Annotated in this window: 32 protein-coding genes, 2 tRNA genes and 1 pseudogene (1 of these 35 only partly in view); 20 read left to right on the plus strand and 15 right to left on the minus strand. The window is 34.9% G+C overall.

Translation table 11 applies throughout. The annotated features are described in order from the left end of the window. Together rnc and era are read left to right on the plus strand one after the other, a co-directional pair. Nucleotides 1–359: the 3' portion of a ribonuclease III gene (rnc, locus tag ERCIKOCA2762_RS00370; protein ID WP_415017155.1), read on the plus strand. Its footprint begins 310 nt before the window's first position; only the last 359 of its 669 coding nucleotides appear in the window; the start codon falls outside the window, past its left edge; it ends in the stop codon at nt 357–359. Then, nucleotides 356–1,258 (plus strand): GTPase Era, encoded by a 903-nt coding sequence (era, locus tag ERCIKOCA2762_RS00375; RefSeq protein ID WP_157988259.1) that lies wholly within the window; start codon nt 356–358, stop codon nt 1,256–1,258. Before rnc ends, era begins: the two co-directional genes overlap by 4 nt. A 450-nt stretch (nt 1,259–1,708) precedes the next feature. On the opposite strand, the gene rsmA is transcribed toward era, so the two are convergent. Then, nucleotides 1,709–2,512, minus strand: coding sequence for a 16S rRNA (adenine(1518)-N(6)/adenine(1519)-N(6))-dimethyltransferase RsmA (rsmA, locus tag ERCIKOCA2762_RS00380; RefSeq protein ID WP_157988260.1), 804 nt, complete (start codon nt 2,510–2,512; stop codon nt 1,709–1,711). 923 nt (nt 2,513–3,435) lie between these two features. Beyond that, a tRNA-Arg gene (locus ERCIKOCA2762_RS00385) sits at nt 3,436–3,509 on the minus strand. Nucleotides 3,510–5,280: 1,771 nt separating this feature from the next. Here ERCIKOCA2762_RS00385 and folD point away from each other — a divergent pair. After that, entirely contained in the window at nt 5,281–6,153 is an 873-nt protein-coding gene (folD, locus tag ERCIKOCA2762_RS00390; protein ID WP_157988261.1) for a bifunctional methylenetetrahydrofolate dehydrogenase/methenyltetrahydrofolate cyclohydrolase FolD, read from the plus strand. A 1,117-nt stretch (nt 6,154–7,270) separates the two neighbouring features. Here folD and alr read toward each other — a convergent pair. After that, a complete protein-coding gene (alr, locus tag ERCIKOCA2762_RS00395) occupies nt 7,271–8,341 on the minus strand; it encodes an alanine racemase (protein ID WP_157988262.1) in 1,071 nt (356 codons plus the stop codon). Between the two features lie 554 nt (nt 8,342–8,895). Here alr and dnaA point away from each other — a divergent pair. The 9 genes from dnaA (at nt 8,896) to rluC (ending at nt 20,973) form a co-directional block, all read left to right on the plus strand. Continuing rightward, a complete protein-coding gene (gene dnaA, locus ERCIKOCA2762_RS00400) occupies nt 8,896–10,287 on the plus strand; it encodes a chromosomal replication initiator protein DnaA (RefSeq protein ID WP_157988263.1) in 1,392 nt (463 codons plus the stop codon). Nucleotides 10,288–10,311: 24 nt separating this feature from the next. After that, on the plus strand, nt 10,312–11,412 hold the full coding sequence (gene dnaN, locus ERCIKOCA2762_RS00405; RefSeq protein ID WP_157988264.1) for a DNA polymerase III subunit beta: 1,101 nt from the start codon (nt 10,312–10,314) through the stop codon (nt 11,410–11,412). Nucleotides 11,413–11,504: 92 nt separating this feature from the next. After that, complete coding sequence (gyrB, locus tag ERCIKOCA2762_RS00410; protein WP_157988265.1) at nt 11,505–13,913, plus strand: DNA topoisomerase (ATP-hydrolyzing) subunit B; 2,409 nt, start codon at nt 11,505–11,507, stop codon at nt 13,911–13,913. A gap of 249 nt (nt 13,914–14,162) precedes the next feature. After that, a complete protein-coding gene (yidA, locus tag ERCIKOCA2762_RS00415) occupies nt 14,163–14,978 on the plus strand; it encodes a sugar-phosphatase (protein WP_157988266.1) in 816 nt (271 codons plus the stop codon). Between the two features lie 565 nt (nt 14,979–15,543). Continuing rightward, a complete protein-coding gene (rpmH, locus tag ERCIKOCA2762_RS00420) occupies nt 15,544–15,693 on the plus strand; it encodes a 50S ribosomal protein L34 (RefSeq protein ID WP_157988267.1) in 150 nt (49 codons plus the stop codon). Nucleotides 15,694–15,709: 16 nt separating this feature from the next. Beyond that, entirely contained in the window at nt 15,710–16,069 is a 360-nt protein-coding gene (gene rnpA / locus ERCIKOCA2762_RS00425) for a ribonuclease P protein component (RefSeq protein ID WP_157988268.1), read from the plus strand. Next, nucleotides 16,033–17,961: a membrane protein insertase YidC gene (gene yidC / locus ERCIKOCA2762_RS00430; RefSeq protein WP_157988269.1), complete on the plus strand. Its 1,929-nt coding sequence runs from the start codon at nt 16,033–16,035 to the stop codon at nt 17,959–17,961. The genes rnpA and yidC overlap by 37 nt, the downstream gene beginning before the upstream one ends. A 358-nt stretch (nt 17,962–18,319) precedes the next feature. Then, nucleotides 18,320–19,174, plus strand: a complete 855-nt coding sequence (gene rpoH / locus ERCIKOCA2762_RS00435; protein ID WP_157988270.1) for an RNA polymerase sigma factor RpoH — start codon at nt 18,320–18,322, stop codon at nt 19,172–19,174. Between the two features lie 845 nt (nt 19,175–20,019). Next, nucleotides 20,020–20,973 carry a 23S rRNA pseudouridine(955/2504/2580) synthase RluC gene (gene rluC / locus ERCIKOCA2762_RS00440; protein WP_157988757.1) on the plus strand — a complete coding sequence of 318 codons (954 nt, stop codon included), beginning with the start codon at nt 20,020–20,022 and terminating at the stop codon, nt 20,971–20,973. A gap of 605 nt (nt 20,974–21,578) precedes the next feature. Here rluC and rapZ read toward each other — a convergent pair. Beyond that, nucleotides 21,579–22,424 carry an RNase adapter RapZ gene (gene rapZ / locus ERCIKOCA2762_RS00445; RefSeq protein WP_157988271.1) on the minus strand — a complete coding sequence of 282 codons (846 nt, stop codon included), beginning with the start codon at nt 22,422–22,424 and terminating at the stop codon, nt 21,579–21,581. 648 nt (nt 22,425–23,072) lie between these two features. On the opposite strand from rapZ, the gene smrB reads away from it, so the two are divergent. Continuing rightward, nucleotides 23,073–23,624, plus strand: coding sequence for an endonuclease SmrB (gene smrB / locus ERCIKOCA2762_RS00450; RefSeq protein ID WP_157988272.1), 552 nt, complete (start codon nt 23,073–23,075; stop codon nt 23,622–23,624). Nucleotides 23,625–23,898: 274 nt separating this feature from the next. On the opposite strand, the gene sixA is transcribed toward smrB, so the two are convergent. From sixA to ribB, 3 genes are all read right to left on the minus strand, one after another. After that, nucleotides 23,899–24,429: a phosphohistidine phosphatase SixA gene (sixA, locus tag ERCIKOCA2762_RS00455; protein ID WP_157988273.1), complete on the minus strand. Its 531-nt coding sequence runs from the start codon at nt 24,427–24,429 to the stop codon at nt 23,899–23,901. 2,240 nt (nt 24,430–26,669) lie between these two features. Further along, complete coding sequence (gene yihA / locus ERCIKOCA2762_RS00460) at nt 26,670–27,278, minus strand: ribosome biogenesis GTP-binding protein YihA/YsxC (RefSeq protein WP_157988274.1); 609 nt, start codon at nt 27,276–27,278, stop codon at nt 26,670–26,672. 1,705 nt (nt 27,279–28,983) lie between these two features. Then, the gene (ribB, locus tag ERCIKOCA2762_RS00465) at nt 28,984–29,637 is read right to left on the minus strand and encodes a 3,4-dihydroxy-2-butanone-4-phosphate synthase (RefSeq protein WP_157988275.1); all 654 of its coding nucleotides are present in this window, start codon (nt 29,635–29,637) and stop codon (nt 28,984–28,986) included. A gap of 1,031 nt (nt 29,638–30,668) precedes the next feature. On the opposite strand from ribB, the gene ERCIKOCA2762_RS00470 reads away from it, so the two are divergent. The 3 genes from ERCIKOCA2762_RS00470 (at nt 30,669) to fmt (ending at nt 32,903) form a co-directional block, all read left to right on the plus strand. Beyond that, nucleotides 30,669–30,753 (plus strand) — tRNA-Ser (locus ERCIKOCA2762_RS00470). A 663-nt stretch (nt 30,754–31,416) separates the two neighbouring features. Beyond that, nucleotides 31,417–31,923, plus strand: coding sequence for a peptide deformylase (gene def / locus ERCIKOCA2762_RS00475; protein ID WP_157988276.1), 507 nt, complete (start codon nt 31,417–31,419; stop codon nt 31,921–31,923). Nucleotides 31,924–31,952: 29 nt separating this feature from the next. Then, the gene (gene fmt, locus ERCIKOCA2762_RS00480; protein ID WP_157988277.1) at nt 31,953–32,903 is read left to right on the plus strand and encodes a methionyl-tRNA formyltransferase; all 951 of its coding nucleotides are present in this window, start codon (nt 31,953–31,955) and stop codon (nt 32,901–32,903) included. A gap of 768 nt (nt 32,904–33,671) precedes the next feature. On the opposite strand, the gene ERCIKOCA2762_RS00485 is transcribed toward fmt, so the two are convergent. From ERCIKOCA2762_RS00485 to ERCIKOCA2762_RS03525, 8 genes are all read right to left on the minus strand, one after another. Then, nucleotides 33,672–35,126: an amino acid permease gene (locus ERCIKOCA2762_RS00485; protein WP_174233972.1), complete on the minus strand. Its 1,455-nt coding sequence runs from the start codon at nt 35,124–35,126 to the stop codon at nt 33,672–33,674. A gap of 1,393 nt (nt 35,127–36,519) precedes the next feature. Next, nucleotides 36,520–37,620, minus strand: coding sequence for a porin (locus ERCIKOCA2762_RS00490; RefSeq protein WP_157988278.1), 1,101 nt, complete (start codon nt 37,618–37,620; stop codon nt 36,520–36,522). A gap of 353 nt (nt 37,621–37,973) precedes the next feature. Then, complete coding sequence (gene asnS, locus ERCIKOCA2762_RS00495) at nt 37,974–39,362, minus strand: asparagine--tRNA ligase (RefSeq protein ID WP_157988279.1); 1,389 nt, start codon at nt 39,360–39,362, stop codon at nt 37,974–37,976. Between the two features lie 868 nt (nt 39,363–40,230). Further along, nucleotides 40,231–40,977, minus strand: a complete 747-nt coding sequence (rlmB, locus tag ERCIKOCA2762_RS00500) for a 23S rRNA (guanosine(2251)-2'-O)-methyltransferase RlmB (RefSeq protein WP_157988280.1) — start codon at nt 40,975–40,977, stop codon at nt 40,231–40,233. A 360-nt stretch (nt 40,978–41,337) separates the two neighbouring features. Further along, nucleotides 41,338–43,656, minus strand: a complete 2,319-nt coding sequence (gene rnr / locus ERCIKOCA2762_RS00505; RefSeq protein WP_157988281.1) for a ribonuclease R — start codon at nt 43,654–43,656, stop codon at nt 41,338–41,340. 469 nt (nt 43,657–44,125) lie between these two features. Further along, nucleotides 44,126–45,439, minus strand: coding sequence for an adenylosuccinate synthase (locus ERCIKOCA2762_RS00510; RefSeq protein WP_157988282.1), 1,314 nt, complete (start codon nt 45,437–45,439; stop codon nt 44,126–44,128). Nucleotides 45,440–45,729: 290 nt separating this feature from the next. Next, a complete protein-coding gene (locus ERCIKOCA2762_RS00515; protein ID WP_157988283.1) occupies nt 45,730–46,920 on the minus strand; it encodes an amino acid aminotransferase in 1,191 nt (396 codons plus the stop codon). A gap of 2,196 nt (nt 46,921–49,116) precedes the next feature. Continuing rightward, on the minus strand, nt 49,117–49,242 hold the full coding sequence (locus ERCIKOCA2762_RS03525) for a hypothetical protein (RefSeq protein WP_269472443.1): 126 nt from the start codon (nt 49,240–49,242) through the stop codon (nt 49,117–49,119). Nucleotides 49,243–49,269: 27 nt separating this feature from the next. On the opposite strand from ERCIKOCA2762_RS03525, the gene icd reads away from it, so the two are divergent. From icd to ftsY, 4 genes and pseudogenes are all read left to right on the plus strand, one after another. Then, nucleotides 49,270–50,520, plus strand: coding sequence for an NADP-dependent isocitrate dehydrogenase (icd, locus tag ERCIKOCA2762_RS00520; RefSeq protein WP_157988284.1), 1,251 nt, complete (start codon nt 49,270–49,272; stop codon nt 50,518–50,520). Between the two features lie 338 nt (nt 50,521–50,858). Beyond that, complete coding sequence (trhO, locus tag ERCIKOCA2762_RS00525; protein ID WP_157988285.1) at nt 50,859–51,815, plus strand: oxygen-dependent tRNA uridine(34) hydroxylase TrhO; 957 nt, start codon at nt 50,859–50,861, stop codon at nt 51,813–51,815. 1,411 nt (nt 51,816–53,226) lie between these two features. Continuing rightward, complete coding sequence (uvrD, locus tag ERCIKOCA2762_RS00530) at nt 53,227–55,401, plus strand: DNA helicase II (protein ID WP_157988286.1); 2,175 nt, start codon at nt 53,227–53,229, stop codon at nt 55,399–55,401. Between the two features lie 658 nt (nt 55,402–56,059). After that, a pseudogene (gene ftsY / locus ERCIKOCA2762_RS00535) lies at nt 56,060–56,986 on the plus strand (signal recognition particle-docking protein FtsY); the annotation flags it as partial. Nucleotides 56,987–57,671: the final 685 nt, after the last annotated feature.

The following is a 57,671-nucleotide window of genomic DNA, read 5'->3' on the forward strand; positions in this document are numbered from 1 at the left end:
GTCAATCTATTTTGTCTAATACAATGGAAGCGTTAATCGGTGGAATATTTTTAGATAGTGATATATCAACAATAGAGAAGGTTATCCTAAAGTGGTATGCTCATCGTTTAAACACTATTCGACCAGGCGATAAACAAAAAGATCCTAAAACACGATTACAAGAATTTTTACAAGGGCATCACTTACCATTACCGTCTTATTGGATATCACAGGTAGAGGGTGCCGAACACAATCAGGAATTTACTATTTATTGTCAGGTTAGTGGTATCAAAGAACCTATAGTAAGCACTGCTTTTAGTCGTCGACAAGCTGAGCAAGCTACGGCTGAAAAAGCACTAATTCAACTAGGTGTTAAATGACAGAAAAACCTACCTATTGTGGTTTTATTGCGATTGTAGGACGTCCAAACATAGGGAAATCGACGTTATTCAATCGGCTTATTGGGAAAAAAATTTCAATTACTTCAAGCAAACCACATACAACTCACCACCGTATTATTGGGGTTCACAATGCAGGAGGGTATCAGGCTATTTATATTGACACTCCAGGATTATGCACGCCAGAAAATAATATCATGCATAATATGATGCGACGTCATGCCCTTCATGCTATTAATAACGTCGTCTTGGTGATATTTATGATAGAAGGAGTGTGTTGGACTACTAGCGATGAAAGAATTTTAAACAATTTACTTGACACACAGTCAATCCTATTAGTGATAAATAAACTTGACCGGATTTCGAATAAAAGTCTCTTATTGCCACACTTACAGACTTTAAATAAGAAAAGAAAGTTCATAGGTATTATCCCAATTTCCGCTAAAACAGGGGATAATATTGATGTGATTCACAATACGATACGCCAATATCTTCCGAAAGAAAAACATTTTTTCCCGCAAGAATATATAACTAATTGCTCTCAGAAATTTATGGCTTCAGAAATTATGCGTGAAAAAATTATGCGTGGATGTGGAGCTGAATTACCATATTCAATATCAGTGAATATTGAAAAATTTATTATTAACACGCGTGGTATGCTCATGATTTATGCGCTTATTTTAGTACAAAATGAAGGTCATAAGAAGATTATCATTGGTGTGCAAGGAAGCAAAATTAAAATTATTGGAACGCTTGCACGAAAGAGTATGGAAGAAGCATTCGGGAGAAAAGTTTACCTTGAAAGTTGGGTCAAAGTTAAAGATAACTGGGTAGATCATATCTCTGTATCACATAATTTAGGGCATGTCAATCATTTATAATCTGATGTGAAACGCGGCTAACAAGTATAGTTCGAGTTCTCGGTGATATACAATTATACTAGCATGAGAAAATTTATTAATGTTATCAGTTAAAAATATGCTTTTGCATAGTTATGCTTGATTTACTGGTAATGCTTACAGAATGCCAGAAAGGTATTGGCTTGATTTATTATTGAGATAAGCATAAATCACAATGATGGTATCAGCATTAGTTTATATGCGATGATGTGATGTATAAAATAGTTATTTTACTGACGACTATACTGAGCATATTCAATAGCACTCTCGTATGGTAAATAACCTGGCTGTTCATACAAAACATGTGAAGATACTACCCGAGCAGGTGGTTAATTCTCAAGTGATCTAAAGATGAAAATCTTTCTCATGATGGATTTTTATTAATATACATCATTATTTTGTTATATTTTTAGAGCGCATTTATTATGTTTTTTAGATTTTTCCTAACCAACGTGCTAGTTGGCAATATTGCATAACACTGATGTTTTCTGCACGTAATTTCGGACAAATATGCATGTGTAAAAGGACTTCAGAAGGGATTAAGTGAGAGAGACTATTGCGTAGTGTTTTACGACGCTGACTAAAGGCTGCTCGCGTAACACAAGATAGTAAATACATATGGTTAGGCAATTCTTTGGAGTGTCGTATAGGAATTAAACGCACTACTTTCGATCTGACCTTTGGTGGTGGAGTGAAAGATTGAGATGGTACATTTAGGACTGGCAAGATATCACAATAGTATTGTGCCATTACTGATAGACGACCGTAGGATTTATTGCCAGGATGAGCTAAAAGACGATTAGCTACTTCTTCCTGCAGCATAAAATGCATATCGTGGATTACGCTTATATGATTAAACAAATGTAATATTAACGGTGTAGCAATATTATACGGTAGGTTACCACAAATACGTAATATCTGAGTTTGTGATCTTGCAAACCGTGAAAAATCAAACGTTAGGGCGTCTTGTTGAAAGATTGTAAGCTTTTGCTTTAAGAGCGGGTTATTTTGTAGACGTAAGATTAGATCATGATCAATTTCAATCACCACTAGGTCATTTAGTAGTCTTCCTATATGCACTGTTAGTGCACCAAGACCAGGTCCAATTTCGATCATGGATTCACCATGTTGAGGCTGAATTGCACGAATAATATTCTCAATAATAGACTGATCGTGTAAAAAATGTTGCCCAAAACGTTTGCGGGCGTAATGCCCCTGGTATATATGACTAGTCATAGGTATTGTAATATCACTGAATCAGTTGATAGGTTAAAAATATTAAATAAAAAACAATAGTGCTTCATGTGCATAATCAATATTACCATATGTAGCACTAACGTTTATACTGAGTGATTGGCGGTATACAATTTTTATGTAGTACATTAAGTATAATGGAATTCTTTTTTAGAAAACACACTGTGCATAACATCGCTTTGGTATAATATTTTATATAAAGATATATTGGACCTGCATTAGGAAGTTTTTTTGACTCATACAGATAGCATATCTATATGTTTAGTTGAGGTCCTATAGTAAGGTAGCATATTGTCAGCATAGATGGAGAAATAATTGTATTTATTGTGATGCAAGACGCAAAAAATAATGTGGAAGATTTCGTTAGCACTTTACATGACACAGTGGTGCCACGCAGCTTTTGAGGGATTCTATCATCTGTGATAGCAGAATATTGATAGCGGTGTACGGCGGTACATATCTCAATATACATCTTGTGAAAAGTGGAGTGATTGGCGCGGACAGCTATTCTGAACTGAGTGATTCTAGCACATTTTATTGCAGCGTTAATGTAAGAAGAGAGTCTTAAGTAACAATTTCTTGAGCTATCCATACAAATGAAATATTATTGAGTGTGCTCCCTAATCATAACTTAGATAGAAATAGGGGTTTTTAGTTCATATGGTTATGCAAATAACATGGTGATATGATTTTTATCATGTAAGCTTTTACAAAATTATTTTTGTATTTGTTGAATGTTTTGTATGCCTATCGCTACCAGCGATGGTTGTGATTATAATATAATCAGCACATAACTAACTAATTAAGGAAACAATGGTCTGAGATGATGATAAAGTGCTTTGTCAGTCAAGGTCTTATTGATGAGATTTCATAACATCTATATTTCAGAGATAATAAGATTATTGTGCGCCCTACAGGATTCGAACCTGTGACCTACGGCTTAGAAGGCCGGTGCTCTATCCAGCTAAGCTAAGGGCGCATATTTGTGCCTGCATTATACGGTGAATCAAGTAGCAGTCAACTGTTTACTAGAACTATTTATGCTTTTTGCTTGACTCCTTAACCTTGATTCATATGAATGATACTATAATATATAGTTTTTATGGTGTTAAAAATTTTTTAGTTATTAACTACACGACCATGTTTAACTTTATGTCTTATCAATGCATATAGAGCTATACAAAGTGTATAGAGTACACAGTATATAACAATATCCATGGAATATCTCATCAGTGAATATATTGATGATTGATGATTGATAATTGATAATTGATGATCTATTATTTCTATGTAGCGTGTCATCATAAGTGAGATGCTCTGTTATCATATTTGTCTCAAAATCTTTTTCAGTTATTTCATTGTAAAATTTATATATACTCGCATTTGTAAATGGAAATGACCAATGTACTCACGCATAGTGCTTGCATATATTACTTATTGGTTCATGAAAAGAAAGCACATAGTGGAGCCATCATGCTTATGATTATTTTAGAGTTGTTTCTCTTAGGTGCGTAATATATTATAGTAATATATGCTTGCTTTGATAGAAGTTAAAAACATATCTATCTGTATCAGTATGATAATGCATCTATTCGATGATATTTTACGGTAGTTCCGTGTCTGCTCATTCACGATTTATTAATGTAGTTAAGTATCAATAGGTTCTGAAAGTTTGTAGTCCGAACAGTAGATTTGAGAGTATTGGCTGTATTAAATATTCTAACTTTAACAACATCATAAGCTATGATCCTATCTTATTGAATATAGTAAATACAATATTACTATATTGTATTCATACAGTCAGTCACAGTAAACGTTATATTTTCAGACAGTCAGTACGTTAGTTAATAAGGATGGAAGCAATATCTGCTTAATTAGCATGCCATACATTATAGAAGATCAGTTTTTCACCGTGAATAATGTATATTATTTGTATGGGTTTTTATGAGCATACCATTCCTTCTTTGATTGATCAACATACTACAAATGTATCGGTGTTTTCTTTTTTTATCATAAAATAATATCATAAGTCGAAGAATTTTATATTTCTATATATGTTGTTCTTGTCGGGCAATCTCTAGTGTAGGGGCCAGAAGACTTTGAAAATATGAAATGCAATAGTGATGGTGTTAGTATACATGCGTCAGTGGTATGTCATTGAAAATCAATAAGATCATTTAAAACAATTTTGTGTGTTGATACATGGTGTAGATATAATATAGACGACTTAAACACGTGTAGAGCGCGGACATAGAATATGTAGCTGCTTATTAAATCATTGAGGATTACTAACAGTGTTGATATTAGTACATAGAGAAATGATGCCGTTAAAAACATCGTAGTAGGGTTAATAATCTCTATTTTCAACAAAAACAACTGTTTATTACATCTCTTATATATGATGGTTATCACGCGCAGAATTTTTTTATTCTATGCTTGCCAGCATAAGATAGTTAGTGTGCTCTAGTATAAAAATATGAAGATATAGCGCCATAATAGACACTATGAACCTAGATAATGTTATGACTTACAGATATGGACAATCTAAAAACAATATCTTCTTGAAAAAGACTCAGAAGTAATTCTGTGTACATTATAATCTTCCTTGTATACGGTGTGTTCTGTCTGGTTCCAACAGATAAGCATGTAAGTGGTACAGTATACAGCTACAGTACTATAATGATGCGAATCAGTTATATGATATAACTAATATATCATACTCAGTGTATTATAGAAGGATACAGGAGTTCATGCCTGCAAAAATAATGAATGGTGCGCAGCTTGCTCAGGAGGTACTTCGATCTCTTTTTCATTGCGTTCAAAGACGCTTAGAAATGGGTAAACGTACTCCAGGTTTAGCTATTGTATTAGTAGGCTCAGATCCTGCTTCAAAGATTTATGTGTCTCGTAAGATTGAGGCGTGTACAAAGATTGGTTTTATAACCCGTCTATATGATTTTCCTGTCACTGTTACGCAAATCCAACTGTTAAATTTAATTGCAGAGTTAAATAAAGATAAGAGCATTGATGGTATTTTAGTACAACTTCCCTTACCAACTACTATCGATCGTGGTTCGGTAATGGAACGCATTTCTCCTTTAAAAGATGTAGATGGTTTACATCCTTATAACCTAGGTCGTTTATGCAATCGTGCGCCAACTTTATTACGGCCATGCACTCCCCGGGGAGTGATGACGCTGCTGGAGCGTTATCAACTGAAGATTTGTAGCTTAAACGCGGTAGTAGTTGGGGCTTCTAATATAGTTGGTAGGCCAATGAGCATGGAGCTTCTTCTAGCCGGCTGTACAACAATAGTTGCACATCGTTTTACGAAAAATTTGGACTCTTTTGTGTCGCAAGCCGACCTGCTTATCGTTGCAGTAGGAAAACCAAGATTTATACCTGGCCACTGGATTAAATTAGGGGCAATAGTGGTGGATGTGGGTATTAACCGCTTAATCAATGGTAAAATAGTCGGTGATATTGAGTTTGAAGAGGCTGCGGATCGGGCAGAATGGATTACTCCTGTACCGGGTGGGGTTGGACCAATGACTATTGCTACACTTATGCAGAATACTTTATATGCTTGCGAACAGCACGAGAAGGATGTTTGTTCGTCGTAGCTACTATCACTAAAAAATGATTTTTTGTGTTGATTTGGTTGGAGTACCAAAAAGCAATCTTTTAAAAAAGATTATGTAGCATGCTGCAGAGAAGCGCTTTTATTTTGATAGCTTAGAAATGTTTAAAACTTGCACAATTGAGTTCCATACACAGTACTATAATAAAAACTTTTTATTAATAAGTAGTTTTAATTATGAAATAAATGTGCGTGTGGTATGTCGCGGAAGTTCTTATATTTTATAAGTAATTTGAGTTTTATTACATCCTCATGAAACGTATATTTAATTTTTTAAATATAATATAAATAGAGTAATATGCTTTTAGCAGCTGCAATACACAGGCGGTTTTCTTTACCGCATATAGCGGGTTGTATAATCATCATATACTATAGGTTGTTCATTGTGATCGCTATGGTCAGGGTATTTTACCATCTATGGTATATCCAGTCATGTTGAATAGCAAGATCAGTTTATATAGTGATAAGAATAATACTTGTATGCTGCACAATAATCATTTTTTAGAAGGGACGTTGTATTTTAAATGGTATACAGATGCTTTTGCATAACTCTCTAACATAGAGATATCGAATAATATATAATCACAAAATGTGTTTGTTTGTAGGGTTCTATAGGTTGAACAAGATGATGTATCCGGACTTCTACGATGAAGAAATGCTACGCCCACAATTAGTACATAAAGATTTATTAGCATTTAACAGTTATGGCATGTAGTCATGTGTGGCCTGATTTTGTTATTGATTTGGAGAATTATATTTATAAGATGATATAATAAGATTATTGTTGTATCCTGGATCTCTAACGAATGCAGAAATCCGTTACTTCATCTCTATGTATCATAAATATATAGAACGCAGAAGATAGAAAAAACGCATACTCTGTTCTCCTAAGCTAGGGACATCAAGAATTTTATAATGTATGAGAAATACCCTCAATACAGTATTGCAAATTTCTGCATGAAGAAGAATGTCTATACACGAGACAGGCGATATGAAGAAGGTGTTTTATAAATAGAAAAGAGATTCATCACAGAGCATTAAGCAAACTATTAAGGGATATTACTAAACTATCTATTTTCTCCTATGGGGAGACATCAAGATCACTCTATTGTAACTGGCACTCGTGAAGATAGAGCGCACATTAGTTCATAGCCTATCGTGCCAGACATTGACGCTACGTCATTAATTCTCACATTATTTCCCCATAACTCTACCAGGCTACCAATACGAGCTTGGGGGCATGTTGTTAGATCTACGGCCATCATATCCATAGAAATAGCTCCGATGGTGTGTGTCATGCTTCCTGCGACCATTACGGGGGTGCCAGTAGGGGCATGATGCGGATATCCATCAGCATAACCACAGGCGATAATTCCAATCTTCTGTGTTCGGTTAGCTCGGTAGTTATGAGAATATCCCACTTGTGAGCCTGCAACCAGTCTTTGTATTGCAATGATTTTGCTGCTAAGTGTCATTACAGGTAAAAAACCACTACTAGAAATATTTTTCAAACAACCACCTGGAGAGACACCATATAATATAATTCCAGGACGCACCCACTGAAAATGTGTGCGTGGATGCCATAAGGTAGCAGCAGAGTTAGCTAGGGATATATTACAATTCAAACCTTTGGAAGCTTGAGCCAGTTTTGTCATAGATTCCGTAACGTCTTGCACAGACTCTGCTTTAGAAAAGTGCGCCATTAAGGTGACCATACCTACATTTTTTGATTTTTGCAGTTGATGCCAAACTGCCCGGACATCTTTGGTTTGAAAACCCAAACGATTCATTCCACAATTTATTTTTAGGTATACATCTAAAGGAGATGATAGATGAGCTTTTTTTAATGCTTCTATTTGCCATTGACTATGCACGATGGTAGTTAAATGATATCGATGCAGTATGGTTAGATCATTGGGGTGAAAAAATCCTTCTAGTAGTAAAATAGGTTTTTGAAAACCTTTTTCACGAAGTAATAAAGCTTCATGGATATTAAGTAAAGCAAAACCATCCGCGTAACTTAGGCTTTTCCAGACTCGTTCAATGCCATGACCATATGCATTAGCTTTAATGACCGCCCACAGACGTGATCTAGAAGCTATATTGCGTACTATAGAAAGATTTTTTTGTAATGCGGTTTGATTAATTATAGCCATAATAGGACGAGACATAATCGATCCTTTCTCGATATTGTAGTTTTAAGGATAATTCTTTTTACTAATCCTAGAATGAAAAATATTAGTATACTGTAGAACACTATCAGTAGATTTTGCAGTTAGAGAATTAGAATATACGTCCCGCACATGTTAAGTTGATGACAGACATATCTTATACATGTGAGAGACACTAAACCTTAGTAGACTTAATGCACTATCAATAATAAATCTGAGAATATATTTTATTGATGATTCAGTATAATTGTGCATTTATAATGATATAATTAGCGATCATATGGGTTAAGAATAGCAATAGTAAAATATTTCTGTATTAGAGTCTCTATTTCTAGTGTATGTTGAAACTTTCAAAGAATCACAGAACTTTGTTTCATTTTTAACATTATATTTTTCACTTACACTGGTCTTGAATTGTTCATGAGATGCCTACGAGCATAAATATGCGATCGTCCAACACAATGAGAGTCGGTGTATTTCTAAAATGTACTAATGATGATGTAATATATTATTAAGTTTCTGTGTTATGTTGAATTATCGAAGTGGAGTCTACCGTGTCACTTACACTTTGGCAACAGTGTCTGGCTTGCCTGAAAGATGAACTATCTGCTACTGAGTTCAGCATGTGGATAAGACCATTGCAAGCTGAAATTACTGATAACACCCTATCTTTGTACGCACCAAATCGTTTTGTGTTAGATAGGGTTAGAGACCAATATTTACATAACATTAATGCTCTCCTTAAAAATTTGGGTGGTACAAATGCGCCTTTTCTGCTTTTTGAGGTAGGAAGAAAACCTGCCTCTGCTACGATCAGAGAGTTATCTATAACAGGTGCGCAGGAAGCTGCAAGTCACATCAGTCACCCTTCTGAGTGTAGTCGGGCTCATGGGAGTTATATAACGAAATTAGAAGAGTTTTCTTATCGTTCGAATATAAACGCTAAATACAACTTTGATAACTTTGTAAATGGTAAATCAAATCAATTAGCACATAGTGCAGCACAGCAGGCAGCAGATAATCCTGGTGAGACGTATAATCCTCTGTTTTTTTATGGTGGTACAGGTCTTGGTAAGACTCATTTACTACATGCAGTTGGCAATGGTATTTTAGCTAAAAAATCTAATGCGACTGTTTTATACATGCATTCTGAGCGTTTTGTGCAAGACATGGTTAATGCATTGCAAAACAATGCGATTGAAGAATTTAAATGTTATTATCGTTCAGTCAAGGCACTTCTGATTGATGACATTCAGTTTTTTGCGCATAAAGTACGATCGCAAGAGGAGTTTTTTCATACTTTTAACTCGTTATTAGAAGGTAATCAGCAAATAATTTTAACTGCTGATCGTTATCCAAGAGAAATCCATGGTGTAGAGGATCGATTAAAATCCCGTTTTGGATGGGGATTGGCAGTAGCTATTGATCCACCAGAACTAGAGACACGTATAGCTATTTTAAAAAGAAAGGCGGATCAGAATAACATTTTTTTATCGAACGAGGCGGCATGTTTTATTGCTAAAAGACTACGTTCTAACGGACGAGAATTAGAAGGAGCATTAAATCGTGTCATCGCTCATGCAAAATTTACAGGTTGTACTATTACTATTGATTTTGTCCGTGAAGCACTGCGCGATCTGTTCGCATTACAAGATAAGGTGGTGACTATTGAGACTATTCAAAAAATAGTTGCTCAGTATTATAAAATTAAACTTGCGGATCTTTGTTCTAAACGTCGATCGCGTTCAGTATCACGGCCGAGACAGATGGCAATGGCTATAGCTAAAAAATTAACTCATTGTAGTTTACCAGAAATAGGTGATGCTTTTGGGGGGCGTGACCATACCACAGTTTTATATGCTTGTCGAAAAATTGAGAAGCTACATAGAGAAAGTCATGACGTTCAAAAAGAGTTCTCTACGATTATTAGAACCTTGTCTTCTTAATCGCCCAGAAGGTTTCCTTAGATTATGCAATTTAATTTAAAACGGGAAGTTTTGCTTAAACCCTTACAGTACGTAAACGCACCATTAGGCAATCGTCCCGCATTTCCTATTCTTGGTAATTTATTATTATCAGTAGAGCAAGATGTTCTGGTTCTTACTAGTGCTGATTTAGAAATAGAAATTGTAGTGCGTATCTCTCTAACCAACCAGCATAAACTTGGAAGGATTACAACCCCTGCACGAAAGTTCTTTGATATTTGTCGTGGATTACCAGAGGGTGTTGAGATAACAGTATTGCTAGAAGGAGATAAAATACTCATTGTTTCCGGCCGAAGTCGCTTCTCTCTTGCTACGTTACCAGCTAGTAGTTTTCCTAATTTAGACGATTGGCAAAGCGAAGTTGAGTTGAGTATTTCTCAGAGAACTATGAAACAGCTTATTGAAGCTACTCATTTTTCTATGGCGCATCAAGATGTTCGCTATTACCTCAATGGTATTCTTCTTGAAACCGACGGAAAGGAGTTATGTGCAGTGGCTACAGATGGGCATAGATTGGCGCAATGCTCTATGCCAGTAGAACAGGTATTACCTCGTTATTCTGTGATCATACCACGGAAGGGTGTAGCAGAGCTTTTACGTATATTGAATGATAGCACTACTGCTGTACAAATGCAATTTGGGAAGAATCATATCCGTGTGTCTTCTGGTAATTTAATTTTTACTTCGAAGCTCATAGATGGCTCTTTTCCAGATTATCGTCGAATTTTCCTTATAAGATCTGATAGTATTTTAAAGGTTAACTGTGATCTACTAAAGCAGGCCTGTATTCGTGTTTCGATTCTTGCGAATTGTAAATTACGTAGTGTATGTCTAGTTGTAAACACGAACTACCTTAAAATTACAGCTAATAATTCCGATCAAGAAGAAGCAGAAGAGATTCTGGATGTGATGTACAACGGCAGTCAGATGGAAATTGGTTTAAATGTGAGTTACATTATAGATGTCTTAAATGCATTAAAATGCGATATGGTCTACATATCACTCATTGATTCCGTATCTAGAGTGCAAATTGCAGACGCAATGAGTTCCTCTGCAAAATATATTATTATGCCAATGCGCGTGTAGTCTATTTGCGTATGCAATATAGAGAAAAGAATTACTATAATAAAAGTTTCAAACCACACTGTTACTTACTATTCAATGAACGAGAAAAAATAATGTCAAGTGTTTATGACTCATCGAGTATTAAAGTGCTCAAAGGGCTCGATGCGGTACGAAAACGTCCTGGTATGTACATCGGGGACACAGACGATGGTACTGGACTGCATCATATGATTTTCGAGGTGTTAGATAATGCTATTGATGAGGCTCTTGCAGGTTATTGTTCGTATATTAGCGTAACTCTTTACCCTGATCGTTCTGTTTCAGTGCGGGACAACGGGCGTGGTATCCCTACTGGGATCCATGAAGAAGAAGGGGTGTCTGCTGCGGAAGTAATTATGACTGTACTACATGCTGGAGGTAAGTTTGATGATCACTCTTATCAAGTTTCCGGTGGCTTGCATGGTGTTGGTGTGTCTGTAGTTAATGCTCTGTCAGAAAGATTAGAGCTTACTATTTTTCGTGAGGGGAAAATATATTCGCAGTGCTATATGCACGGCATCCCACAAAGTGCCATTAAAATTACAGGTAACACTCACTTAACTGGCACGCATATACATTTTTGGCCAAGTTATCAAACATTTACAAATATCATAGATGTTGAATCTAGCATTTTAGAAAAACGGTTGCGCGAATTATCTTTTCTGAATCCCGGTATTTCTATTGAGTTGGATGATAAACGTCATGGTAAAAAAGATGTTTATTATCATCAAGGGGGGTTGAGAGAATTTATTAAGTATTTAAACCAGAATGCAACCCCTGTTAATACTAATATATTTTATTTTTCTGCTCAGAAAGATAATATTGGTGTTGAAATAGCACTGCAGTGGAATCACGCTTTTCATGAAAGTATATATTGTTTTACTAATAATATCCCGCAGCGTGATGGCGGTGCTCATCTAGCAGGTTTTCGTTCTGCTTTAACGCGTACTCTCAATATATACATGGATAAAGAGGGGTATAGTAAGAAAGCTAAAATTAATATTATTGGTGATGATGCACGTGAAGGCTTAGTGGCTGTTATTTCAATCAAAGCATCCGATCCAAAATTTTCTTCACAGACTAAAGATAAGCTCGTCTCTTCTGAAATTAAAGTAGCAGTTGAGCAACAAATGAATGAATTATTTTCTGCATACTTGCTAGAAAATCCATGTGATGCAAAATCGGTGGTGGGAAAAATTATTGATGCAGCTCGTGCGCGTGAAGCATCTCGTCGTATACGTGAAATTACTCGCCGAAAGAACGCATTAGATTTCTCTATCTTACCAGGGAAGTTAGCTGACTGCCAAGAGCGTAATCCTTCTCTTTCTGAAATTTATTTGGTTGAAGGCGACTCAGCGGGGGGGTCTGCGAAGCAGGGCCGAAATCGTAAAAATCAGGCTATTTTACCTTTAAAGGGGAAAATTCTGAATGTAGAAAAAGCGCGCTTTGACAAAATGCTGGCTTCTCAGGAAATAGCAACGTTAATTACTGCTTTAGGGTGTGGCATTGGTCGTGATGAGTACATTCCGGATAAGTTACGTTATCATCATGTTATTATTATGACTGACGCTGATGTGGATGGATCACATATCCGGACTCTCCTGCTTACATTTTTTTATCGTCAGATGCCAGAAATTATTGAAAGGGGGCATCTCTATATTGCACAACCACCTCTATATAAAGTACGAAGAGGGAAACAAGAACAATACATAAAAGATGATGATGCTATGGAGAGCTATCAAAGATCTATAGCGCTCGATCAGGCGATATTACATCTTAATGATGGCACGCCAGATTTAAGTGGCCAACCTCTTGAGGATTTAGTGGTAATTTTTCACCGCACGCATCGTATGATTAAACGACTCGAAGCACTCTATCCAATTGAATTACTGAAGGTTCTGATTTATCACGACACCTTACATGATTTAACAGTTAAGCTTAGAGTAGAAGATTGGTTAAGTAACTTATTGCAGAAATTAAACAATAATAACGAAAATGGTGAGTATTATAATGGGTTTGTACGTGAGAACTCTTTCTTGCATTTATTTGAACCTATAGTATGTAGACGTGTTTACGGTATGGACAGAGAGTACTGGTTAGATCATAAATTTATCACCAGTGATGAATATCGTAGGATTTGCATGCTCGGGGGACGTTTACGTGGTCTTATCAAAAAAGACTCCTATGTTACACGTGGTGATCGTTATCAGTTTGTTTCTAGTTTTGAGCAGGCTATCAATTGGTTGACAACAGAGTCCTGTCGAGGTTTAACTATTCAGAGATATAAGGGTTTGGGAGAGATGAATCCAGAGCAATTATGGGAAAGTACAATGAATCCAGATAGTCGTCGTATGTGTCTAGTGACCATTGAAGATGCTGTTGCCACTGATCGGCTTTTTACGACTTTAATGGGTGATGCGGTAGAGCCTCGTCGTGTCTTTATTGAAGACAATGCTTTGCGTGCAGCTAATATTGATATTTAATTCAAACTGAAATTAACCTAGAATAGTATTATTACCCATGATGTTATGTTTATATTTTTCGGATTGTATATGTTGAGTTTAGTGTATTAGATGATATACCCTTTCCAGGGTAGTGATGATATGTTTTTACTGCATGATATAATAAATAAATGATAGAGAAACATTCTCATACCGTCAACACTCTAGTTTTTTTAAAATAAAGGTATACTATGTTAGTATATAGAGAGACATTAAGATTCTGAGGATAGTATGGCGATTAAACTGATTGCAATTGATATGGATGGCACATTACTAAACCCGAAGAATGAGATCACAGCACGAGTACAAGCAGTAATTCAAAAAGCATCTAGTGTAGGCATCACTATAATCTTAGCTACCGGACGACCATTTATTGGTGTACAGCGTTATCTCAAGGAATTAGGTTTACAGAAAGATAATCAGTGCTGTATCACACATAATGGTGCATTGATTCAGCGAGCAACGGATGGAGAGTGTGTCTCTGAATTATTACTTAATTTTAATGATTATCTCTATTTTGAACAATTGGCACGAGTATTAGGAGTGCATTTTCAAGCCTTAACTAAAACAGAAATGTTTACATCCAATCAGGATATTAGCGAATATACTGTACACGAAGCTTGGATGACTGGAATCCCGTTGCGTTATCGCTGTGTAAGTGATATGGATTGTAATTTATTTTTTCCAAAAGTAATGATGCTGGACCCGCCAGAACTTTTGGATCAGGCAATTTCTCATATGCCTTATGTAGCATTACAGAAATATAGTATCATGAAGAGCTCTCCATACTATTTAGAAATATTAGATAAAAGAGCTAACAAAGGAACTAGAGTAAAATTTATAGCAGAGAAGTTAGGACTGAAAAGACACGAAGTCATGGCCATTGGTGATCAAGAAAATGATTTATCTATGCTAGAGTATGCAGGTATAAGCATAGCTATGGGAAATAGTATCTCTAGTGTAAAAAAAATAGCACAATTTATTACTCATACCAATGCAGAAGATGGTGTAGCTTTAGCAATTGAGAGTTTTGTCCAACTTAGTTGATATCATAACTATAGAGACCTCATTGAGGATATGCTGTGTATTTTTTTGTTAATATTGAGTTCATCCAATATATAGAATAATATCACTTTAATAACATTGTTATGAGAGCTATTCTCTGCAAAAAGATGCAATTGTACAGATATTAATTTTGGATGATTTTAGATAGACTATCTTTATTCTGTACATTACATAGGTTGATAACCATCAATGCCGTATTGACTCATGATATTTTTATATATATGATTATATTGCGAGGTCAGAATGAGATTTTTATGTAACATGAGTTCGATGTATGTAAGGGAAACTTCATGGACTAAAAATAGTTGATATGTATAGCAAATTTATTGTGGTGTATTATACCAAAATCGTATGTTTTGTAGACACTATGGGGTTTTATATACCATCATAATTAACACACTATGTTGAATGGACCTATCATATGCATATCTAAAATCAAAATAATACATTTAATTTAGATATGGATTCGGTCAGTGTACAAATCAGAAATTGAGATATAATATTTTTACTAGATAAAGAATTTAGATAGATTGTAGGTAAAGCAAGAATGAAACGCACTTTCCAACCCTCTGTACTGAAGCGTAACCGTACTCATGGTTTTCGTGCTCGCATGGCAAGTAAAAATGGTCGTAATATCTTATCCCATCGACGAGCGAAAGGTCGAACACGTCTCACTGTATCAAGTGATAAACACTAATTTTTATAAATAGTGTATGAAGAAATTTTCTTTTTCACAAAAGTTACGGTTATTAACTGCTAAAAGTTTTTCTTTTGTTTTTGATCAACCACAGAGAGTAAGCATAACGCATATTACTATTCTTGGACGTGCTAATTCTCTAGGATATCCAAGAATAGGTTGCATCCTTTCTAAAAAAAACCTGAAATATTCTCACGAACGAAATAGAATAAAACGATTAATTCGAGAAAGCTTTCGGCAGAATCAACATATACTTCCGGAGATGGATTTTATAATCATTGCAAAACGTGGCATAGGAATACTTGACAACCATACTCTAATGAAAGGATTGGAGACATTATGGAAGCGCCATCTGCGTTTATCGCGCGGTTTTTAATTGCACTCATATACCTCTATCGGCGTTTCATTAGCCCAATAATAGGGCCGTGTTGTCGCTTTCAACCAACTTGTTCTCAATACAGCATTGACGTATTACAGAGTTTTGGAGTGCTAAAAGGTAGTTGGTTAACTATAAAGCGTATATTACAATGTCATCCTTTTCACTTTAGTGACCACAATCCAGTGCCGCTAGGTAAACATCGACTCCAGAGAACCTTACAGATGCCTTCGCAACGCAATTTTTTTCTCATTATTGTTTTTCTTTTATCCTTAGTTATTTGGCAAGGATTACAAATCCATAACTTGGTGCAGCCATTGCCAGCCCATGGTATACAGGGTACTGCTAATATAAATCATGCTATTTGGAACGAAGAAGTTTTAAAAAGCAGTTTAAATAAAGTCATTACAGTGAAAACTGATGTGCTTTCTTTAAGAATCAACACTCATGGCGGTGATATTGAACAAGCAGCGTTATTAACTTATTCAGATAAGTTAAGATCCACGCGTCCCTTTATTCTCTTAGAATCTAGACCTGATTTCATATATCAAGCACGCAGTGGTTTAACTGAAATTGACGAATCAGGGCATCCTGTGCATGATAGGCTTGTTTTATTCACTAGTAATGAAGAGAACTTCGAGCTATCAGAGAATCAAAATGAATTACGCGTTCCATTAACATTCGTAGGAAAAAATAATCTTACTTATATAAAGACATTTATTTTAAGACGTGGTGATTATGCTGTAACCGTTGATTACAAGATTCTTAATATGACCGAGAAACCAATAGAGCTTTCCATGTTCGGTCAGATACAACAAACTGTCAATCTACCAGAAGATCGCAATACTAATAGTAGTAATTTTGCACTACACACTTTTCGGGGGGCGGCTTATTCCAGTAGTGAGAATAAATATGAGAAGTATTCATTTGACACTATTATGGAGAATAAGAATCTTTCTATGATTACAATGAATGGATGGGTAGCAATGTTACAGCAGTATTTCGCTACAATTTGGATTCCACATACAATCGGTAGTAATTCTCTTTATACTAGCAATTTAGGGGATGGAACTGTAGTTATTGGATATCGATCTACACCAGTGAAAATTGCACCCGGTTCTCAAAAACAATTATTAGCGACATTGTGGGTGGGACCAGAAATTCAGGATCGTATGGCCAATATCGCGCCATACTTAGATCTCACCGTGGATTATGGTTGGTTGTGGTTTATTTCACAACCTTTATTTAAATTATTACAATTCCTGAACCGTTTTATTAAAAATTGGGGTTTTTCAATTGTCTTGATTACTTTAATTGTACGCACTATTATGTATCCACTAAGTAAGGCACAGTATACCTCAATGGCTCGTATGCGTATATTACAACCTAAGATTCAGGTCATGCGTGAGCGTTTGATCAATGATAAGCAACGTATGAGTCAGGAAATAATGGAATTATATAAAAAAGAAAAAGTAAATCCACTAGGAGGATGTCTGCCGTTAATGATTCAGATGCCTATTTTCCTTGGGTTATATTATATGTTGATTGGATCGGTAGAGTTGCGGCATGCCTCATTTATGCTCTGGATTCAGGATTTATCCGCACAAGATCCATACTACATTCTACCTCTTGTAATGGGAGGAACAATGTTTGGTATTCAAAAGTTTTCGCCAACTACTGCGACGGATCCTGTACAGCAAAAAATAATTGCTTTGATGCCAGTAATATTTACGATATTTTTCTTGTGCTTTCCATCCGGTCTTGTTTTATACTATATTGTGAGTAATCTGGTAACTTTATTACAACAGCATATTATTTATCGTGATTTAGAAAAACGCGGTCTATATGATCGTCATAATGATAAGCGTAAAATTACAGTTAGTAAAAGTTGAGTTACTAAACTCATTAGATCATTATATCCATATATAATAACTTATAGTGGATGTTCAATGACAATTTAGAAAAAGAAGATTATTTTCTATGTTGAGCGAATCAAAAGTAATATATAGTGTTTATTAGACACACTAGGTACAGTTATGCGAAATATGAAATATTTCTGAGTGTGCATTGCAACGAGTACATTAGAAAAGTGATGAACAGTGCACGGATGCATATCGAAAATGACTATATACTAAACATATTCCAAGTTTTCAAACAAATTATTACTGCAATCGTGTACTATAGATATAGCATTACACAGATCATATATAGGATCCCCTTATAATTGTTTATTATAAAGAGAGGGTGTAAATGACGAAAGAAATGCAAATTATCAATGTTTCCTCTTTAGGTAACTTGGATGCTTATATCAGAGCAGTGAATTCGTGGCCGATGCTGACGGCAGACGAGGAGCAAACATTAGCTAAACGGTTGTATTATCGGGGTGATTTATTAGCAGCTAAAACATTAATCTTATCTCACTTACGGTTCGTAGTGCATGTTGCGTGTAATTATTCTGGCTATGGTTTACTTAAGGCAGATTTGATTCAAGAAGGCAATATTGGGTTAATGAAAGCGGTACGACGCTTTAATCCAGAAGTTGGTGTGCGTTTAGTATCTTTTGCCGTACATTGGATAAAAGCAGAAATTCATGAATATGTATTACGCAATTGGCGTATCGTAAAGGTTGCTACAACAAAAGCACAACGAAAATTGTTTTTTAATCTGAGAAAAACTAAAAAACGTCTAGGTTGGTTCAATCAGGACGAAGTAGAAATGGTGGCACGAGAGTTAGGTGTGAGTAGTAAAGATGTACGAGAAATGGAATCACGCATGTCTGCACAAGATGTAACTTTTGATCCTCAGCCAGATAATGATTCTGAACATAGCACTCTGTCTCCAATGTTTTATTTAAAAGACTCTGCTTCGAATTTTGCACATGGTGTTGAAGAAGATAATTGGGGCGATTATGCTACCGATAAGCTTAGTTCGGCCTTACAGGACTTAGATGAGCGTAGCCAACATATTATTCGTGCCAGATGGTTAGATTCGAGTAATAAAACCACCTTACAAGAGCTAGCTACTCATTACGGAGTATCTGCTGAACGTATTCGGCAGCTTGAGAAAAATGCTATGAAAAAGTTACGTGTAGCTATTGAAGTATAATATATATGTTTTTTGAAAACTCTGATGCATTTAATCACCGTCATCATGACAAATATTCGGATACGTATTATATCATCTTTGATGACTGGTGATACAAGAGTGTGAATAATGATTTTTCTATATTGATCCTTAGTGTATGTAAGCGATATATGATGATCTAATACAGTCGTATATCATACTATTTTCAATCTAAATGTTGATGCAATAGGTGCTGTAAAAAGATTTTGAATATAAGACATTTGCGCTTTCATCACATGATTAATTATACGCGTATCATTAGGACTGTATCATAAAATGGTTGATCCATTATTATAGGTTAGTTTTTTACAATAAAAAATTTAGCATGAGTGTCAAAAACGGTTCAATGATTTATATATTGCAATATAGATGAATACAAAGAATTTTTAAAAGTATTTACTGAATGCATGATGTGTAGAGCACGTCAATAAAATTGAAAATAGCCACATGCATGTAGAGCATATATAGGATATTTTTTTGAGCACGATTTTACACTAGAAATGTATAGGGATTATCATAAGGTATTTCGAATAAAAATAGAATAATAAATCAGCATGAGTGCTTATCATGCATGTAGCACAGTTTATACATCAAGATATGTATAGCTGTTTGATTATGTCATAAACCATATGATTACTAAATGTACATAAAAACTCATTGGTATATTCTGACTTTTGGAGATGCATTGAGGAATATAAACTATCCAGACGTCTGATGTTGTATTGTTAATAACACAAATGAAGAAAACAGTACGAACGATTTTTTTCCCGCAACGAAAGTTAGGAAAGATAATAAACTACACAAAGGTGTATTTTAGTACAACTGATATGAATAATGATACTGTTACTCAGAATAGAATTATTGTTCTGCCTGATATGGCAGCACAACGTATAGATAATTTTTTACATACAAGGCTTAAAGGTATTCCAAGAAGTATGCTTTATCGTATATTACGGACTGGTGTTGTACGTGTTAATCAAAGACGCATCAAACCACAATATAAATTACAATTTGGAGATGAAGTAAGTTATCCTAATTTTGCTACGACACCACAAAAAAATACGATCAATACTTCGCAAGCAGCGATATTTTCTGCATTAGAACATTCTATACTTTATGAGGATGAGTATGTTGTAGGATTAAACAAACCTTCTGGAATAGCGGTTCATGGCGGAACTGGTTTAAGATTTGGTATTATTGAAGCTTTGCGTGCATTACGACCCCCTACATCATTTCTTGAATTAGTTCACCGCTTAGATCGTGATACATCAGGTGTTTTGTTATTGGCAAAAAAACGCTCATCATTGCGGATTCTTCACGATCAATTACGCGAAAAGAGTATGAAGAAAGACTACTTGGCTTTAGTACAAGGTCAGTGGCCCACACATACTAGAGTGGTAGATGCACCTCTTTTAAAACGGATAAAAGTGCATAATTATCAAAAGATGTGTGTTAGCAGCGCTGGGAAACCATCTATTACATTATTTCAGATAGAGGAGAGTTACGCACAAGTTGCAACTTTAGTTAAGGCCTCTTTAGTCACTGGGCGTATGCACCAAATTCGTGTGCACGCATCGCATGCAGGTCATCCTATTGCGTTAGATTATCGTTACGGAACTCATGAGTTCCGTAAGAAGATGAGTTATATAGGATTGAATCGTCTATTTTTACATGCCACTACATTATCTTTTATACATCCAAGAAATGGCAAACAAATATCTATAAAAGCGCCTCTGGATGATGAATTGAGGAAGTGTTTGGAAACATTGCGCGGTAAGTAGTACGCTGTATAGAGTGATAGTACTGATTTTTTATCACGTGGGTATCTTTATGAAGCTATATACTTTAATGCGTGTTTTTGAAGTCAGCGTGATGTGTCACTGTGACAACAATAAAACAGTTAGATGTTTTGGATAATGACCACGCAGTGGATGCATTCATAATAGAGATCATAAATATGCAAATAAAGTGAATAGTTAGTCTTTTATTACGGATGTTAAGACTCTTTAACTGTATGTATGATTTTTGTAAAATTAGTATATGGAAGATGAATAGAAGTGGAATATAGTATCAGCACTAAGAACGTGAGAACGAATTTTTTTGCGCATTTCGGGTCATATAATGTTCAGAGCTCGTGTGATATAACATTTTTTAACATAAATAGAGATATGAATAAGATTATAAGTTCATAACGTGCTGTATAGCATAATACGCAGTCTAGCTTTTCTGTGTGATAATATCTCTCTCTATATTGAACAGGAGATATTGAGTAAGTAGAGAATAAACCTCTGAGAAGCAGGACTACAAAGTAGTGTTTTGATAAGATATTTTATAGAGTCGATCAACAAGAGTGTTATCATTCTGCAGCTATTTTTTTAAATAAATTTTATTTCTCCAAAGCGCGATGGCGAGATTGTACGGTTTTACCATATGATCGAAAGTAATCTGCTAATTGATTCACGACATAGACTGAGCGGTGTTGACCCCCAGTGCATCCAATAGCTATAGTAAGATAACTACGGTTGTTTTTTTCTAACATGGGAAGCCATAGTTCTAAATATTTGCATGTATGTGAAATGAAGTTGTAAACTTCCATCTGTTGTTTTAGAAATTTTGTTACAGGTTGGTCGCAACCTGTCATGGAGCGCAGCTCAGGATGCCAGTGTGGGTTTGGTAAAAAACGTACATCAAATACATAATCAGCATCGATAGGAATACCATATTTAAAACCAAAAGATTCAAAAACTATTGTCAATTCACGCTTACGTTTTCCTGATAAGCGTGCACGCAGTATTTCCGTGAGCTGATGGACTGACAGTTCTGAAGTGTTAATCATTAAATCGGCTCTGGATCGAAGGGGAGATAAAAGAATATTTTCTTCTTCGATAGCATTTTCTAATGAAATATGCTGTTTAGATAAAGGGTGTAAACGACGGGTATCACTATATCTCCGGATTAATGTATTGCTGTCAGCATCTAGAAAGAGAAGCTGTGGTATAAAAAGATCTGGCAAATTAAGTAATACTTTTTCAAAGACTCCAGGGTGTTTCGGCATATTGCGAATGTCAATGCTGACCGCAGCAGATATATAACGTTCAGCTAATAAGCGAGCTAAATCTGGTAATAGAACTATAGGTAGATTATCTACGCAGTAAAAACCCATATCTTCTACTGCGCGCAAAGCTACAGATTTTCCTGAGCCTGAACGACCGCTTATAATCATTAAAAGCATTTTCCCTCCTGTGATGTTTTGTAAAAAGCTTTTGCAGTCAATTTATTTTAGGGGGTTTGCATGATCTTATTATAGCGAAGTAAAGTGCCCAATCACCCACTAATCTAAATGATATAATCATAGTTACAACACATGATCATTTGTATTTAATAGCTGTATACATCTAACAATGTTTATTAGACTTAGGTCATTCCTCTAAAAGCTTGTACTTGGTAAGCGTATTGGCGGAGTATGAACTATAATTTGTAATATTGTGTGTGATGCTTACGATGAAGGTATATGTTTGCAATTTTTAGGTTAGTCAATGACTGACTACAGTGTATACTTTAATTTTTGTTTATTATGCACATTAGTAATATTGCATAGTTAGTAGGAGGTATATATATTTTCATATCAAGCAAGCTCTTTTAGTTTTCAGTGTATTACCAGATTGTATTTTTGAAATATAAATTATATATGCATTAAATTATTACATGTTAATAGCAAAAAATAGATACAGAGCATAGGTATCTATGTCTTAAAAAGTTTTTCAGCAGTGCCATACTCTTGTCTCGCGATTGTTGGAAGAACGGATAACGGTGAGACAAATCAGATTAATTCCTGTGTCCTCACAAATAAATGTTAATTCTAAACAGAGTGATTGTGGATATGAACAACAAAGAGCAGGGTAGTATGGAAGAGCAAAAAAAGTTCTTTCGACATTGCATGCGTGATACACGTCAGTTAGTACAGGATACTATTTTCCATACGCCATTGCGGAAAAATCACACTCGAAGAACTTTGCAGCGTCTTTTATTAGAACAAAGAGATGAGAGTTATTATTTTTCTAACGAGTTTCAATCCATTGTATCTAACGAGAGTGCATTATATTATATACGTCATGATGTTCAGCGTTATGAGCTTAAAAAATTATATAGTGGGTACTATATACCAGAAATTTTTCTTGATCTTCACGGGTTAACTCAAATAGCAGCAAAAAGGGAACTAGGTACTCTGATTGCAACTTGTCGTAGGGAAAACCTTTATTGTACTGGTATTATGCATGGATATGGTAAGCAGGTGCTTAAACAACGCACGCCTTTATGGTTAGCAAAACACCCCTTAGTCATGGCTTTTCATACAGCACCTAAGAAGTTTGGTGGTGATGCTGCGCTATTAGTGTTAATAGAAGTAGAAAATCGGTGTTATCAGGGTAGTTAAAATAATTATTGCTATCATAACATTATATTATATGAGTCTTTTTGATGCTAAGGAATCAGGGTGCTTATATATTTTATCATTGAGAACAGGGAGTGCTAATGCAAATATTCTCTGAGATGCCGTGATAGCTTATAAAGCATCTGGATGTTACTTTATCATTAATGGATATAAGTTTTTAAGTTTATTATTAGTAATACAGAGATAAGAGTAGTGTAAAAATAGAGTTTGCTGTATAGCTATTTATAGAGAGAATATGAAATAAGTTAAATTTCTTTTAGAACGGATCGTTGTTTGTTTCGTAATTAGCATAGTCTTTATTCAGACGGTTTTGTTTAATAATTTGAGGGGATATATACCATTGTATTTTACTGGATATTGGTTTAGAACAGAGGTCGATACAGGCGACTGCTGAAGTAGAAAATATTTTATTTTTTGTTTGCGGACACAATACATCAAGCAGATTTCTAATAAGAGGTAGATGCGAAATAATCATCACTGATTGCGCCATGTCCTGTTCTAGTTCTTGAATATAAGTAATGATTTTGCTATGCAGTCCGCCTGGGATCAATTCCCATAAAATGTTGACTTTTAGAGGTAATAAGAATTCTTTTTGTATTGCATTGAATGTTTGTTGAGCACGTATATAAGGACTGATTAACACTTTTTCTACATAAATTAATTTTTTACTATATAGCCATTGTGCTATTTGACGAGATTCGAAATATCCGCGAGAGGTTAAAGGTCTGTAAAAATCATTAGTATATTTTGAGATAGACTCACCATGACGCATTAGAAAAATTTGCATATGATACCAGAAAATTCATATATAAGTGATAATCTAATTTAATTTTTTAAGATAGTCATGAGTTATGACTATACTATACTTTTCTCCACAAATACTAGTAAAGAAGTTCATTTTTTAGATTTTATAAGTCAAAATAATGTTAATTCTTTAAAAGACAAAACCTTCTTTTTATACCACTAAATATAATTTTTTTGCAAAAAATATCTTTTTGTTGAAGGTCGTTTTTTTATGACAGAGGATATACCTCTGGTATATGTGCAAGAGCTATAGATAGTATTATAGTATATACTATACTCACATTAATATGTTATCAAAGTAAAATAATACATTCAAAATTCTTGTATGTAAAGTGTCGTGATTATATTTTCGTGATGGTAAATCAAGAGTATTCATGATGTTTATACACTATAAGTAATTTTTTCTCCACAAATATCTTATTAGAGAGAACATTGGTTATATTCGATTATTGTCTATCCTAATGGTGTTTATGAATTTTGTGGCGAAATTTTAAAATCTTATGATTCAAAGTGCTTTTTTCTTAAAAGAGAACTATCTATGTTACAGTAATTAGTGTCATCATCTTATATAAGAACTGTCTCTCGGGTTATGTTACAAAATATTACGAGCAGATGCACAGGTATCGCCTATGCTATTATAGTATGTGTAATATTTGTAGCATTGTTAATGTGTGATCAGGTTGTTAAATTATAGTATATTATTTGAAAAATGGCATCCTGTTTACACAATGACTATCATATACATAGAATTATAAAAAGTGTAGTTAGAAGCTTTTCTGTCTGTTCATGTTGCCTAAAAATCATCATCATTGATAATAATGGTTTCTAGAAAAATAATTATTGCGGAGTGATTGTTAGTGATTGGCCTTATTTTGTATTATATTGAGACATTCTATATATGATTTTACATGTAAATATATGTCATAATGTTTATTAGTCTAACCTTTTGTAAATATGGCATAGTTTAATATTTGTTTCTATGCTAGGGGCGTGCGCTGGTGATAAATTTCATCAATATATCGTAACGATCCTCCACATATAGTTTTGATTGTCATCAGATTCAAGGAAGACGCGTATATAATAGATGGAAAACCCTCCACTATGCATATACAATCTTTGTGTATATTTAGTATATAAGATTTCATGTAGCATGAATGTTTCTAAGTGTTCATGGGTGATATGCCTTATAACATGATGGTTTGATGTAGATATATTTATAGAACAATATGACTTCATTAGTGTTTTTAGGAATCATATGTTTTTAATTTCTGATACATGGTGTGATATATATTCTAATATCGATGGTATATGTATAGAGAATTAATGCATCATGAATGCATGTCTACATATTTTAATAATAAGAATATATGTTGGATATTAAACATCATACAGACAGCAGCTAGGTTTTATTAAAATACTATCAACTATGGTATAGCCTCTTTTAATATAGTATTTAAAAGAAAATGTACTCACAAGTATAGAAAAGAGGTAGATAAAAGTATCACATTACACGACAGTAGTTATATTGAACGATAATTGTGTATGGTGAGTAGCATTCTGAGTTTTTGAGTAGATTAGATCACTGCTATAAGAATGTATAACTTGAAATAAAAATGATCGATAACAGCACAGATTGCATAGATTGAATAGATGTGATTACTACATGAATATAATGATTACATGCAGGTCGTATTGCAGTATAATGTGTAATTATATACTGGGTGTATCAGTAATTTCTCGTGTTTCCTATGTATGTATAGAGACAGTTCTATTACACAGAGAATATTATTAATATATGTTGCTATATTATATGAGATAGCATGCATCAATATTTGTATAATAGCATATCTATATACCAATGGTAATTGACAAAAGAATAAGTCGGTACAGTTATGAAACTTGGGCTCAGTATATGACATGAATATAACAAATTACTATTTATGATCGCACATTATGGTGTCTGAAAATTTACTACCTTGCTTTTCTAAAGATGAGCGCGTTAGGCTAAACAGCCTATCCAATAGGATATATCATTAAGCAGACGTGAAACATGAACAGTAATATCGATGGTAATAGCAAGTATACATTTACATGTAGAATGTATTTTGTTTTTTCGGCTGTTATGCTGCAAGATGTCAAAAAGATTCTTATTTAGTATGTATAAATATATTTAGCGAACAGTGAACGTCATTCCATTTCTAAGTAATGTTGAAAATTGTTGAATTATAGTGAAGAATTGTGATACCAAGTATTTAATTGTTGTTGAAGTGTATCGACACCTAATTTTTTCTTTGCAGAAAACAGTTCAATTTTTATTTTGTCTGCGAAGAGATTAGTTGCTTTTCGTACTGTATTCAACTGTATTAAATTAGAACTATGGGATAATTTATCCGCTTTTGTAAGCAGAATGAATATTTCAATTTTATTTTTTAGTGCTAACAGTATGATCTGACGATCTAGTGCCTGAAGTGGATGACGAATATCCATTAAAATTAATAATCCTCTTAGGGAGAGGCGATATTTGAGATAGCTGACAAGCAGGTCTTTACATTGTATCTTGATGCTGTGTGTTGTTGCTGAATAGCCATAACCAGGGAGGTCAGCTAATCGGTAACCTACAGATATTTGAAAGAGGTTTATAAATTTTGTACTACCTGGTGTTTTACTAGTTCTTGCAAGATTTTTTTGGTTTGTTAATGCGTTTAGTGCACTAGATTTGCCAGAATTAGAGCGCCCAATAAAAGCAATTTCAACGCCAGTATCTTCTGGAAGATAGTGAATGTTCGGCGCACTAGTAATAAAATGTGTTAAGTTGTAATTCCATACAAACATAATATATCTTCCATATTGACATAAATATACAACTATTATATACCATGTTGAAGTATATAAAATAAATAACATTTAACATGTTCCTAAAATGTAATTAAGTGGTTTATTGCGAGGATAAATTTTAATAGACAAGCGCTAGTGCTATGTAGACGTCCTTATACAACTTCATTTTATTACTCTGTATAAACTATGGATACAAAAGTCAAAGCACACAGTTCAGCTATATTGATCTTTGTATTTATGTTTGTCGTGAGATGTATTTCTGCGTACAATGATATGATCTCTAATAAGTTAAAATACTCGAATATGTAGGATATTTTGTGATTGATAATCAAAATCTATATATAGAGGTAATAATACATATGATATCAATATATATCTTTGATGTATACGTTATATCATATATAAGAGAAAAATATATATAGCTTATATAGCTTATATAGCTTATATAGCTTATATAGCTTATATAGCTTATATAGCTTATATAGCTTGCCTGATTTTTATTAAACCGTATTGCGTATTGCTAACACGATTCTTTGAGTGAATCTTAATGACATGACAGTATTAAGGACGATTGTTATAAGGATGCATTCTTTAATCTATCATTTGTAATTGATAGTAGGGTATATTCATAAAAAAATACTGGATAGATGAATCTTTATAACTAACAGAGAACATGTCTTGTATCAATATTACTGTGTATCAATAGTTTACGTATCAGTGGTTAATCGTTTGTCAAAAGCATGTGAATCCTATTCATATCAGATAATAGCCTTGTAAGATATATCCATCTATACAGTCGATTTATGATAGATTTAGAATCTATTCTTTTGTGCTACAGACAGCATGATTGGAGAAGGTGTGAAAAAATACTTTAGGTGTATGCCTACATCAGATTATATTGCGTCTCTATTAGCATTTGCTGCTGCCTGGAATAAAGAAGAGACGTGGTTGGCAACCCTGTATACGATTAGTCCGTTTTTAAGTCATGTCTAGAAAGAAGAATCGGTATTATTGTACCGCCAATAGTACGTATTTCTTTGTAGTTATTGAAAGCTTTATTGCAAAACTATATTTTACTGGCTGCTGATAGAAAATATAGAAACTGTACTTATCTAACATATAGTAGATGGAAAGTTTCTCTGTAAGGCATTATTGGATACATATATGATTAGATGTAGCATCATAGTATGGATAGAGTCTAAAATAAACGTAAAAACGCCTCTTTTGCATTTTTTATATATTATGTTAGTGTGTTCCATTGTATAAATGACCACACAGAGAGTTATTTTTCATGATTCATCAATATCTGATTGTACAGATTCTTATATGAATATGTTAAGTGTATGATACAAAAAGATAGCATTAAGAATAGTGTATGTAGTCACACAGAAAGATGGTAAGGTACACTACGCGTAGTACACACTATGAATATATAAGACATTGCTCACATTAGCACAGGTGGTAAGATTTTAATATAGCTGGTTTTTATATCAGCATCTTTTTGCTATTTTCAGATCTCAGTAACAACATAAAAAATAAGCATGTGTAGTATTAAGTTATGCGTGTCATGTGTCGTATTATAGATGATCCATACAACGTACAAGAGACTGTCTTATACAATCAACACCATAATAAGGAAAATTTTCTACTTTTGTAATGCGTCTCTATGAGAGAGATGTTATTTATACCCTAGCATTTTATATTACTTGAAGTCTATCATGTGAGATGTGCGATATGTTACTAAATCTTGAATTGTCACTACTGGCATTTTATGTTTGCGGGAAAATAATATTATTTCTGGAGCACGTGCCATGGAGCCGTCATCATTAGTTAGCTCACATAATACCCCTGCTGGTTTACAACCTGCTAACGTAACTAAATCAATGGTCGCTTCAGTATGTCCTACGCGAGTTAAAACCCCTCCCGCTTGAGCGCGTAAAGGAAACACATGTCCAGGACGATTAAGATCACTTGGTCTTGCATGATCAGCAATAGCAGTACGGATAGTGGTGAGACGATCAGAAGCAGAAACGCCGGTACTGACTCCTTTCACAGCTTCAATCGTCACAGTAAAACCTGTGCCGTAAGCGCTAGTATTATGATGTACCATCATTGGTATCTCTAGTTGTTTGAGACGTGTCTCATTCAGACATAGACACACAATACCACTACCGTAACGAATGCTCAGTGCCATTTGTGCTACAGTCATATTTTCTGCAGCAAAAACCATATCGCCTTCGTTTTCACGATTTTCATCATCTAACACCATAATTCCATCCCCAGAACTTAAGGCATTAATAGCTCGAAGCACACGTTCTTCGGATGTTCCTAATTTGGAAAGCAGCGACTGATTCATGGTACACAAACCTTTATAAATATTTGGATGACTAGAAGCGGGGGGTGTTTAGGAGCGTTACGTAAGAATCATTAATTATGTCGTGTTTTTCACTAAATTTATTTTTCTCCTATGTATATTTCATTACCGCTCCGAGATAATACCGGATCTACTGATTTGGTAGATATAATTGAAAATACTTACAGGTTGTAGCATACAAAAGGTTATCATTTTTCACAGTGTTTTTCTAAATTAATGTAATCTATCATAGCCTGGAATAAGTAATAGGGCAATTTATAAAATATACTATTAACCAGTTATATGGATTATGCTTAAGTGAAGAGATTGCTGTTGTTATATATTTTCTATAGTCTATGCTAATTATATGCATCGTTGATTATGTAATTTTTGTTTTTGATGGTGTATATTTGTTATGCAGTTCTGTAATAGATATAAAGTATGAAGCGATAAGTATAATATAATCAATAGATTGACCTTGTTTTTCCAAAGAGTTGAATACAGTTCTTAAGTATACTTTCATGATTATGAACGATATGTATCCTGGCATTTTTATGAGTGATGACGTAGCATAGAAACTAAAATTTCTAATATATATGTTGTGCAGAAAGAAGTATAAAAGTGCACTGCAATACATACAATTATGAAACATCATTGGGTTAAAGATTTGAAGATATGTGAGTGATGTTTTTGCTGACATAAGAATTATAGACATCTGTATATGTCATGCCCTTGCATGATAAGTGTTCGTAAGAGTATCTATGATTTTTTATTTTAGCATTGTATAATGACTATGAAATTATATAGGTCATCTTTAGAGGATAAAATTAGATATAATTAAAAAGATTCGATTATCATAGACAAGTCACTATAGTGTGAATTCATATGTATTTGTTATTATTTGATTAGTAAGTATGCTTTTTGTACACTATTGTGTAGTGTGGTGTGTATGAAAATAATATGCTAAAGGTAGCTTGCTTTACAAAAGGAATAAAGATGTTTATAATGCTCTAAATATATTAAAGTATGGACATGGAGGAGTGGCCGAGTGGCTGAAGGCACCGGTCTTGAAAACCGGCGACGGGAAACCGTTCCAGAGTTCGAATCTCTGCTCCTCCGTCAGTCAGTCTTTATACATCGTTTTATATTTTTGAACTTTCACGATAATGATTGCAACGCTAGTATTTTTGTGTTGTGCGGTATCAGGATTGGAAGCACAGTACATCAATTGATATGAATGATGCATACGCAGATTATGTAAAATTTATATCAGCGCATTCTGATTGTGAAGATATAGATTATATGTATATGCATAATGCCAAGTGTATTTTTAGTGCATCAATCTAATATAAAAAATTTTTTATATAATAAAGTACATATTTAAAATCGGTTAACTTAATTAATTTACATGTTTGTCTGTGAGTTGAGTATTTATAGATTAGATATAATCTATAACGTTTGTGATAGTATATATGGATAGTAGGATATATCCTACCATGTAGAAACTTTTTTATTATAACTATTTAGTATATAAAAATCTATTTTTAAAAAACGAAGATCCTTATAGACATAGTGGTTTTTTGTATTATATTAATAAACTTATGTATAATAGAATGTGCATTCTATGCAAGGCCATTATTCATGATATGTTATGATTAAGAGAAATATCTGATGTTTGGCATGTATTCCAGAATACGTGACCAATAAAGTGAATATTTTTGAATATTAAGTACTATGATATTTAATTGGTAATGATTTTATTGACTGGATATTCGTAAATCTATGTCTGTTTTAAATGTGTTGAATTTTCCTGACGAGCGATTGCGTGTCATCGCAAAACCTGTACAAAAAATAGCTGGAGATGTTCAGAATATTATCAATAATATGCTGGAAACTATGTATGCTAAAGAAGGTATTGGATTAGCCGCTACGCAGGTGAATATTCACCAACGCATCATTGTAATTGATGTTTCTGCAAATTGCGATAGTAGTTTGGTATTAATTAACCCGCAGATTCTCCATCAGAGTGATCAGATAGTAACCGAAGAGGGGTGTTTATCTATCCCTCAACAACGTGCTTTAGTTTATCGTTCTAATAAAGTTCAAATAAGTGCATTAGATCGCTATGGCTGCAATTTTCAATTAGAGGCATGTGGACTTTTGGCTATTTGTATTCAGCATGAGATGGATCATCTTATTGGTAAATTATTTATCGACTATCTTTCTTCTATAAAACGTCAGCGGATTCGTCAGAAATTAGTAAAACTATATCGTAAAAATAATCTCTAGTAACTAAATGCATATAGAGGTAAAAATATTTGTCGCATGTATTAAAAATTATTTTTGCGGGTACTTCTTATTTTGCACAGTGTCATCTTAATGCACTGCTATCTTCTAGTCATAAAGTAGTATCTGTTTTGACAAAGCCGGATAAACCATATGGCAGAGGTCAAAAATACACTCCAAGTCCGGTAAAGACATTAGCCATAGAATATCAGATCCCAATATTACAACCAGAATCGTTAAATGTTCCAGTGTATCAGGATTCCGTGGCTGCATTTGATGCTGACATTATAGTGGTTGTGTCTTACGGCCTTATCCTGCCTCAGGCAATTTTAGACATCCCCCCCCGTGGTTGCATTAATGTACACGCTTCGCTTTTACCTCGCTGGAGAGGGGCTGCACCTATTCAGCGAGCTATATTGGCTGGTGATAGAGAAACTGGAGTAACTATTATGCAGATGGATGCTGGTTTGGATACAGGATGCATTTTGCATACACTGCCATGTCCAATTTCACCTACTGACACTAGCGCTACATTGTATTCTCGATTATCTCATTTAGGATCAGTTGGTTTATTGACAACACTAACGAAATTAGCAACATATCAATGTTCTCAACGTATACAAGATAACAACAAAGTAACATATGCAGAGAAACTGCGTAAATTAGAAGCTCGATTAAATTGGTCGTTGTCTGCTCTTCAGCTAGAAAGGTGTATTCGTGCTTTTAATCCCTGGCCTGCAAGTTATTTTATGCTGGATTCTCAACATATTAAGGTATGGAGAGCTTCTGTATTACCCGCTTTGGTTACTGGAAAAGTGCCTGGAGAGATTGTAAAGACAACGCATGATGGTATTCAAATGTGTACTGCAGATGGTATCTTAAATATTGAAGAACTACAACCGGCCGGAAAGAAACCAATGACAGCACAAGAATTTTTGAATTCTCGTTATAAATTATTTATTCCAGGTCGTGTTCTTGCCTAATAGAGATTATGGTGCATTTCCATATTGTTGGTATTTCACTACATGTTTTCTGGTATATTCTTCTAATATTGAATATATAATAACTAGTCTGACAAACATATACAGCATATATATAATTACTATTTTTGAGACGTCACTCTCAATAGCAAAACTATGTTTTATACGCAGAACAGCGTAAATTTTTTAGCGTACATTACGTGTCATTGCATGAGATAGCATCTCTTTATGAGATTAGGTGTGGAATAATATAGTAGTTTTTGATAGTTATTTTAATAGTCATTTTGGTATTATGGTGAATAGTTCTACTAGAACAGTGCATGTCAGTAGTATAGATGCATGCATAGGTTATGGTGAATTTATCATCTATACCACATCATATGTAGTAGTATATGCCCTGTAGGTAGATGGTGTCGTAAGATCATACAGAGGTAGTATGTGTACTGATTACACCATAAGAATTCTAAGAGATACTCAGTGGTTACTGAACCGCGGTTCCTGTATATTTCTTACGTAGTATTTTTTTAGATGGACATATTTTTGATGATAGTAGATGACATCAGAGAGATTTTTCATTAGGTGATAAAGAAAAAATAAAAAGTATTCATCTTCAGCATCATCCGTGTGTTTGGGCATACTCATAAACTTTAATCAAAAAATTGATGTATCATGGGACACATTTTTTATTTTTAATACTAAGATGCTCGATCTCATGTCAAGACATTTCAAACAAAGTAACAGCACCATTGTACTTGCATAAAGTTAAAGCTTTCATTTTTTTAAAGTTGGAAATCGCATTTCGCTGTATTTGACAAAGCGACTTTTATTTTTTATTTTAAATACAAGCCAAATGCATAGGAATATAGGAATACCAATATAAGTTGCAGTCACGTCACACCAATTAAGATGATCGAGATAAAAGGCTTGGTAATTTTGTCCTAAGGTGATGATCACACAAAGAGTGAAGGCAAAGATGGGGCCGACTGGAAAAAAAGTAGAGTGATATGGTAGTGTATTTAGGTGAAAACCTTGCGCTATATATCCTTTGCGAAAACGGTAATGGCTGACAGCAATGCCAAGCCAGGCAATAAATCCTGTTACTCCTGATGCGTTTAATAACCATAGATAGACGCTTTTGTTGTTAAATAAAAAAGTAAGAAAACACAGTCCCGCTACTAGAGTTGTGGCATATAGCGCAGTATGAGGTATGCCTCTGTGAGATACTCTTGTAAAGATACGAGGTGCTTTACCATCACTTGCGAGAGCATATAGCATCCGTGTAGCGGCATAGACACCGGAATTTCCTGACGATAAAACTGCGGTTAGGATCACCATATTCATGATGGTAGCTGCGGATGCTAGACCTGCGTGTTGAAACACTAATGTAAATGGACTGATACTAATATCTTGGATATTATTTTTTAAAAGATTTTGGTCAGTATATGGAATAAGCATACTAATAACTATAATAGAAAGTACATAAAATAATAAAATTCGCCAAAATATTTGGCGAATCGCACGTGGAATGTTTTTTTGGGGATCTATAGATTCACCAGCAGTAACACCAATAAGTTCCGTGCCTTGAAATGAAAAACCAGCCATCATTGCAACGCGAATAATCGCAGGCAGGCCACCTGGAAAAGGCGCATCATCAATAGTCCAATTATACCATATTGAGTTTCCAGAATTATGACTAATATTAAAAATTAGAAAAGTACCAATAATCACAAAAATGATAATGGTCGATATTTTTACTAATGAGAACCAATACTCCGCTTCACTAAAACCTTTAACTGATATGTTGTTGAATAGGAAGATTAACCCCAAAAAGAGTGCGCTCCATATCCATCCAGGAGTACCTGGAAACCACCAACCCATAATTATCTGAGCTGCAACGAGATCGACCGCTATAGTTATTGCCCAGTTATACCAATAATTCCATCCTAATGCAAAACCAAATCCTTCGTCAACATATTTAGACCCATATACAGCAAATGAACCGGAAACTGGCATAAAAGCAGCCAGCTCACCTAAACTGGTCATCAGAAAATAGACCATTACACCAATTAAGATGTAAGAGAGTAACGCCCCTCCTGGTCCAGCTTGAGCGATTGTAGCACCAGAGGCGACAAAAAGACCAGTTCCTATAGATCCACTAAGAGCTATCATCATTAAATGACGAGTTTTCAATGCTCTTTTTAAACTAGTGTGTTGTTTTTTTTTCATATCATCATGTATATAGATCAGTTAAGATTTTGCAAAAGAAATAAAAATGATAATAATTTATCATTAGTAATGTTATAATAATAGTATTTGATACATTGGATTAATCATACATTATATTGATCAATCATATTTTATAATTTAGAATGATCGATTGTTATCATATTTATGATCTATGTAGTATCCAAGATTTTAGTTCTTAAAAGTGTTGTAGTGTAGTTGCTATATCTATATCAGCATTGAATATAATTCTGTATTCTCCGTTGTTAGTTACGATCACTCCATGCTGGCTATAGCCAAAGGACAGGTGTATCAAGATCGCGTGTCTCTTATTACTACAAGATATATATATTTGTAGCACGTGTATTTCATACCACTCGGTGTCTTCATTTACATGGAGGCGATTCATAAACATGATGTGTTTTGAAGCGTCAGTAATATTGTATCTTAGTATGATCTTGGTAAGAGTACTTAGATATTACATAAGTATTTTTTAAGAGCAAGACATTGTTATAGAAATAATGTTTTTTATATAGAATGATTTTTCTGTGCGGCATCTAGTTGAAAACTTATTATTTGTAGAGGGTCTAATCTCGATTCTTATTAATAGCACGTATAATATGAGTGAATGGATAATTGACTCTGCTTAATTTATGGCGTTTTTTACGAATTCTTGTGTTCAGTTTAGGTAACCGAAGATTTTATAAGCTATGAATTTAGAAAAAGTATGACATAGTCATGTGCCAGCATCATATCATTATTATTTTCTGGTGCGGTAGTAGGTGGTCGCTGTGTTGAGATATGAGGATTTCATGATAAAAATATATTAATGATCATAGTGATTTAATGTGGACCTTCTATTTATTGTAAGGATACTCTTATATTTTTTTAATGCTATGCATGCAGTCCTGCGTTTTGTAATAGGATTAGGCGGTTTGAGTGACCTTTTTAATACACATTTTAAATTAGTGTGTCAGTGATTATGGAATATGATAAACATATTATATAAGTCTCTTTTTTTGCTAATTCTCTCTTATAAATAACCTTCTGGGATTTGATAGTAGTGATAAAGGTATATTTTTATAGTATAATGTTGAATACATATCTGTGTATAATATGTGTTTGCACAAACTTATCCAGTGTAAAGATAGCATATTTTTAAGCATATAAAATAAGACTTTATGCTTAGGATTGCGTGTCGTTTTATGCGATATCACAACAGCCTGTGCTCTTTTTCAATGAAGCGGCTGTACTTTTTGAAGTCTAGGCGGTAATTACTATTAGCGCGATGATGATGTTATCAGAAAAATATTTATAACTTACGCTGAATGAGCACGGGGCTCTTACCCCGTGTATGTAGATAATTTATATAAACTATTGTGTGATATAACAGTCATTAGAATTTATATATTAAACCAAGTCCTATAGTATTTTTTGTAGAAAATCCTGCGTTAGTATTGAAGTCATTCTTTTTTACTAGATTGATTTTGTAATCAACATAAGTTACTAGATTTTTGTTAAAATTATAATAAGTGGCTAAGTCGATATACTTATATAGGTCTTGATTGCCAAAGGAAGTAATTTTTTTACCTATAGATTGTATATAAGCTAGCGAAGGACGAAGCCCGAAGTCAAATTGATATTGCGCTACTGCTTCAAATTTTTTTTCTCTGTCAACCATACCTTGTTTGATCTCAGTTGATTTAATTTTAATATAGGTATTATTTCGAGTTTCACCGTACATAGTGGCTAAGTAAAGATTATTAGCGTTATATTTAATTGCAGTAGACCATGTTTCCGCTGTTGGGTTTTGTTTGCCAAAGTCAGCATTTTTTTGGTTTTCAGTTCTATCTGATCTTGTGTAAGCCGCAGATACTGCTACGCCCGTTGGCGCTCTGTAGGTTACTGCCCCTCCTATTCCCTTTCCATTTTCTGCATTAATATCTTTTTTTTCGGAATGCGCGTGATTTTTTCCTTGATATTGTAGTGCAAAGTCCAAACCATCAATTAAACCAAATAGGTTACTATTACGATAAGTGACTAAGTCATTAGAGTGGCCGATTAGTCCATGACCAGGGCGAGTAGAACTTCCTCCTGATGCTGGTATAGTATTTGTCCATGCTAATGGATCGTAGCCCACTCCATAGTTTTTACCATAATCAAAAGTACCATAATTGCTAAATTTTAAACCAACAAATCCAACACTAGGTTGATAGTGAGAGCCATTTTCTGCACCAGACGGCTTAGTTTGAATACTATATGTTAATTGTCCATAACCAGTTAATAGATCGCTAATCTTAGTTTCACCCCTTAAACCAACAAGGATGCGTGATTTTTCACCTTCATCATGAACATTGCTAGAGACTTGATGATTCAGATCCATTTTACCGTATAAATTTAATTTATTGCCATCTTTTTTATAGATCTCTGCAGCATGCACAGAACCAGCCCCGAGTAGAGCTGGTAGCATTAGTGCAAGAATTTTGCGATGCATCATTTTATGATCCTTATTGGATTGATTACCCAGGAAACTGTTACCTAAATATTTTCGATAATAGGTTTTACATAAACTCTCAGTAGAGTGTTGTTCTCTCTTTTGCTTTAGAGATTTTATCACTTCTGAGGTGATTAATCTAGTCTGAAAATAATACTTGTCTTTTCATTACAGTCAACCTATCTGTGGTATTATAGTTTAGTCATTTATGATGACATCAAAATAATAATTTTGGATTATGTATGATGATTTTTTATATGTGTTTGCTGCTTTGGTATGCCATAAATTTAGAATGATGTTTCTAATCTTATATTATATTACGGTATAATATTGTATTGAATTACAAACATAAGAGATTAGAAAGAAACGTTACGTGTTGTTCGCGGAAAAGCAATAACATCTCTAATGTTTTTCACTCCTGTTACGTAGGACACTAATCGTTCAAACCCCAGACCGAAGCCTGAATGTGGCACTGTACCGTAACGACGAAGATCACGATACCACCAGTAATCTGTGATGGATATACCCATTTCTACTAAACGCATATCTAATATATGCAAGCGTTCTTCTCTTTGGGATCCACCAATAATCTCTCCAATACCAGGCGCTAAGATGTCCATAGCGGCAACAGTTTTACCATCTTCGTTGAGACGCATATAGAATGCTTTTAAATCTTTAGGGTAATTTTTGATCACTACTGGTACTTTGAAATATTTTTCAGTGAGATAACGTTCATGCTCGGATGCTAGATCCAAACCCCATTGAATTTGGTGACTGAAATTTTGTTTAGATGATATTAGGATATTGATAGCATCATCATAACTAATTGTTGTAAATGGGTTTGTAATACAATGTTGTAAACGTGTGATCACATCTTTGTTTATTCGTTCTTCAAAGAAAGCCATATCATCCGCACGTTCAAGAAGAACTACTTGGAATACATATTTAAGCATGATCTCTGCAAGATTTGCAATATCTTCTAGACTAGAAAATGCTATTTCTGGTTCCAACATCCAAAATTCTGCTAGATGACGACTGGTGTGCGATTTTTCTGCACGGAATATAGGGCCAAAAGTATAAATTTTTGAAATAGCACTAGCGTATGCCTCACCATTTAATTGACCTGAAACAGTTAAAAATGCTTCTGTTCCAAAAAAGTCTGCATCGTAATTAACGCTTCCTGTTTCGGTGCGAGGAAGGCGTTCCATATCTAAAGTGGAGACACGGAACATGTCTCCTGCTCCTTCAGTGTTTGAGGCGGTTATGAGGGGGGTGGCAACCCAGAAAAACCCTTGATCGTGAAAAAAACGATGTAGAGCTTGTGCTAAAGAATGACGTACACGCGCTACTGCTCCAATGATATTAGTTCGTGGTCGTAGATGAGCTACTTCGCGTAGATACTCGAGACTATGATTTTTAGCTGAAATTGGGTAACTGTCTGGGTCCTCTACCCATCCAATGATTTCTATATTAGTTGCTTGCATTTCAAAGATTTGCCCTTTACCTGGCGATTTTACCACTTGCCCCGTGATAACCACAGAACAACCTGTTGTTATACGTAAGACATCAGATTGTTCATGTGTAGCTACAACCTGAATAGAATGGAAGCAGGAACCGTCATAGACAGTGATGAAGGAGATACCAGATTTAGAATTCCTACGGGTACGAACCCATCCACGTATAGTCACTGTATTGCTTGGAATCACTTGTCCTTGTAGGATAGCTGCTATAGAAATGACCGTCATATGATCCTCCTAGAATCACACATAGTTTTCATAAGAATGTTTGGCATTATGGTATCTCTATATTTTAGCATTGATTAGTATGTTTTATTTCTTAATGCACAGAAGAGATAAGAGACCCATCGTGGATATACGATACGAGACTATTATGAATACTATATTGATTTAAAGCGCAGAGCTGATGTGAGTAATAGATACTTATGAGAGGCATGAGAGTATCAGAGATAGTGTATTACTTATAATAGATATATGCATGAGTATTTAAAATAATTAAAATTGTAGGTAAGTATAATTCTATATGTGTATGTTTTTATATGTTAGAGTTTTTATATGTTATACATTAATTGTGCAGTGATATACAGCACGGTGATTAAATTACATGGAATATTGATGTTTATCGGATTTAAGGAAGAGAGTGAGTTGATAGAATATGCTATGTGGTTGTATATATCATGGATATTGTAGACAGACTTTAGCAAACATTGTGCATTGTATATGATGTATTAACTTAAATAATTATATGGGTGATTTGAAGTAAGGACTCAGTATGATTCAGTGTGTAGACTACAGTAGATTGAGCAGCACTTTCTATCACTGATCTCTTGTGAGCATATTACAGGTGCTAATATTAAGAGAGCTATGTTGATTGATTGCAAATTAACTAGTGGTAATACCAGATTTATCTCAATAGATACGATGCTTGTATCATGTAAAAACAAACATCCCTGCTTGATGTAAAAGAGTATTTCAAATATTTGAGAGTTTCATATTTAGTAAAATGTACGAGATATGGGCTTTATAACTAAGTTTATATTTGACACGAGTTTGGTCCTATCAGTACAGGTGTGAGTCATCATGAGATAACGTGTATTTATTTTAGTGTCATTGGGGTCCTTTGCCGTACTGCCTCATAGAGACAAATACCTGTAGCAACTGAGACGTTTAGTGAAGAAACATTACCATGCATAGGAATATAGATTAGTTCATTGCAGTGCTCAGATGTTAAACGCCTTATACCTTTGTCTTCCGCACCCATAATTAAAGCGATCGGTCCTGTCATATTACTTTGATAAAGAGTGCAAGTGGCTTTATCGGTTGTACCAATAATCCAGATGTTTTGTTGTTTTAATATGCGTATCGTGCGTGCTAAATTAGTGACATATACAAGCGGTATGTGTTCAGCAGAGCTACTGGCCACTTTTTGCACTGTAGAATTTAATTTTGCTGAATGATTCTTTGGTAAAAGAATAGCGTGAGCTCCTGCAGCATACGCGCTACGTATGCAAGCACCAAGATTATGCGGATCAGTTATGCCATCCAAGATTAATAAAAGCGGATTGTTTATTTTCGATAATAGAATGAGTAAGTGCTCTTCCTGGAACTGCTGCTTCGGCTGTACATAGGCTATAATCCCCTGGTGTACAGCACCATCCGATTGATCATCCAGTTTTTTTCGATGTACAATATTAATGCTGATGTCATGTATTTTTATTAACTGCAGAATGCGCTGCAGACGGATATTGTTATACCCTTTAATAACTAAAACTGTTTTAATCCTTTGCGGAGAGGTCTCCAGCATATCTTGTATTGGGTGAATCCCAAAAAGTATGTGACTCATATTATTAATGTTTGTGGTTATCGTTAAGGTATCAATTTTTAAACACTATGATCAATAATCAAACAGTAGTTTATGGTAGCATACCATATATCTTTGGTTTTTTACAGATAGAGATTAGACTTTGCGCTTTATCTTATATCATAATCTATGACGTAATTTTTATTGGTCAATTCCTTATTGCAGTTATAGGAAAGTTTTGATTTTTGACTGAATAATTTTTAAGACGTTATCATTGCAATATTATTGTTTTTTGGTTTTTTTTAAAAGGTCAGGGTATAGTGGTCATTTTATGACGATCATTCTCACGGAAATATAGTTCGGTGTATTTTTAAGATTGAGCGTACTATATGTATCTAGTATTTACTTGATAGTTTTACTTCTTTGCTTTTTATTTATTAAAATCAATTTTTTTTTCGGTTTGTGATTCTTCGCTGTTTCTTTTTTATGATGCATAGTTGAGCTGGTGTGTAAAGGTTTTGGTAAGGTTTTTTTTGTGAGTAATGTAAAAGTGATTTTACGTTCTTCTAGATGTACACTTTCTAAACATACTTTGACTATATCGCCGAGACGATAAACAGGTCCTCCAAGCTCTCCAATTAAACGTTGTCCAATAGGATCAAATCGATAATGGTGATTATCGAGCGTAGATACATGTACTAGCCCATCAATAAAAAGGCCATCAAGGCGTACAAAAAAACCAAAGTTAGTAACATTAGAAATCATGCCACTAAATATTGAACCAACTTGTGCTTGCATAAAGTCACATTTTAACCAGTCAGTCACATCACGCGTGGCTTCGTCAGCGCGGCGTTCGGCCATAGAGCAATGTTGACCAAATTGTAACATTTGCGATATTGTATAATGATACCCCCCCGTTGATGTATCGAGATTTTCTGATCCCTCTTTTATTGTTTCTTTCGCTAATAGATATTTAATAGTACGGTGTAATAAAAGGTCAGGATAACGACGGATAGGTGAAGTGAAGTGTGTATAAGAGGATAAGGCTAAACCAAAGTGCCCGCGATTTTCTAAATCATATACTGCTTGTTTTAGAGAGCGCAAGAGCATAGTTTGTATCATATCATGATCTGGGCGTCCGCTAATTTGTTTGAGTAGCGCTGAGTAATCTAATGGGCGTGGCTGGTCGCCACCGAGTAGGGTTAGCCCTAATTCATGGAGAACCAAGCGAAAACTTTTCACGTTGTCGTCTATCGGCCGGTCGTGGTCACGAAACAATGCTGGCTCTCTATGTTTTTCAACAAATCGTGCTGCTGCAATATTGGCTAGAATCATACATTCTTCTATAATCTTATGTGCATGGTTGCGCACCATTTGTTCAATACGCTCAATACGTTGGTTAACATTAAAAATAAATTTTGCTTCCACGGTATCGAACATAATGCCTCCGCGTTTTTCGCGAGATTTCTCGAGTGCTAAGTACATATAGTATAACTCATCTAAATGTGGTGTTAACGCTTCATAATATTGTCTTAGTTCTTTGTCACCGTTTATCACATTTCCCACGGTGTTATAAGTCAATTGTGCACAAGAGTTAATGACAGCTTCGTAATGCTTATAACTGACTAGTTCTCCATTGGAAGAAATACACATTTCACACACCATGCATAGACGGTCAACTTTTGAGTTAAGTGAGCACAGTGTGGTAGAGAGAATTTCTGGTAGCATGGGTACTACTTGTGAAGGAAAATAAACAGAAGTTCCGCGATTAAGAGCTTCAGCGTCTACAATGGTGCCGGGACGGACGTAATAACTTACATCAGCAATTGCAACCCATAGACGCCATCCTCCTTTTTTGATGCGCGTGCAAAAAACTGCATCATCTAGATCACAAGCATCTTCGCCGTCAATAGTGACAAATGGTAGATGTCGTAAATCCACGCGATTATTTTTGGCATGTTCAGGAACTTCTGTATGTAATAATGTGTTTGTCTGCTGTATTGTTTTTGACCAGATATAAGGAATATTATGAGTGCGTAATGCAATATTTATAGCCATCGTAGTGTCTATATTACTACCAAGCACTTCAATAATTTTACCTATTGCTTGATTACGGTATGTTGGACGTTGTGTAAGCTCTACTACTACTACGTCACCACTGCATCTACAAAGAACACTTTGATCACGAACAAGAATCTCGAACCTTAAACGATTGTCATCTGGAATGACATAATCTTTTTGAGCGTTTCGGAAGTATCTCCCTACGATATGCGTATGGCGTGGTGTAATCACACGAATCACACATGCTTCTCTGCGCCCTTTACGATCTGCTTCCATGCCTTGTGCAAGGATGATATCGCCGTGTAAACATAATTGCATCTGTGCCACAGAAAGATAAAGATCATTTTTTTGTCCTTCCACGCGTAAGAAACCAAAACCATCACGATGTCCAATCACTTTTCCTTCTAGTAGGTTAAGCGTTTCCGGTATGGCATAGCCTTGTCGACGAGTAAAAACTAGTTGGCCATCACGCTCCATAGCTCGTAAACGTCGTTTTAGTGCATCAATATTTTTTTTCCCATGAATCAGTAGTGCTTGTGCCAGTTCGTCACGACGTATTGGTTGTTTGCGTTGTCCTATATAAGCAAGTATGCATTCACGACTAGGAATGGGGTTATCGTATTTTTTGGCTTCGCGTTCCTGAAATAGGTCGTGTAACATCAATGTTTCTCCATTCTCATCTTTTCAGTTAAAGATCATTGATTTATTATGATATAGTACAACTGAAGGATGGTCTTCAGATAGAGTGTTTAAGGAGTATTCTTTCATTTTACGAAAATATTTGTTTATTTCTTCAGTACTCAGTGTGTTTCATTCTCTACTCAAAGCAGTATAGTATAATACATATATCCTATAAGTTTATTCATCTGAAGAGGTCAGTTTGCATTTGTCAGTCATACTGTCATCATACAGATGAGTGGTATGGCTGATTAAGAATATGATATATAGATGATAATGCTATTGCTTTAGAGTCCTACTAATCACTTTGGTCATATAAAGGATTATTAACTGATATTTTTAGTAGGTCTATGTATTTAGGAATGAACAATCAGTGTTTCAAATATATTTAGGAAGCTTCAGCTTATAGCATTCTTGTGATATGAGTTAGATCTCCAGTGAGATAACGCTTCTATTTTAGAATAGATTCAGAATCAAATGGGTTGCGGAGTATAATGGTTTCACTGCGATCTGGTCCGGTAGAGATGATATCAATCAGAACCCCTGTAATTTCCTCGATGCGTCGAATATAGTTAATAGCTTCTTGTGGCAATAAATCTAAACTTTTTATGCCATATGTAACAGTGTTCCATCCTGGTAGGATTTCGTAGATTGGCTCAATGCCCTCCCAGTTTTCAGTTGTGCATGGTGTTATGTGTACTTTGTTTCTATTTTTCATGCGATAAGCTACACATATTTTTATTTCTTTGAGTCCATCTAATACATCTAATTTAGTTATACATAACCCTGAAATAGAGTTAACTTGTATTGCTCTACGTATTGCTACCGCATCTAGCCATCCGGTACGTCGACGACGACCAGTGGTTGCTCCACACTCCTTGCCTTTTTTGAAAAGATATTCACCAGTGTGATCAAGTAATTCGGTAGGGAAAGGTCCTGCGCCTACACGGGTAGAATAGGCTTTTAGTACTCCTAGGATATATTCTATATCGCGGGGGCCTACACCAGTCCCAGGAGCTACCCCCCCTGCTGTTGTGGTGGAGGATGTCACGTATGGATAGGTGCCGTGGTCAATATCTAATAGCGTCCCCTGAGCCCCTTCAAAAATAATTCGATCCCCTTTTGTCTGTGCGTTCTCTAGTAGTTCAGCAACATCAACGGCCATACTTGTTAAGCGATCAGCTATACTCATGATGTTTTGAAGTACGGAATCGTAATCCACTGCTTTAGTTTTATAGTAATGTGTTAGCTGAAAATTATGATACTCCATGGTTATCTTTAGCTTTTCCGCAAACGTCTTTTTGTGGAATAAATCTCCCAGTCTTAGTCCCCGTCTTGCTATTTTGTCTTCATACGCGGGGCCAATGCCACGACCTGTTGTTCCAATGGCTCTTGGACCGCTTTGTTGTTCGCGCGCGAGGTCTAGAGCTACATGAAAGTCTAATACTAAGGGGCATGCTGTAGAAATAAATAGATGTTTGCGCACTACTCGCCCTTGTTTTTCTAAATCTTGTACTTCTTTCATGAGAGCAGAAGGTGATAGCACAACACCATTTCCAATCACGCTGATGACATTTTTATGTAAGATGCCTGAGGGAATTAAATGTAAAATGGTTTTTTTACCATTAATCATCAGGGTGTGGCCTGCATTATGCCCACCCTGGTAACGTACTACGTATTGAGCCCACTCAGTTAAAAGGTCAACAATTTTCCCTTTTCCTTCATCACCCCACTGGGTTCCAAGCACCACGACGTTTTTACTCATGTTACGCAATCACCTAATTCTTAAAAAATATTATCATCATGAATGTTCTTGTATATTGAATTATATTGAATGAGTTTTACATACAGCTTCTTGGCATACTAGTATGTTACTTTATTGCGCATTTTCAACCTCATTTATAATTCATACTGTAAAAGCATACTCTGAGAGGTTTTTTAAAAAACACGTTTCCTTTCTTTCTGATCTTTAAAGAATACACATTTATAATAGATATTATAGATATATCAGCGTCTCAGATATTGTAACTGTACCATAAATGTTGAATAAGTATATCACAAAACAGCGGCGAGGGCGTCGCATATACATGATATGTTATCGAGAGTAATGCCCGCTATGTTGACACGGCCTTCTTGTACTATATAGACTCCAAACTCACTACGTAGACGGAGCAATTGCTGCTGTGTGAGGCGTAATAAGGAAAACATACCGGTTTGCGTGGTCAGAAAATTAAAATCACCTTTTTTTATCTTTTTGTTGAGGTTTTGTGCTAATAATTGGCGCATTTGCTTTATACGTTGTCGCATAGTAGTGAGTTCCTGCTCCCATTGAGTACGCAGATCGTTATTTTGAAGAATGGTGACAACAACTGCGGCTCCATGTGATGGGGGGGTAGAATAGTTAGCTCGAATAGTGGATCTAATGCAACTAAAAACAGTATCAGCTATGGTGCTATGACTAGCAACAATGGTTAATGCACCTACACGTTCATTATATAGGCTAAAGTTTTTGGAATAGGAGCTACATACTATTAGTTCTGGATGTATAGAAGAAAAAGTACGTAGACTAGTGGCGTCTTGCTCTAAGCCCAACGAAAATCCTTGATAAGCAAAGTCAAAGACTGGTAGCCAACCTTTATCTAGGGATAGGTTAGCTAAATATTTCCACTGTGCTGTGGATAGGTCAATACCAGTGGGATTATGACAACAACCTTGTAAGAGGACTACATCGCCCGCACAAACAGCACTAAGACTCTCTATCATCGCTTTGAAGTCAAGACTGTTTTTAACCGCATCATAATACTTATATGTCACTACTTCAAATCCAGCCGCATAAAAAATATTATTATAGTTAGGCCAGCTAGGATTACTAATCCATATTTTTTTTGCATGACTTTGACTGGCAAGAAAGTCTGCTGTAATACGGAGTGCCCCTGTACCACCTGGTGTTTGTGCGGTACGTATACGTTTTTGAGTAATTAGCGGACTCAAAGGACCAAAGAGCAGCTCTTGAGTGTAGCGTCCAAAATGCGATAGACCTTCTATATTTAGATAGTGTTTTGTTATTTCATGTTCTAGAAGCAATACTTCAGCTTTTTTGACGCTAGCAAGCACAGGTGTTCTTCCGAAACTATCTTTATAAACCCCGATACCTAAATTAATTTTATTGTCGTGATTGTCTATGTGGAATAAATGGTTTAAGTCTAAAATAGGATCCCTTGGTGCTTTTTTAATTAGTTCAAACATTGTGTATAATCCATTAAAATATATATTACGTTACGTAATGCTTATTAATTTATAAAATTTATTATTCATGACTTTTATGTCATGTATGATGAATGGATTTCTGCATACAAGAAAGAATTAGTGTTTGTCTTGAAAGTTTTAGAGAGTCTGTTAATATTTTCGTTCAAAACGATGTATTATATAAAAGCCGGTGTAGTAAGCCCATAAGATTTATTATTAATAATCTTGAAGATCTAAGGCTGTGTGGAGCATGTGATATTCTAGCTTGAGATTGCCTTTTTAGATTTCTAGTATAGTTTAAATCCTAAAACTTTAATAGTTTTTCTATCGTATACTTTTGCATACCCTCTTCCATTCATGGTTTTTTATTCTATGAAAATAACTTATATATCACACGCATCTTTAATACGTTTAGATAAATCATTATAGATAGATCGGGAGGTTTTTCGATATTTTCTTGTAATTTAGTAAGTTGGTTTTCCAATTTTAATATACTAGAAAATAGTTTTCTGTTGTACGCATGAATGTTACGCTGTACGGTATGATTATGTATATGCCAAGAATGTTGATCTAGAGATAATAGTTTCTCATGATCTATAACACTTTGGTAATGTTATGGGTCCTTTTTGTAATCATCACGCAGACATATTTTATGTGTAGGTCTTGCAAGTGGAAAAGATTGCAATGAGGGTGAGTATTTCCTAGGGGGTTTAGAGCAATATGCATGAGTAATAATAGCTATATTAACATATTGTTCTATAATGACCAATGACATTCCTTGCCAGAATTTACAATATTGTAACTAGATAGAGTGGCATTGAGGAGACATGTATAATCAACTGGTTTTCTGATTTCCCCAAAAATCTTGATGCAATTTAAATTCAGTTTTTTTAGAAAAATATATGAAAGACGGATGGTAATAGCAGATTTCTAAAAAAATGAGAGACCCGTAGGGTCAATGACAAATTTTTCTGATATTTTACTATTCGTGTCACGTGAAATAAGCGTTATCTAAAAAAACATAATTTTTTATTGATGTTTTAATTGAGAGTGCATATTAAGAGTACAATTGAGGGTGATTTGAGTAGTAATATTGTTAATTATATTGATACATTTTATTAGGATGTCTTATCATTTTTTAATGTTTCTTTGCGTATAATGTATACATCTTTTACTAGTTGACGAGCGCTACTAGGTGAGTATTTTGTAGCGCAGGTATCTATAGGTGGTGATATCAAATAAAACACACCACCAGACTACCATAATGGTACGGTGGCATGGTATTACGGTAGTAATTTTTTAAAAGCATTGCACGTATAACATATTATAATATATGGGTACGATAGGATCGTAATCTATAGTGAGTATAGCGTATACTATAGCTTGAAGAGCTGATGTTCAGATTGAGTACTCTAAGGATGATTATGTGAGAATCTCAAAAAATATCTAAATTCTGAATATTGTAGGAAGGTATATAGGTTTGCCTCTCAAGCAATTTTTCCTAGTTTTGTACGATTGCGATTAATGAAAGATTAGTCGATGTACGACACTGTACATAATAACAGCAGCATGCTAGAAGTTATTATAGACGCAAGGGGCTTGAGCGTAGAAATCTCTTGTCTCTTTAATATTTTCTATTTGTGTAGGATCATATTAGAACATTGATTGCCATGATGTGGATTGCAGTCGTGTGAATGCCAGTACATTAAAGATATAGCGATATTTTTGTGTTAAGAGTTTAGTATATTGTCCTGTGTGCGATTTAACCTTTAGTCTAATGTGTAATATATTTAGCGTATTAACGCTTCTCAGCCTATTTAATTTTTCATTTATTTAGGCGCACTAGTGTGGTTGGGTTATGCAGTATATGCAAGGTATCATCAATGAGTATTCTTAAGAAAATATCTATTGTGGTTAAAACGCATAAGCATTTTTAGATAGTTTATGATTTTAATAACACCATCGATTTCTGTATTAAATTGTAGGTCATACTATAACAACACATATTTATTAATTTAATCATCTTCATAACAATTATGTCTTTTATATCCTTGCCAAAGTAAAGTGTTTTGAGAACAAAGTAGGTGGTGTTTGACTGAGCCAGTGTGACTAATTGTTTCGCTCATAATAGCAAGCATTAATGTGTTAAAATATTATACATGTGAGACACAATGGGTGTATGGTACAGATTATATCTCAGCTCATATCGCGATGTAGAGAGAGTAATAATGCTGTAGCGGCGCTCTCTAAGTAATTACCAATATTACCACTATGTAGATACCATACTACCTCCGTGAGGGGGTGTTGATCTTGTAACTTCATTAAGCACACTGATGTATAGGAAAGAGTATGAAAAGTTATGTATGTATTCCATCAGAAGGCCAGAAAATTCATTTTAAGAATGGAAAATTGGATATACCAGAGTATCCCATCATCCCTTTTATTGAGGGTGACGGTATTGGTATAGACATCTCCCCGGTCATGCGAAAAGTTGTTGACGCTGCGGTGAAAAAAACGTACGTTAATCAACGAAAAATAGTCTGGATGGAAGTGTACGCCGGTAAGAAGGCAGTAGATATATATGGCCAGGATGCTTGGTTGCCAGACGAAACTATCGCACTTATTAAAGAGTATCATATTGCCATTAAAGGACCTTTGACGACTCCGGTAGGAGGAGGAATTCGTTCTTTAAATGTTGCTTTACGCCAGTTGTTAGATTTGTATATTTGTCTGCGTCCAATACGCTATTACACGGGCACTCCTAGTCCTGTAAAATACCCAGAAAACATTAATATAGTGATTTTTCGTGAGAATTCTGAAGACATTTATGCCGGTATCGAATGGGCAGCTGGTACAAAAGAAGCAGATACCGTGATCACCTTCTTGCGCCAGAACATGGACGTACAGAATATTCGTTTTCCAGAGCAATGTGGCATTGGTATTAAACCTTGTTCAGAGGTGGGCACTAAACGTTTGGTACGCGCTGCTATTAAATATGCGCTGCACAATGACCGTGATTCTGTAACACTAGTGCACAAAGGTAACATTATGAAATTTACTGAAGGTGCATTTAAGGAGTGGGGATATCAGGTTGCGATAGAGGAATTTGGTGGTGTACGCATTAATAGCGGTACATGGGTGATGATTAAAAATCCAGATACTACTAAAGAAATTATAATTAAAGATGTTATTGCGGATGCGTTTTTACAACAGATATTACTACGTCCAGCTGACTATAACGTCATTGCGTGTATGAATCTCAATGGAGATTATATTTCAGATGCTGTAGCAGCACAAGTGGGTGGAATCGGCATTGCGCCAGGTGCTAATATTGGCGAACAATGTGCAGTGTTTGAAGCGACTCATGGCACAGCGCCTAAGTATGCTGGTCAGGATAAGGTTAACCCCGGGTCAATCATCCTTTCAGCTGAGATGATGTTGCGTTATATGGGTTGGACGGAAGCAGCGAATCTCATCATTACAGGTATGGAAAGAACAATTGCTTCTCAATCGGTGACTTATGATTTTGAACGTATGATGATAGGTGCCAAATTACTTAAGTGTTCTGAATTTGGTGAAGCTGTTATTGAAAACATGTGATTCTATACACACAAAATACAACCTATATTGAATCAATAAATATTATAGTGCATTAATGCATTATAAGTATCATGCGAACGCAAAATTTCTAATTCCTTATTTTAAGATGTTGGAATGTGCATTATTAAGCATGTATAAATTTTTTCAAAGACGGAATTATGTAGATTTTATAACGGATTTTATAATAGATTTTATGGTGTTTTCAGTTATTTTATTGAAAATTAGTATGTAAGCATTATAAGTATAATTAAAACTAAGTAACCGAAATACACCTTGTCTTAATCTAAAATAAAATATATTTTATATTTCAATATGAAAATATAGGATAGATGAACACTATGTCAGTGTTGCATAACACAATCCCACGTAAAGAGTTGCAGGCTCGCGTATTAGCAGAACCTGATGCTCGCATGACTGTTTCGTTCTATAAATATTTTACTCTTGATGACCCGTTCTCCTTCCGAGATGCTCTATATTTAGCTCTGTCTAAACTAAGGATTTTTGGACGCATCTACGTATCTCAAGAGGGAATTAACGCTCAGGTCAGTGTACCACATACTTTATATTCAAGCATGGAAGATATGCTATATGCCTTTCATCCTAGTTTTTCGGATTTACAGATGAATATCGCGTTAGATAATAACAAACAGTCTTTTTGGGTCTTGAGTATTAAAATACGTGCAAAACTTGTGGCAGATGGTATCACTGATACGAGCTTTAATGCAAGTGACGTTGGTGTTTATATAGACGCAAAGACAGTAAATAAATTACATGATGATGTCAATGCGATTTTTGTAGATATGAGAAATGATTATGAATATGCTATTGGGCATTTTCACAAGGCTTTGGCTATTCCAGGAAGAACTTTTCGTCAACAGTTATCAACAATAATTGGTATGCTGCAAGGCTATAAAGAGTATCCAATAGTTTTATACTGTACTGGAGGGATTCGTTGTGAAAAATCTAGTGCCTGGATGCGCTATCATGGATACAAGAATGTGTATCAAATTCAAGGAGGAATTATCAATTATGTTCATACAGCTCGTGCTCAGGGTTTGCAAGTATATTTTATAGGAAAGAATTTTGTGTTTGATAAACGCATGGCTGAATACGTTTCAGAGGATATTGTTGGCAGCTGTTATCAATGTGGTAAGAAAGATGATCATTACATCAATTGTCGTAATAATCGTTGCCATAAACTGTTTATTCAGTGCTTAACATGTTCTAAGAAGTTTAGTTATTTTTGTAGCAGGACATGTATGAACACATGGCTATATTATATAGAAAGGTCTTGAACCGCATGAGTTTATTATGTCAACATTCTATTAACTATCAGTAGATCTGATAAATCCTCATAATATTCCGATAAGTCATATATAGTAGCCATCTATATTAGGAAAATATCACAGGAAATTTTTGACTGATATTTTTTTAGAAAATGTGCTGTTTATCGTTCATAATAGTAATATAACATGGAGAATACTCATTGATCGTTTGATAGAACATGCATGTTATGTATGATAGATGTTTGGTTTCAGCATTCTATAAATAGTGTAAGTATTGAGCATGATGTGAACACATGGGACAGTGATAAAAAATTAAATCTATGACAGTGTGTATCCAGATAGGATATGAATGAGATTCATAATATAATAAATATTATAGCCATATCTCACCTATCCGCATCAAAATAAAAGTATGTAATTTTTATCCTTTAATCATCTACGCTATAGAATTTTTTGTATCGCCTAGGTAAGGATATAATAAAGAAATTTTATTATGGTTTGACTTTTTTCGTGTGGTTATGTCGTTTCTTCTTAACACCCTCTACATCAGAAAATCAATTTTAATATTTGTGAAGCTGATCGAAGGCAGTGAGAGTAGTATATTCTATGCGATATGTGTTATTTGCTTTCTATATATTAATATAATTAAATATATAACCTGTGTGTGTTTTGTGTGTAGATGCCGCAAGTATTAATCAGATTGGTTTATAAATTTTATGTTTTTATATCGCGAATTAATAGGTAATCCCGTGATGCTTGTATATCATGTATTAAGGTATACAGTCTTTTTGCAAACACGCTTTGTCAAGAAGCGGATTGAGTATGTATCATTTATTCTATGAGTTCCCAGAGACAACCTGCGATATTTGAGGTAGAGGAGTACGACAAAAATATCATACGACTGAAATTAGAAAGTATGACGGACAAGCATAAGTGAGACCCTAGCAATTATAAGCGTGTCTTGGCTGTACCCGCAAGAATCACGATCATATTGCATGCAAATAATAGTGTTTGAGATCAGAAATGGTTATGCTGTTATAGAAATGCATAGTGATGGTATTACTGCAAGTGATCACTGCTATTAGAAGATATGATAGATATCAAGACCTCGATGTCTCAGATGTAATGATTATTACCCTGATAAGATGACTATATTGTGATATATAGCTATATGCAGTCTATGTCTCTAGAGATAGACGCACTGTGCGTGTATGAAGTCGATCGCACCTTTCAATCTTGTAACAGGAATATATTCAAGAACTAATCTACAGACGGTCTATATCACACATAACATAATAGAAGTCTTCCTTTTATCTTAATAATGAATGGGGCGAGTATAGCGTTTATAATTACAACTAATATCATATTATTTCTGTATTCACTCAGGATGCATAGATATCTACATGTTTTGTGACCCGGTATGAATGTTAATAACTTAGCTTTATGTTTAAATCATCAACAACGCGCTGCAGTATTTGCGCCACGTACTAATTTTTTAGTTTTAGCCGGAGCAGGTAGTGGGAAAACCCGTGTGTTAGTATACCGCATTGCTTGGTTGATAGAGGTTGAAAAATGTTCCCCTCAGTCAATTTTAGCTGTCACTTTTACTAATAAAGCAGCTGAGGAAATGAGAGAACGTCTCAGAGAATTAATTGGAGCATTACAAAGTTCTATGTGGATTGGGACTTTTCACTCCTTGTCTCATCGTTTTTTATGTAGTCACCATCTCATGGCAAACCTATCAAAAGATTTTCAGATTATTGACACTGAAGATCAGATACGCTTACTAAGACGCTTAATACATTCCATGAATCTTGATCTCAAACAGTGGACGCCTCGGCAAAGTCTGAGGTATATTAATTTAAAAAAAGACAAAGGTTTACGCCCTAGTCATATTGCAGGCTTAGCGTGCCCTATAGAAAAAACATGGCTGCATATTTATCAGGCTTACCAAGCTGCTTGTGATCGTTTGGGCTTGGTAGACTTTACTGAATTACTATTGCGGATTTGTGAGTTATGGAGGAATAATCCAGATGTACTTGAGTATTATCATAGAACATTCACTAATATTTTAGTAGATGAATTTCAAGATACTAATCATATGCAGTATAATTGGATTCGCACGATTTCTGGTAAGAGTAGTCATGTCATGATTGTTGGCGATGATGATCAATCAATCTATGGATGGAGGGGCGCTAAGCGTTCTAATATGAAAAGCTTCCTGAAGGATTTTGGATTGGCAACCGTCATGCGCCTTGAGAGAAATTATCGATCAACATGTCATATTCTGGAAGCTGCTAATATTTTAATTGCTAATAACAATAGTCGTTTTGGAAAACAGTTATGGACTGAAGTTACAGATGGAGAATTAATTACGATTTACTGTGCTCTTAATGCATTTGATGAGGCCTGTTTTGTAGCAGATCGTATGCAAGAATGGGTTCAGAATGGTGGCGTATTGTCTGAATGTGCTGTGTTGTACCGTAATAATTCTCAATCTCTAGAAATAGAAAAAGTGTTATCGCAGAGAGGGATTATATATCAAATTTATGGCGGTATGAGATTTTTCCAACGACAGGAAATTAAAGATGTGCTGGCCTACTTGCGCTTAATTGCAAATCGAAATGATGATATATCTTTTGAACGCGTTGTAAATACTCCTCCGAGAGGTATTGGGGCTGGCACATTAGAGGTGGTGCGACAGTTAGCACGTGAGTGTGATTTACCTTTTTGGGAATCTACTAAAATTTTATTAAAAAAGAAAGTGTTTGCTTCCCGAGCAAGCTGTGTTTCTTTAAGGCGTTTTCTTGAGTTAATAGACTTACTAGACTCAGTCACCCATTCTATGCCGTTATCTGTGCAAATCGAGCGCGTGCTTCAGGACTCAGGTCTCTGGTTGATGTATGCACAGAAGCGAGATGAACATGACAAAAGACGTATGGAAAACTTAGAGGAGCTAATTCATACTACCCGGCAATACGATAGTGATTTTTGTGATGATGGAAGCGTAAGTCCTCTGCCGGTATTTCTGGCGCAATCTATACTTGAAGCAGGAGAGAGATCCGCTCACAAGATCCAGGATGCTGTGCAGTTAATGACTATGCATGCTTCTAAGGGTCTGGAGTTTGCGCAGGTGTTTATAGTTGGTATGGAAGAGGGTATTTTTCCTGGCCAGATTTCTTTAAATGAAGAGGGAGGTTTGGAAGAAGAGCGTCGTCTTGCCTATGTTGGAATCACTCGCGCAATGATCAAACTAACATTAACTCATGCGATAAATAGACGATTATATGGGAAAGAGGTTTGTCATGAACCGTCTCGTTTTATTAGCGAGCTACCATCTAGATGTATCGCAAAAGTGCGTTATAGTGAACGAGATAGTCAAAGGCTACATTATACGAGCACAGATATCAACGCTACGGGTATAATGAATGATAGTAATTTACAAATAGCTCAACGAGTGCAACATGCAACATTTGGGCTGGGGACTGTCATGAATACTATAGGGTGTGGTGAGCAAAAACGTATGCAGGTAAATTTTGATCATTATGGTGTTAAATGGCTGCTTGCTGCCTATGCTAAACTAGACGTACGGTGATCTATATATAGAGTTTTAACATAATATTGATAATGTTATAGGGTCTCATAGGAAGAGGCAGGAGTGTAGGGCGGTGATTGTAGCACCCAGTGCATATATGATGACCTTGATATATAATGTTATAATGGTATGTATATCAGAGATGCGCTCGATTATTTGCATTACAGAGATTTTTTGAGATAATTTTATTTTTTTCAAAATCGCATATGTGATTAGGTTTTATTTCGTATGGCAAGAGTGTGCAATAGATCTTTTTTTTACAATGTGATTAATATTACGGCGATATATAAAACACCAAGCATTTTATTGAACAATGAAGGATTGTATTATAGATTATAATTAATTTTATCCGTGTTATATGTGTAAATTTAAAAAAAATTATTTGGTCTGAGTGCGTTTTTTTCGTTAGTTTTTAGTGGGAAAAGATATATATATTTATATTAATACTTTGCTAAAGAAATGTGTTATATGCGTCGTATTTAATAGAGAGTTTTTTGGCCGAAGGGGTGAATACATCTAGGTTGCTCGCATAAATTATGTAGGATAAGAAGCAGTATTTTGTATTGGAACAAGGATCCATAATTTTGTTCAATTTTCATTTGAAAAAATAATAGTTTGATAAGCTTAGTCAATTTTAATAAAAAGGAGTATGACTATAAAAAATAGATTCTTTAATCATCTCAAGCTTAAATTAGAGCGAACACGTAATTACTTTGGATTTGGATTGAGTAAATTACTTCGAGGCAAAAAAATTGATAGTAACCTTTTCGATATGCTCGAAGAACGGTTTTTGCTTGCGGATCTTGGGGTAGAAACTACTAATCGCATTATGAGTAGGCTCAAGACTCAGGTGAACCACAATAAAATTAATGATGTGGACTTACTTCATCGTCAGCTACAAATAAATCTATCACAAATACTTTCTAAAGCAGAGTTAGTTTTAGATATTTCATGGGCATCACCATTTGTAATTTTAATGATAGGAGTCAATGGCGCTGGGAAAACAACTACTATTGGAAAGCTCGCCCATCATTTTAAAAATGAAGGTAAATCAGTGATGTTGGCTGCAGGAGATACATTCCGCGCCGGAGCTGTTGAACAGCTAAAAATATGGGGGTCGTGTAATGATATTGAAGTTATCTCGCATAAATCTGGCACCGATGCCTCTGCAGTAATTTTTGATGCGATGCAAGCTGCTAAGAAGCATAAGATAGATGTTTTGATTGCGGACACATCTGGTCGCTTGCAAAATAAAGCATATTTGATGGATGAGATAAAAAAAATCATTCGTATTATCAAGAAACAAGACGTTACAGCTCCGCATGAGGTGATGCTAACCATTGATTCCAGTACCGGGCAAAATGCTATTAGTCAGACTAAAGTTTTTCATGAGGCGGTGGGTGTGAGTGGCATTACTCTAACTAAGTTAGATAGTACAGCTAAAGGAGGTGTAATCTTTTCACTAGCAGATCAATTTAACATCCCCATCCGCTATATTACTTGCGGTGAAACTATAGAAGATATACATGTCTTTCAGGCAGATAAGTTTATAGCAGAACTGTTTTCTAAAGAGAAGACGATCTAGTGGTATGGGTGAAAAGAAGCATGCTGACAATAAGAACAGGGCGACAATGCAATCATGCTTGTCGACTATTATGTAGAGAGCATTTATCATTGTATTTTATATATTAAATGTAATTGGTAAAGATTTTGTAGCTTATCTGTGATGCACAGCGCCGGAAGAGAGTAATAAAATATAATATAAAAATCGTATCTTATTGTATAGAAACGGCTGATAGTGAAAATATAGAGTAATTTTATAGCATGTTATCAGCACCTTATTTTATAAATTTTAGATTGTTATTTGGTTTCTCTAGAATAGCTCATAAATTGTAAAGGTAGTGGAAAGATCTTTTGTAAGATAGTAGTTTTTACCATAAAGTACATGGCTAAAAATAGTTGAATTCAAAAACATAGAATTTAAAAAATCTACAAAATGATATGATGCGCATAATCAAGTCATACCTTTCAAAAAATTAATGTCAAAGACTTAATCACTGCATGGTCTCATCATGTAGGTATTCAATAATACGTGAAATATTTAAAATTATTGCAGTACACATAGGAGTTATTAAAGACATATTTGGCGCATAATAAATCGAATGTAGAATTCTGAGAATATTTAGAATACAACTGTTTTCAGTTAAAAATCTTGTGCTTACCAAGTACATATATATCCACAATATTTGTAAATGCATATAAGTTTCAAC

Source organism: Candidatus Erwinia haradaeae, from assembly GCF_900698935.1.
In the GTDB taxonomy this organism is placed as follows: domain Bacteria; phylum Pseudomonadota; class Gammaproteobacteria; order Enterobacterales; family Enterobacteriaceae; genus Erwinia_E; species Erwinia_E haradaeae_D.

What these genes read in the sequence shown, in the direction of transcription:
- ERCIKOCA2762_RS00485 (WP_174233972.1), bottom strand. Translation starts at nt 35,126, where the DNA reads ATGAAAAAAAAACAACACACTAGTTTAAAAAGAGCATTGAAAACTCGT.
- alr (WP_157988262.1), bottom strand. Translation starts at nt 8,341, where the DNA reads ATGTCTCGTCCTATTATGGCTATAATTAATCAAACCGCATTACAAAAA.
- gyrB (WP_157988265.1), top strand. Translation starts at nt 11,505, where the DNA reads ATGTCAAGTGTTTATGACTCATCGAGTATTAAAGTGCTCAAAGGGCTC.
- uvrD (WP_157988286.1), top strand. Translation starts at nt 53,227, where the DNA reads ATGAATGTTAATAACTTAGCTTTATGTTTAAATCATCAACAACGCGCT.
- rnpA (WP_157988268.1), top strand. Translation starts at nt 15,710, where the DNA reads ATGAAGAAATTTTCTTTTTCACAAAAGTTACGGTTATTAACTGCTAAA.
- ribB (WP_157988275.1), bottom strand. Translation starts at nt 29,637, where the DNA reads ATGAATCAGTCGCTGCTTTCCAAATTAGGAACATCCGAAGAACGTGTG.
- rpoH (WP_157988270.1), top strand. Translation starts at nt 18,320, where the DNA reads ATGACGAAAGAAATGCAAATTATCAATGTTTCCTCTTTAGGTAACTTG.
- ERCIKOCA2762_RS00490 (WP_157988278.1), bottom strand. Translation starts at nt 37,620, where the DNA reads ATGATGCATCGCAAAATTCTTGCACTAATGCTACCAGCTCTACTCGGG.
- era (WP_157988259.1), top strand. Translation starts at nt 356, where the DNA reads ATGACAGAAAAACCTACCTATTGTGGTTTTATTGCGATTGTAGGACGT.
- yidC (WP_157988269.1), top strand. Translation starts at nt 16,033, where the DNA reads ATGGAAGCGCCATCTGCGTTTATCGCGCGGTTTTTAATTGCACTCATA.
- rnr (WP_157988281.1), bottom strand. Translation starts at nt 43,656, where the DNA reads ATGTTACACGACCTATTTCAGGAACGCGAAGCCAAAAAATACGATAAC.
- rpmH (WP_157988267.1), top strand. Translation starts at nt 15,544, where the DNA reads ATGAAACGCACTTTCCAACCCTCTGTACTGAAGCGTAACCGTACTCAT.
- rapZ (WP_157988271.1), bottom strand. Translation starts at nt 22,424, where the DNA reads ATGCTTTTAATGATTATAAGCGGTCGTTCAGGCTCAGGAAAATCTGTA.
- rlmB (WP_157988280.1), bottom strand. Translation starts at nt 40,977, where the DNA reads ATGAGTCACATACTTTTTGGGATTCACCCAATACAAGATATGCTGGAG.
- asnS (WP_157988279.1), bottom strand. Translation starts at nt 39,362, where the DNA reads ATGACGGTCATTTCTATAGCAGCTATCCTACAAGGACAAGTGATTCCA.
- icd (WP_157988284.1), top strand. Translation starts at nt 49,270, where the DNA reads ATGAAAAGTTATGTATGTATTCCATCAGAAGGCCAGAAAATTCATTTT.
- smrB (WP_157988272.1), top strand. Translation starts at nt 23,073, where the DNA reads ATGAACAACAAAGAGCAGGGTAGTATGGAAGAGCAAAAAAAGTTCTTT.
- rluC (WP_157988757.1), top strand. Translation starts at nt 20,020, where the DNA reads ATGAATAATGATACTGTTACTCAGAATAGAATTATTGTTCTGCCTGAT.
- def (WP_157988276.1), top strand. Translation starts at nt 31,417, where the DNA reads ATGTCTGTTTTAAATGTGTTGAATTTTCCTGACGAGCGATTGCGTGTC.
- ERCIKOCA2762_RS00510 (WP_157988282.1), bottom strand. Translation starts at nt 45,439, where the DNA reads ATGAGTAAAAACGTCGTGGTGCTTGGAACCCAGTGGGGTGATGAAGGA.
- sixA (WP_157988273.1), bottom strand. Translation starts at nt 24,429, where the DNA reads ATGCAAATTTTTCTAATGCGTCATGGTGAGTCTATCTCAAAATATACT.
- ERCIKOCA2762_RS03525 (WP_269472443.1), bottom strand. Translation starts at nt 49,242, where the DNA reads ATGAAGTTACAAGATCAACACCCCCTCACGGAGGTAGTATGGTATCTA.
- trhO (WP_157988285.1), top strand. Translation starts at nt 50,859, where the DNA reads ATGTCAGTGTTGCATAACACAATCCCACGTAAAGAGTTGCAGGCTCGC.
- rsmA (WP_157988260.1), bottom strand. Translation starts at nt 2,512, where the DNA reads ATGACTAGTCATATATACCAGGGGCATTACGCCCGCAAACGTTTTGGG.
- yidA (WP_157988266.1), top strand. Translation starts at nt 14,163, where the DNA reads ATGGCGATTAAACTGATTGCAATTGATATGGATGGCACATTACTAAAC.
- dnaN (WP_157988264.1), top strand. Translation starts at nt 10,312, where the DNA reads ATGCAATTTAATTTAAAACGGGAAGTTTTGCTTAAACCCTTACAGTAC.
- ERCIKOCA2762_RS00515 (WP_157988283.1), bottom strand. Translation starts at nt 46,920, where the DNA reads ATGTTTGAACTAATTAAAAAAGCACCAAGGGATCCTATTTTAGACTTA.
- yihA (WP_157988274.1), bottom strand. Translation starts at nt 27,278, where the DNA reads ATGTTTGTATGGAATTACAACTTAACACATTTTATTACTAGTGCGCCG.
- folD (WP_157988261.1), top strand. Translation starts at nt 5,281, where the DNA reads ATGCCTGCAAAAATAATGAATGGTGCGCAGCTTGCTCAGGAGGTACTT.